The sequence below is a fragment of the Bradyrhizobium sp. USDA3010 genome (genome assembly GCF_056429065.1).
In genome coordinates, this window is record NZ_JBWJZD010000018.1 from 1 (window position 1) to 57,334 (window position 57,334).

Annotated in this window: 51 protein-coding genes, 1 tRNA gene and 1 pseudogene (1 of these 53 cut by a window edge); 20 read left to right on the top strand and 33 right to left on the bottom strand. The window is 62.8% G+C overall.

Annotated elements, in window-relative coordinates:
* From AC066Y_RS24790 to AC066Y_RS24810, 5 genes and pseudogenes are all read right to left on the bottom strand, one after another.
* Positions 1-4,044, bottom strand: a pseudogene (locus AC066Y_RS24790) (hypothetical protein); the annotation flags it as partial.
* A 320-nt stretch (positions 4,045-4,364) separates the two neighbouring features.
* A complete protein-coding gene (locus AC066Y_RS24795) occupies positions 4,365-4,547 on the bottom strand; it encodes a hypothetical protein (protein WP_478276157.1) in 183 nt (60 codons plus the stop codon).
* Positions 4,548-4,862: 315 nt separating this feature from the next.
* Positions 4,863-6,470: a caspase family protein gene (locus tag AC066Y_RS24800; RefSeq protein WP_478276158.1), complete on the bottom strand. Its 1,608-nt coding sequence runs from the start codon at positions 6,468-6,470 to the stop codon at positions 4,863-4,865.
* Positions 6,471-6,796: 326 nt separating this feature from the next.
* Positions 6,797-10,315, bottom strand: a complete 3,519-nt coding sequence (gene mfd / locus AC066Y_RS24805) for a transcription-repair coupling factor (protein ID WP_478276159.1) — start codon at positions 10,313-10,315, stop codon at positions 6,797-6,799.
* Entirely contained in the window at positions 10,312-10,602 is a 291-nt protein-coding gene (locus AC066Y_RS24810; RefSeq protein WP_478276160.1) for an FAD assembly factor SdhE, read from the bottom strand. The genes mfd and AC066Y_RS24810 overlap by 4 nt, the downstream gene beginning before the upstream one ends.
* A 278-nt stretch (positions 10,603-10,880) precedes the next feature.
* On the opposite strand from AC066Y_RS24810, the gene recG reads away from it, so the two are divergent.
* Positions 10,881-12,989, top strand: coding sequence for an ATP-dependent DNA helicase RecG (recG, locus tag AC066Y_RS24815; RefSeq protein WP_478276161.1), 2,109 nt, complete (start codon positions 10,881-10,883; stop codon positions 12,987-12,989).
* Positions 12,990-13,209: 220 nt separating this feature from the next.
* Here recG and AC066Y_RS24820 read toward each other — a convergent pair whose 3' ends face one another.
* Both AC066Y_RS24820 and glmS read right to left on the bottom strand, forming a co-directional pair.
* Positions 13,210-13,995 (bottom strand): DUF502 domain-containing protein, encoded by a 786-nt coding sequence (locus tag AC066Y_RS24820; RefSeq protein ID WP_478276162.1) that lies wholly within the window; start codon positions 13,993-13,995, stop codon positions 13,210-13,212.
* 197 nt (positions 13,996-14,192) lie between these two features.
* Positions 14,193-16,019 carry a glutamine--fructose-6-phosphate transaminase (isomerizing) gene (glmS, locus tag AC066Y_RS24825; protein ID WP_478276163.1) on the bottom strand — a complete coding sequence of 609 codons (1,827 nt, stop codon included), beginning with the start codon at positions 16,017-16,019 and terminating at the stop codon, positions 14,193-14,195.
* A gap of 328 nt (positions 16,020-16,347) precedes the next feature.
* Here glmS and AC066Y_RS24830 point away from each other — a divergent pair, with 328 nt between their 5' ends.
* The 4 genes from AC066Y_RS24830 (at position 16,348) to AC066Y_RS24845 (ending at position 19,815) form a co-directional block, all read left to right on the top strand.
* On the top strand, positions 16,348-17,460 hold the full coding sequence (locus AC066Y_RS24830) for an acyltransferase family protein (RefSeq protein WP_478276164.1): 1,113 nt from the start codon (positions 16,348-16,350) through the stop codon (positions 17,458-17,460).
* 141 nt (positions 17,461-17,601) lie between these two features.
* Positions 17,602-18,816: a sensor domain-containing diguanylate cyclase gene (locus AC066Y_RS24835; protein WP_478276165.1), complete on the top strand. Its 1,215-nt coding sequence runs from the start codon at positions 17,602-17,604 to the stop codon at positions 18,814-18,816.
* Between the two features lie 145 nt (positions 18,817-18,961).
* Positions 18,962-19,528 (top strand): hypothetical protein, encoded by a 567-nt coding sequence (locus AC066Y_RS24840; RefSeq protein ID WP_478276166.1) that lies wholly within the window; start codon positions 18,962-18,964, stop codon positions 19,526-19,528.
* Between the two features lie 32 nt (positions 19,529-19,560).
* The gene (locus AC066Y_RS24845; protein WP_478276167.1) at positions 19,561-19,815 is read left to right on the top strand and encodes a hypothetical protein; all 255 of its coding nucleotides are present in this window, start codon (positions 19,561-19,563) and stop codon (positions 19,813-19,815) included.
* A 143-nt stretch (positions 19,816-19,958) separates the two neighbouring features.
* Here the strand turns inward: AC066Y_RS24845 and AC066Y_RS24850 are convergent, their stop codons facing one another.
* Together AC066Y_RS24850 and AC066Y_RS24855 are read right to left on the bottom strand one after the other, a co-directional pair.
* Entirely contained in the window at positions 19,959-20,753 is a 795-nt protein-coding gene (locus AC066Y_RS24850; RefSeq protein ID WP_478276168.1) for an adenylate/guanylate cyclase domain-containing protein, read from the bottom strand.
* A 141-nt stretch (positions 20,754-20,894) separates the two neighbouring features.
* Positions 20,895-21,959 (bottom strand): carbon-nitrogen hydrolase family protein, encoded by a 1,065-nt coding sequence (locus AC066Y_RS24855; protein ID WP_478276169.1) that lies wholly within the window; start codon positions 21,957-21,959, stop codon positions 20,895-20,897.
* Between the two features lie 161 nt (positions 21,960-22,120).
* Between AC066Y_RS24855 and AC066Y_RS24860 the strand changes: the two genes are divergently transcribed.
* The 3 genes from AC066Y_RS24860 to AC066Y_RS24870 all read left to right on the top strand — a co-directional run bounded on the left by AC066Y_RS24860 (position 22,121) and on the right by AC066Y_RS24870 (position 25,037).
* Positions 22,121-23,071, top strand: coding sequence for a LysR family transcriptional regulator (locus AC066Y_RS24860; protein ID WP_478276170.1), 951 nt, complete (start codon positions 22,121-22,123; stop codon positions 23,069-23,071).
* A 77-nt stretch (positions 23,072-23,148) separates the two neighbouring features.
* On the top strand, positions 23,149-23,439 hold the full coding sequence (locus AC066Y_RS24865; protein WP_478276171.1) for a DUF485 domain-containing protein: 291 nt from the start codon (positions 23,149-23,151) through the stop codon (positions 23,437-23,439).
* Positions 23,440-23,453: 14 nt separating this feature from the next.
* The gene (locus AC066Y_RS24870; protein ID WP_478276172.1) at positions 23,454-25,037 is read left to right on the top strand and encodes a solute symporter family protein; all 1,584 of its coding nucleotides are present in this window, start codon (positions 23,454-23,456) and stop codon (positions 25,035-25,037) included.
* Between the two features lie 178 nt (positions 25,038-25,215).
* Here the strand turns inward: AC066Y_RS24870 and glmU are convergent, their stop codons facing one another.
* Complete coding sequence (glmU, locus tag AC066Y_RS24875; RefSeq protein ID WP_478276173.1) at positions 25,216-26,574, bottom strand: bifunctional UDP-N-acetylglucosamine diphosphorylase/glucosamine-1-phosphate N-acetyltransferase GlmU; 1,359 nt, start codon at positions 26,572-26,574, stop codon at positions 25,216-25,218.
* A gap of 183 nt (positions 26,575-26,757) precedes the next feature.
* On the opposite strand from glmU, the gene AC066Y_RS24880 reads away from it, so the two are divergent.
* Both AC066Y_RS24880 and AC066Y_RS24885 read left to right on the top strand, forming a co-directional pair.
* On the top strand, positions 26,758-28,140 hold the full coding sequence (locus AC066Y_RS24880) for a hypothetical protein (protein ID WP_478276174.1): 1,383 nt from the start codon (positions 26,758-26,760) through the stop codon (positions 28,138-28,140).
* Positions 28,141-28,235: 95 nt separating this feature from the next.
* Positions 28,236-28,616, top strand: coding sequence for a hypothetical protein (locus tag AC066Y_RS24885; RefSeq protein ID WP_018271584.1), 381 nt, complete (start codon positions 28,236-28,238; stop codon positions 28,614-28,616).
* Here the strand turns inward: AC066Y_RS24885 and AC066Y_RS24890 are convergent.
* Positions 28,576-30,204, bottom strand: coding sequence for a glycoside hydrolase family 17 protein (locus tag AC066Y_RS24890; RefSeq protein WP_478276175.1), 1,629 nt, complete (start codon positions 30,202-30,204; stop codon positions 28,576-28,578). The genes AC066Y_RS24885 and AC066Y_RS24890 overlap by 41 nt on opposite strands.
* Before the next feature lie 244 nt (positions 30,205-30,448).
* On the opposite strand from AC066Y_RS24890, the gene AC066Y_RS24895 reads away from it, so the two are divergent.
* The 5 genes from AC066Y_RS24895 to AC066Y_RS24915 all read left to right on the top strand — a co-directional run bounded on the left by AC066Y_RS24895 (position 30,449) and on the right by AC066Y_RS24915 (position 36,923).
* Complete coding sequence (locus AC066Y_RS24895; protein ID WP_478276176.1) at positions 30,449-31,057, top strand: beta-1-3, beta-1-6-glucan biosynthesis protein; 609 nt, start codon at positions 30,449-30,451, stop codon at positions 31,055-31,057.
* A 191-nt stretch (positions 31,058-31,248) separates the two neighbouring features.
* Positions 31,249-34,074: a glycosyltransferase gene (locus tag AC066Y_RS24900; protein WP_478276177.1), complete on the top strand. Its 2,826-nt coding sequence runs from the start codon at positions 31,249-31,251 to the stop codon at positions 34,072-34,074.
* Between the two features lie 178 nt (positions 34,075-34,252).
* Positions 34,253-34,328 (top strand) — tRNA-Lys (locus AC066Y_RS24905).
* 232 nt (positions 34,329-34,560) lie between these two features.
* Complete coding sequence (locus tag AC066Y_RS24910) at positions 34,561-35,976, top strand: hypothetical protein (protein ID WP_478276178.1); 1,416 nt, start codon at positions 34,561-34,563, stop codon at positions 35,974-35,976.
* Positions 35,976-36,923, top strand: coding sequence for a DNA adenine methylase (locus AC066Y_RS24915; RefSeq protein WP_478276179.1), 948 nt, complete (start codon positions 35,976-35,978; stop codon positions 36,921-36,923). The genes AC066Y_RS24910 and AC066Y_RS24915 overlap by 1 nt, the downstream gene beginning before the upstream one ends.
* A 624-nt stretch (positions 36,924-37,547) precedes the next feature.
* Here the strand turns inward: AC066Y_RS24915 and AC066Y_RS24920 are convergent.
* From AC066Y_RS24920 to AC066Y_RS25000, 17 genes are all read right to left on the bottom strand, one after another.
* Entirely contained in the window at positions 37,548-38,330 is a 783-nt protein-coding gene (locus tag AC066Y_RS24920; RefSeq protein WP_478276180.1) for a hypothetical protein, read from the bottom strand.
* Positions 38,331-38,420: 90 nt separating this feature from the next.
* Positions 38,421-38,834 carry a hypothetical protein gene (locus tag AC066Y_RS24925; protein ID WP_478276181.1) on the bottom strand — a complete coding sequence of 138 codons (414 nt, stop codon included), beginning with the start codon at positions 38,832-38,834 and terminating at the stop codon, positions 38,421-38,423.
* A 1-nt stretch (position 38,835) separates the two neighbouring features.
* On the bottom strand, positions 38,836-40,398 hold the full coding sequence (locus AC066Y_RS24930; RefSeq protein ID WP_478276182.1) for a hypothetical protein: 1,563 nt from the start codon (positions 40,396-40,398) through the stop codon (positions 38,836-38,838).
* Positions 40,398-40,550: a hypothetical protein gene (locus AC066Y_RS24935; RefSeq protein WP_478276183.1), complete on the bottom strand. Its 153-nt coding sequence runs from the start codon at positions 40,548-40,550 to the stop codon at positions 40,398-40,400. Before AC066Y_RS24935 ends, AC066Y_RS24930 begins: the two co-directional genes overlap by 1 nt.
* Position 40,551: 1 nt before the next feature.
* Complete coding sequence (locus AC066Y_RS24940; protein WP_478276184.1) at positions 40,552-40,977, bottom strand: hypothetical protein; 426 nt, start codon at positions 40,975-40,977, stop codon at positions 40,552-40,554.
* 307 nt (positions 40,978-41,284) lie between these two features.
* A complete protein-coding gene (locus AC066Y_RS24945; protein ID WP_478276185.1) occupies positions 41,285-41,680 on the bottom strand; it encodes a hypothetical protein in 396 nt (131 codons plus the stop codon).
* A gap of 129 nt (positions 41,681-41,809) precedes the next feature.
* Complete coding sequence (locus tag AC066Y_RS24950; RefSeq protein ID WP_478276186.1) at positions 41,810-42,151, bottom strand: hypothetical protein; 342 nt, start codon at positions 42,149-42,151, stop codon at positions 41,810-41,812.
* Positions 42,152-42,445: 294 nt separating this feature from the next.
* Positions 42,446-43,456: a hypothetical protein gene (locus AC066Y_RS24955; RefSeq protein WP_478276187.1), complete on the bottom strand. Its 1,011-nt coding sequence runs from the start codon at positions 43,454-43,456 to the stop codon at positions 42,446-42,448.
* Positions 43,457-43,597: 141 nt separating this feature from the next.
* Positions 43,598-43,870, bottom strand: a complete 273-nt coding sequence (locus AC066Y_RS24960; protein ID WP_478276188.1) for a hypothetical protein — start codon at positions 43,868-43,870, stop codon at positions 43,598-43,600.
* Positions 43,871-44,293: 423 nt separating this feature from the next.
* Positions 44,294-45,601 carry a tyrosine-type recombinase/integrase gene (locus AC066Y_RS24965; RefSeq protein ID WP_478276189.1) on the bottom strand — a complete coding sequence of 436 codons (1,308 nt, stop codon included), beginning with the start codon at positions 45,599-45,601 and terminating at the stop codon, positions 44,294-44,296.
* A gap of 632 nt (positions 45,602-46,233) precedes the next feature.
* Positions 46,234-46,491 (bottom strand): hypothetical protein, encoded by a 258-nt coding sequence (locus tag AC066Y_RS24970; protein ID WP_478276190.1) that lies wholly within the window; start codon positions 46,489-46,491, stop codon positions 46,234-46,236.
* A 600-nt stretch (positions 46,492-47,091) separates the two neighbouring features.
* The gene (locus tag AC066Y_RS24975) at positions 47,092-47,295 is read right to left on the bottom strand and encodes a cold-shock protein (RefSeq protein ID WP_092114124.1); all 204 of its coding nucleotides are present in this window, start codon (positions 47,293-47,295) and stop codon (positions 47,092-47,094) included.
* Positions 47,296-47,703: 408 nt separating this feature from the next.
* Positions 47,704-47,832, bottom strand: a complete 129-nt coding sequence (locus tag AC066Y_RS24980; protein WP_478276191.1) for a hypothetical protein — start codon at positions 47,830-47,832, stop codon at positions 47,704-47,706.
* A 469-nt stretch (positions 47,833-48,301) separates the two neighbouring features.
* Entirely contained in the window at positions 48,302-48,547 is a 246-nt protein-coding gene (locus AC066Y_RS24985; protein WP_478276192.1) for a hypothetical protein, read from the bottom strand.
* 225 nt (positions 48,548-48,772) lie between these two features.
* Positions 48,773-49,018 (bottom strand): hypothetical protein, encoded by a 246-nt coding sequence (locus tag AC066Y_RS24990; RefSeq protein WP_478276193.1) that lies wholly within the window; start codon positions 49,016-49,018, stop codon positions 48,773-48,775.
* A gap of 249 nt (positions 49,019-49,267) precedes the next feature.
* The gene (locus AC066Y_RS24995; protein WP_478276194.1) at positions 49,268-51,505 is read right to left on the bottom strand and encodes an NF038122 family metalloprotease; all 2,238 of its coding nucleotides are present in this window, start codon (positions 51,503-51,505) and stop codon (positions 49,268-49,270) included.
* A gap of 352 nt (positions 51,506-51,857) precedes the next feature.
* Positions 51,858-52,052 (bottom strand): hypothetical protein, encoded by a 195-nt coding sequence (locus tag AC066Y_RS25000; RefSeq protein WP_456756801.1) that lies wholly within the window; start codon positions 52,050-52,052, stop codon positions 51,858-51,860.
* A 273-nt stretch (positions 52,053-52,325) separates the two neighbouring features.
* Here AC066Y_RS25000 and AC066Y_RS25005 point away from each other — a divergent pair, with 273 nt between their 5' ends.
* Positions 52,326-52,616: a hypothetical protein gene (locus AC066Y_RS25005; RefSeq protein WP_478276195.1), complete on the top strand. Its 291-nt coding sequence runs from the start codon at positions 52,326-52,328 to the stop codon at positions 52,614-52,616.
* A 39-nt stretch (positions 52,617-52,655) separates the two neighbouring features.
* On the opposite strand, the gene AC066Y_RS25010 is transcribed toward AC066Y_RS25005, so the two are convergent.
* From AC066Y_RS25010 to AC066Y_RS25030, 5 genes are all read right to left on the bottom strand, one after another.
* Positions 52,656-53,138, bottom strand: coding sequence for a hypothetical protein (locus tag AC066Y_RS25010; RefSeq protein ID WP_478276196.1), 483 nt, complete (start codon positions 53,136-53,138; stop codon positions 52,656-52,658).
* Positions 53,139-53,175: 37 nt separating this feature from the next.
* Positions 53,176-53,340, bottom strand: a complete 165-nt coding sequence (locus tag AC066Y_RS25015) for a hypothetical protein (protein ID WP_478276197.1) — start codon at positions 53,338-53,340, stop codon at positions 53,176-53,178.
* An 87-nt stretch (positions 53,341-53,427) separates the two neighbouring features.
* Positions 53,428-53,688 carry a DUF3551 domain-containing protein gene (locus AC066Y_RS25020; protein WP_478276198.1) on the bottom strand — a complete coding sequence of 87 codons (261 nt, stop codon included), beginning with the start codon at positions 53,686-53,688 and terminating at the stop codon, positions 53,428-53,430.
* Positions 53,689-53,985: 297 nt separating this feature from the next.
* Positions 53,986-54,837 carry a 3-hydroxybutyryl-CoA dehydrogenase gene (locus AC066Y_RS25025; protein WP_478276199.1) on the bottom strand — a complete coding sequence of 284 codons (852 nt, stop codon included), beginning with the start codon at positions 54,835-54,837 and terminating at the stop codon, positions 53,986-53,988.
* Positions 54,838-54,977: 140 nt separating this feature from the next.
* Positions 54,978-55,169, bottom strand: coding sequence for a hypothetical protein (locus tag AC066Y_RS25030; protein WP_342711209.1), 192 nt, complete (start codon positions 55,167-55,169; stop codon positions 54,978-54,980).
* A gap of 245 nt (positions 55,170-55,414) precedes the next feature.
* Between AC066Y_RS25030 and AC066Y_RS25035 the strand changes: the two genes are divergently transcribed.
* The 4 genes from AC066Y_RS25035 to AC066Y_RS25050 form a co-directional block, all read left to right on the top strand.
* Positions 55,415-55,564: a hypothetical protein gene (locus tag AC066Y_RS25035; RefSeq protein WP_478276200.1), complete on the top strand. Its 150-nt coding sequence runs from the start codon at positions 55,415-55,417 to the stop codon at positions 55,562-55,564.
* Positions 55,565-55,694: 130 nt separating this feature from the next.
* The gene (locus tag AC066Y_RS25040) at positions 55,695-55,910 is read left to right on the top strand and encodes a hypothetical protein (RefSeq protein ID WP_478276201.1); all 216 of its coding nucleotides are present in this window, start codon (positions 55,695-55,697) and stop codon (positions 55,908-55,910) included.
* Positions 55,911-56,014: 104 nt separating this feature from the next.
* Positions 56,015-56,272 carry a hypothetical protein gene (locus AC066Y_RS25045; RefSeq protein WP_478276202.1) on the top strand — a complete coding sequence of 86 codons (258 nt, stop codon included), beginning with the start codon at positions 56,015-56,017 and terminating at the stop codon, positions 56,270-56,272.
* Positions 56,273-56,488: 216 nt separating this feature from the next.
* Positions 56,489-57,334: the 5' portion of a hemolysin family protein gene (locus AC066Y_RS25050; protein ID WP_478276203.1), read on the top strand. It continues 444 nt past the right edge of the window; only the first 846 of its 1,290 coding nucleotides appear in the window; its start codon is at positions 56,489-56,491; its stop codon lies off the right edge, out of view.

Here is a 57,334-nt window from a genome sequence, read left to right on the forward strand (position 1 = left end):
ACCGTGAACCGCGGTCACGTTCGGCGCCGTCACGACCGGAGCCGTGTCGGGGCCCGGCGTTGCCGTGAAGCTCTTCCAGGCGCTCCACAGGCTGCCGTCATTGGCCTTCACCCAGAGCGTATCGGGCGTCGAACCGCCGGGGCCGAACACGTAGCTGACCTGCGACAGGTTCGCCGCCGAAACATCGATCTCGGCATTGGCGGCCTGGGCGACACCATTGACCACAAAGTGTCCGTTGCCGCCGGTGTCCCAGAACGCGTACTGGGTGATCGCATCGTGCTCGGCATCGGTGACCGAGAACAGGCTCGAGGCGAGCGCCGACGTCTCACCGTGAACCGCGGTCACGTTCGGCGCCGTCACGACCGGAGCCGTGTCGGGGCCCGGCGTTGCCGTGAAGCTCTTCCAGGCGCTCCACAGGCTGCCGTCATTGGCCTTCACCCAGAGCGTATCGGGCATCGAGCCGCCGGGGCCGAACACGTAGCTCACCTGCGACAGGTTCGCCGCGGCAACATCGATCTCGGCGTTGGTGGCCTGGACGACGCCGTTGACGACCCAGTGTCCGTTACCTTGGGTGTCCCAGAACGCATACTGGGTCATCGTGTCGCCGTCCGGATCGCTCACCGTGAACAGGCTCGATGCGGCAATCGACGTCTGGCCGTGCACCGCAGTCACGTTGATTGCGTTCACGGTTGGCGCGGTATCGCCAAATGCCTTGGCCGTAAATTGAGTCCAGCCGCCCCAAACCGTGCCGTCATTGGCTCGAACGAGAAGGGTATCAGTCGATCCGCTTGGACCGAAGACGTAGCTCACCTGCGACAGGTTGGCCGCCGCAACATCGATCTCGGCATTGGTGGCCTGGACGACGCCGTTGACGACCCAGTGGCCGTGACCTTGGGTGTCCCAGAACGCGTATTGGGTGATGGGATCGCCATCGGCGTCCGTGACCGAGAACAGGCTGGAAGCCAGCACGGAGGTCTGGCCAGAGCCTGCGTGGATGTTGGACGCTGACGTGACCGGCGCGATATCGGCACGCGTCGTGACCAGTGTGCCGGTGCCGGAATCCGCGCTGACGCTAAACCGCACGCCGGGTATCGCATCAAGTTGCAGATCGAAGGAGGATGCCCCCTCGGTGACGTGCAGGATGTTGCCGGCCTGCAAGGTCGCCGACCCACCCGATACGAAATTGAGGCCTGCTAGATCGATGCTGTCGCCCAGCACCAGACTGCTGATGGTCGTACCGGCCAGGGAGCCGCCATCGATCTTCAGCTGACCGCCGGAACCGCTGAAGGTGATGCCGCCGTTCGCGACGCTGCCGGCCTGCAGTTCGACCACGCCGCCGGAGATCGTGACCGGCCCCGCGGAGCCGCCAGAGGACACGATCTCATTGCCTCCGGCAAAGACCGCGACGTTGCTCGTCGCCGCGCCGGCAACGTTGAGCGCACCACCGCTCGACACCGCGATGTCGTGCGCCGCGGCCCCCGATTTAATGTTCAGCACGCCACCGCTGATGACGGTCGTGTGGTCGATCGCGCCTCCCGACGACACGTTGACCGTGCCGCCCGAAATCCCGGTTCCGGAGCCGGTCACACCGGTGACCACACCTCCGGAGAATACGTTCTCGATGCCGCCGGCAAACACCGAGACGTTGCTCAGAACCGTGCCGCCAACGTTGAAGATGCCGCCGCTCGAGACGGAGATATGGTCCGCCGTCGCGCCGGACGAGACATTCAGGTCACCGCCATTGAAGACTGTCGCATATTCGAAAGACGCTCCGGAGAGAACGTCGACCAGCCCGGAAATTGCGGTCCCCGAACCGATAACGCCGGTGACGGAGCCACCTGCAGAAACGATTTCGTGGCCGCCACTCTGAATGGTGACATTGCTGGTGATCCTGCCTTGCACATTGAGCGTTCCACCCGACAGGGTGATGTCGTGCGCCGTCGCGCCGGCGGAAACATTCAAGGCGCCGCCGCCGAAGACCGCGGTGTTGAACGTCAGACCGCCAGACGAAACATTCTCAACACCTCCGCTTGAGACTTCCGCGGCAGCCGAGCCGCCGGCCGACACATTCAACGCGCCGCCGCTTGAAATCGTGACACCAATGGTGCCGCCACCAGAGGAAACCACCTGATGGCCACCCGACAGAATCGTGGCGCCGGAATCGACGCCACCATTGAAGATGGCCTCGAAGCCGCCAGACAGGATCGTGCCCGTCGCGCTGCCACCGGCTGAAACGGCACTGCCGTTGAACGATCCGAGTTGGAAGTAGCCACCGCTCAGCACCGTCGTGCCGGCTGCCGTGCCGCCGCTCAGCACGGTCATGCCGCCGGAGTTGGAGATCGTCGTTCCGGATGCCGCACCGCCCGAGGTGACTTGCGCGCCGCCGTTGTCGGAAATCGTGGTGGACACCGCAAGGCCACCGGAGTTCACACTGAGCTGACCGCCCGCCACGGTCGTATTGCTCGCGGTTCCGCCCGCCGAACCACCCGATCCCTGGAACGACGGAATGCCGACCTGCATGAATCCGCCATTGCCAATGAAGGTGCCCAGGGCCGTGCCGCCCGCGAACACGTTCTCCGTCCCATTCGCGGTGACGGTGGTGGCGGAGGTTGAGCCGCCCGACAGAACGTCGAGGATCGGGCCACTACCCGCCGAGTAGCCGCTTACGACAGCGCCAGGACCCACCTCAAGGTGGGTGCCGGCAGCGAAAGTGGTGTTGGAAAGCTGCGAAACGGACGCTCCGCTGACCAGTTCTACGGCACCGAAATTGACCGAAACGCCACTGAGGGACCCGCCTGAGAACAGCTTCAGCAGACCACCATTGACCATCGTGGCGTTTGCCGATCCGCCGGAAAGGACATCGAGCTCACCGCCGCCGAAGACATTGGCGCCGTTCTCGGCACCTCCGGACGAAACGGTTTCCAGGCCACCGCCGTGGATGTTGATGTTACTGGTCGTGCTTCCCGCGAGATTGAATTGGCCACCGCTATTCACATTGATGTCATGCGCGGACGCGCCGGCCTGCAAGTTCAGGGCGCCGTTGCTGTTGACCGCAACGTAGCTGACGGACGCACCCGCGGATGCATTCACTGTGCCCACAACGGTGACCGTTGGGAGGGAGGATGGATCCAATGAACCGTTGATGGCGCCGCCGGCAGAGACGTTCACTGTGGCGCCGCCCGCAATGAACACGAAGTTCGTCGCCGTACCCAGAAGGCTGAGCGTTGCTCCGTTCGATACAGTAAGATCGTGAACGGAGGCGCCGGTTGCGACGCTGGCCGAGGCTCCGGATGACAAGGTGAAGAACTCGGACAGGCCTCCGGAGAGGACATTGAGCGAGCCTCCCGACACCGTAAAGTCCTGCGCATTGCCGCCAGAAAGCACGTTCAGCGTGCCCCCCGACACATCGAAGTTCTGCGCGTTGCCTCCCGAAAAAACATTCTCGGTACCGCCGGCGAAGACCTCCGAGTTGCTGGTCTGAGAACCTGCGAGATTGAGGGTGCCGCCACTGCTGACGCCGAAGTCGTGGATCGTCGCGCCATTGTCGGCCGTGACAAGGCCGCCACTCCTGACCGTGAAGTAGGAGAGCTGGCCGCCCGACGTCACGCTGACCGTGCCACCCGACACAATCGTCTCGTCGCTGCCGGGAGCGCCCGTCTCGATGCCGCCGGAAGCGATCACAACAAGGCCGCTCGAAAAGACCTCAACGTGGCTTGTCACCGTTCCGGCGACGTTCAGCGTGCCGCCCGACGACACGGCAATGAACGACGCCTCTCCGCCCGAGGAAACGTTGATCGCGCCGCCTGCATACACCGTGGCCGAGACGCCGAGTCCGCCGCTGGAGATATTCTGGCTGCCGCCGGACAGAACGGTGGCACCGCTGTCGACACCACCGCTCGAAATCACCTCGTTGCCGCCGGACACAGTCGTTCCAGTGGCGCTGCCGCTGGACTCAATGATCAGCGTGCCGCCAGTCAGGACGGTATCGCCGGATTCAGTGCCAGAAGATACAGTAACGGTGACGCCGCTGGAAATCGTCTGCATGGTTCTGCCTCTAGGCCAGACTAAAATTCATTTGCCGGTTTCGGGCATCGATGCCCGTCGGCGTCGACGTCCTTTACGCGCACCGCGTTGGCGTCGACCGAAAATCCTGGTATGCGCTCAATAACCTGCTTTACGTGATCGGCCGTAAATCAGCCGCGTGCATTCAAATTGTCGCGGTGAATTTGCGTGCCGCGGACGCCACAGGAAATCCTTGTGGTCGAAACGCATCCGCGGATCGTTCCAGCAACTGTTGCACGCGTGAAAATTGGCAATGCGGGAAGGCGTTACAAATTCGTTGGTGGGATGGGTGAACCCGCTGATCATGATGACCGGCGTTCCTGACGCCCATCCGAGCCACGACAGGCCGCTCGATAGACCAATGCAAAAGTCAGCATGACTGGCGCGGCGTCAGTCGAACCATCAACGATGACGTTGGGATGTTCCGGCAAATGGTCCGCCGGGCGCTTCAGCGCGATCGCCGGCGCGGCGGTAATCGCATTCACGAAAAACCCCTGTACTGAAATACAAAGAAACTGCTCGAAATGTGAGAAGAAGCTAGGCGAGGTTGACGACCTCGTCAACGAAACCTTGGCGAGTACCCCTTCGGGGCTGCTCCGGAATCGCAGGAGCAAAACAACATACAACGATGAACAGCATCCCAGCGCGTCTCTGCCACGAGAAGTCTGCTACGCCGCCCTTCTTGCTCCCACGAAATTGGCGAGCTGGCGCAGGAGCTGGTGGTGCCGGCCCGGGAAACGATCACAGTTGCAGCGACGAGATCGCGGCCACCATGCATCGCGGTCTGCGCCCCAGGTTTCTCAGCACCAAGTCCAGGCACAGCCGACAAATCGATAGCGGTAGATTCGCACGTAATGGACGCCGGACGAGCGGCGCGGCCGGACCGTCTTCTCGTCCAGTTCCCGCGGCACGCGAGGGTCCTGGCTCCCAGGATCGACCTGGACTGCCCGACGCCGCAGTTCAGCCGCCTTGGCCGAATCACGCGCGCCGAGCAAACCCCGTTCCTGCATGACGGCAAGGTACTTAAGAGAAAATCCGTCGTTGAGATCGGCCGCCTGCTGAAAGTATTGCGCGGCCGTGCCGTAGTCGCGCGGCGTTCCCTTGCCGTAGAAATACATCAGGCCGGTCTGGGCGAGCGCGAAGGGATCGCCCGCCTCGATCGCCTTCTGATAGAGCTCGAGCGCTCTCGCCTCGTCCTTCTTCACGAAATTGCCATTGGCATACATCGCGCCGAGATTGCTGATCGCGCCCGGCTCCCCGGCGGCGGCCGCCTTGCTGAAGAGATCGAAGGCCCGCGGCATGTCTTCGACGACTCCGCGCCCGGTCGCAAAATACACCCCGAGCTTGCCTTGCGCCGGCGCGTAGCCGGCTTCGGCGGCTTTGGTCAAATAGCGCTGAGCCGCCAGATAGTTTTTCGTCCCGCCGTAAGCGAGGCCGAGCAGATATTCGAGCCGTGGCTGATCGGGATTGGCCCGCACCGCCGCTTCGCAGATCGGGATCGCGGCGGTGTAATCGTGCGTATTCGCGATTTTCAATTGTTCAGGACTGGCGAACGGCGGCGCAGGCGCAGCCGCGCGCTCGCATTCGCCGTCCGGGCTGCCGGCGGCCGTCGGCGTCTGCGCTGCGACAGCGGCCACCGATGCCGCGACTTGAGTCGGAGCAGCCGATTGCAGCGGCGGCGAGGTCGCGACGACCGGAGTCGGCGCGGCCGCCAGATAAACGTCGCCGACCAGAGAGGAACTGTCCCAAGGCGTCTGCTTCTGGTTCGTCGCCACCAGCACATCGCCGCGAACCCTGGACAGCATCTGGCGCACTTCGATCCCAGGCATCGCGATATGTTTCAGCAGCGCGGCGGTGAATGGCGAATTCCGCCCGGCGCCGTCGAGAGCAACATTGTTCGGCTGCGTCGAATAGACGATCAGCGAACCCTGCCCGGCCGCATCGACGCGGCCGAGGCCGCGAGTGGGCGCGGCACGGGCGCTGCGCGCGAGCTTGTCGAGAAAGGGATTGTTGCGGCAGGCGTCGAGAATGATGATGTTGGCGCGCCCCGTTCCCTCCATCTCCTGTTGGATGTCGGTGAGGTTCATCGTGTTGAAACGCACATCGGCGGGGGTTTCGATTTTCGCGTCGACCGGGACCAGATAGTTTTCACCGTTCATCTGCAGGCCGTGACCTGCGTAGAAAAATAGCGCGACGTCGGCACCGCTCAGGCGCTTGGAAAAATCGCGCACCGCGTTGGCCATGGCGTCGCGGGTCCCGTCGCGCTGTTCGATCACGTCAAAGCCGATGCTGCGCAAGGCCGTGGCAAGATCGGCTGCGTCATTGGCGGGATTACCGAGGACGGGAACGGCTTGATAGCTGCTGTTGCCGAGCACCAGCGCCAGGCGCGTGCCGGCTGAGGCTTCCAACGGCAGAACGATCAACGCAAACCAAAGCCCGACGAGAAGCAACCGGCAATGTAATTTATGCATCGTGCTTGCTTGCGACTTGCAGTACCGGCTGAAGCCAATTTGAGACGCAAATGATACCGGCAAAGCCGATGCCAGTCAAAGAAACCTGATCCAATGCAATCATTGCGTTGATGGACGCCAGCGATCGCAACCGCGCCGCGGTCTACATGGAACTCCGGCGGTGGTTCACTCCGGCCCCAACGCAAATCCGGCGATCGGTTGTGTGATGTTCGCACACCAGCGTCAGCGCATGCGCCGATCCAGCAAACAACTGTGAGCGAACCTCACGCAGCCTTTTTGGTTTCCGCGAGATTGGCGAGCTGGCGCAGGATCTCGGTGGTGCCGGCGAGCCGCTCTTCCGGCGTCTCCCAGTCCTGGAAGAACACCACCTTCATGTCCGGCCGCACCTTGGCGGCCTGGCCGTGCTGGCGGATGAACATCACCAGCCGCTCCGGATGCGCGAAGCTGTTGTCGCGGAACGCGATCACGGCGCCCTTCGGGCCGGCATCGACCTTCCCGACATTGGCCCTGCGGCAGTAGGCCTTGATCGCGGCGACCTTGAACAGGTAGCGGACCTCGTCCGGCAGCACGCCGAAGCGATCGCGCATCTCGGCGGCGAAGGCGTCGATCTCGTCGTCGGTCTCGAGATCGGCGAGGCGGCGATAGAGCGACAGCCGCACGCTGAGATCGTTGACGTAGTCCTCAGGAATCAGGACCGGCATGCCGATCGTGATCTGCGGCGACCAGCGGTCGGCGGCGGGCTCGGCGACGCCGGCCTTGAGGTTGATGATCGCCTCCTCCAGCATCGACTGGTACAGCTCGAAGCCGACTTCCTTGATGTGGCCCGACTGCTCCTCGCCGAGCAGGTTGCCGGCGCCGCGGATGTCGAGATCGTGCGAGGCGAGCTGGAAACCCGCGCCGAGCGTCTCCAGCGACTGCAGCACCTTCAGCCGCCGCTCCGCCTGCGCCGTGATCTTCTGCTGTGCCGGCAGCGTGAACAGAGCATAGGCGCGCAGCTTGGAGCGGCCGACGCGGCCGCGCAGCTGATAGAGCTGGGCGAGACCGAACATGTCGGCGCGGTGCACGATCAGCGTGTTGGCGTTCGGGATGTCGAGGCCGGACTCCACGATCGTGGTCGAGAGCAGGATGTCGTATTTGCCGTCGTAGAACGCGGACATGATGTCCTCGATCACGGTCGGCGGCATCTGGCCGTGGGCGACCGCGACCTTCATCTCCGGCACGTTCTTGTCGAGGAAATCCTTCACGCCGGCGAGGTCCTCGATCCGCGGCACCACATAGAACGCCTGCCCGCCGCGGTAGCGTTCGCGCAGCAGCGCCTCGCGGATCATCAGGGCATCATGCGGCGCGACGAAGGTGCGCACCGCGAGGCGATCGACAGGCGGGGAAGCAATGATCGAGAGCTCGCGCACGCCGGTCAGAGCCAATTGCAGCGTGCGCGGGATCGGGGTTGCCGACAGCGTCAGCACATGGACCTGGGCGCGCAGCTGCTTCAGCCGCTCCTTGTGGCTGACGCCGAAGTGCTGCTCCTCGTCGACGATCAGGAGGCCGAGGTCCTTGAACTTGATGGCCTTGCCGAGCAGCGCATGGGTACCGACGACGATGTCGACGCTGCCGTCGGTGAGCCCCTTCTTGACCTGATTCAACTCCTTGGTCGACACCAGCCGCGACGCCTGCGCCACGTTGACCGGGAAGCCGCGGAAGCGCTCGGTGAAGGTGCGCGAGTGCTGCCGCGCCAGCAGCGTGGTCGGCACCACGACCGCGACCTGCCGACCTTCAAGCGCGACGGCGAACGCCGCGCGCAGCGCCACCTCGGTCTTGCCGAAGCCGACGTCGCCGCAGATCAGGCGGTCCATCGGGCGGCCGATTTCGAGGTCCTTCAAGGTCGAGTTGATGGCCCCTAACTGATCCTCGGTCTCCTCATAGGGGAAGCGCGCGCAGAACTCGTCATAGACATGCGGCTGCAGCGGGAATTTCGGCGCCTCGTGCAGCTGCCGTTCGGCAGCGATCTTGATCAGCTCGCCGGCAATCTCCCGGATGCGGTTCTTGAGCTTCGCCTTGCGCGCCTGCCAGCCGCCGCCACCCAGACGGTCGAGCTCGACATTGGCGCTGTCGGAGCCGTAGCGCGACAACAGTTCGATGTTCTCGACCGGCAGGAACAGCTTTGTATCGGCCGCATAATGCAGCTCGAGACAATCATGCGGCGCGCCGGAGACTTCCAGCGTCTGCAAGCCGACGAAGCGGCCGATGCCGTGCTCGACATGCACCACGAGATCGCCGGTCGCAAGGCTCGTGACCTCCGAGATGAAATTGTCGAGCTTGCGGCTCGCCTTGCGCGGACGCACCAGGCGATCGCCGAGAATGTCCTGCTCGCTGATGACGGCGAATTCACTGGTCTCGAAGCCGGACTCCATGCCGAGCACGGCCAGCATGGTCTCGTTGCGCGGGGTCGCCTGCACGATCCGCCAGGTGTTGACGCTGGTCGTGTTGAGCAGCTTGTGGTCGCGCAACATCGCGCCCATGCGGTCGCGCGAACCCTCGCTCCACAGCGCGACGATGACCTTCTTGCGCTGCGACTGCAACGCACCGATATGGCCGACGACGGCCTCGAACACGTTGACATTGCCGTCGGCGCGCTCCGGCGCGAAATTGCGCCCCTGCCGTGCTCCGGCGTCGAACACGTCGGGCGAGCCTTCCGGCACGGCGAACGGCGTCAGCCGCGCCAGCGGTGTCTCGTCGAGCAGCCTGGTCCATTCGGCCTCGGACAGATAGAGCTTGTCCGGCGGCAACGGCTTGTAGATCGCGCCGCTGCCCGGATGCTCCAGCGCCTCGCGCCGCGCGTCAAAGTAGTCGGCAATCTGCGTGAAGCGCTCGCGCGCGGCGTCCTCGCCCTGCGGCTCGATCGCGATCGTTGCGCCGTCGAGATAGTCGAACAGCGTGTCCATCCGCTCCTGGAACAGCGGCAGCCAGTGCTCCATGCCGGGGTGGCGCCGTCCCTCGGAGACCGCTTCATAGAGCTGATCGTCGCGTCCCGGCGCGCCGAACGCCGCGACATAGCCCATGCGGAAGCGGCGGATGGTTTCGGTCGTGAGCTGGAATTCGGACACCGGCACCAGATCGAGCCCGCGCATGTCGAGCAGCGTGCGCTGGGTCTCGGCATCGAAGGTGCGGATCGACTCGAGAGAGTCGCCGAAGAAGTCGAACCGAACCGGCTGGTCGAGGCCGGCCGGAAACAGATCGAGGATGCCGCCGCGCACGGCATATTCGCCGGGCTCGCGCACCGTGGACGAGCGGGTGTAGCCATTGTGTTCGAGCCAGGCGACGACGGAGTCCATCGGCACGACATTGCCGGGCGCAACCGACAGCGCTTGCGCCGCGACCTGATCGCGCGCCGGTACGCGTTGTACGGCCGCGTTCACGGTCGTGAGCACGATCAGCGGCTTGTCGCTGCCGACCAGCCGCGACAGCTTGGCGAGCGCAGTCAGCCGCTGCGCCAGAATGCCGGAATGCGGCGAGACGCGGTCATAGGGCTGGCAATCCCAGGCTGGAACCTGCATGACAGCGATATCGGGCGCAAAGAACTCCAGCGCGCGGGCGAGCTGCTGCATCCGCGCGCCGTCGCGGCACACCACGGCGAGGCTGACCGCCGACCGCTTCGGCTGCGCGGCAATGGCGCGCGCCAGATCGGAGATGACGAGCCCTTCGGCGCCCTCGGCGACGTTGGCGATGGTCAGCACCCGGCCTGGCGCGAGCATCGCGGCAGGCGATTTCATCGGCTGCTTCATGCGCTGGGATCCGCGACCTGGAACGCCTTGATGCGGGCAAACAGCGCGGTGGCATATTCGGCCGCCAGCACCTTGTCGCCGGTCAGTGCGGCGTAGAGGTCGGGATCCGGTACCTCGACCAGATGCTCGAGCTCGCCGATCTCCTGGTCGGAAAGGTCCGCGATGGTCGCATCGGCAAAGCGGCCGAGGATCAGGTCCATCTCCCGGGTGCCGCGATGCCAGCAGCGAAACAAAAGCCGCTTGCGGCGGTCATCGAGCCCGTGGCTCGATCGTGTCGATCCCGTCATGTCCCAAAATCCATCGAACGCCAAAAGCCCGGACGTGCCGGGCGGGGCTTGATATAGCGATGGCAGGGGCCGATGTCAGCCCTCTTTCGCCGCGTTTTGGAGATGTTTGGGCGCATGCCGTCATTGCCTGGCTTGCGCGCCCGTCGAAGCCTTAGTTGCAGGCCCTGGGCGCAGCTCTTGGCGTAGACGAGACCCGGCCTCCATGCTCGCTTAAAAAAGACGTGGATGCCCGGTACAAGGCCGGGCATGACGTGTCGAAACGGACCTAGATTCTCCTGATGCGCCCCAGCCTGCTCAATCCGCTGTTTGCCCCGGTCACGACCCTGCAGGGTGTCGGCCCGAAGCAGGACAAGCTGCTGCGCTATCTGCTCGACCGCAGCGAGACGCCGCGGCTGGTGGATCTGCTGCTGCACCTGCCGGCGAGCGTGATCGATCGGCGCGCGCGGCCGAAGATCCGCGACGCCGCGGTCGGAACCATGGTGACGCTCGAGGTCACCGTCGACCGCCATCGCCCGCCACCGCCGCGCAATTCGCGCGCGCCCTACCTCGTCTATGCCAGCGACGACACCGGCGATGTCGTCCTGACCTTCTTCCGCGCCCAGCCCGGCTATGTCGAAAAGCTGCTGCCGGTCGGCGAGAAGCGCTACGTCTCCGGCACGCTGGCGATGTATGACGGCATCCCGCAGATCGTGCATCCCGACCGCGTCGTCGATGAGGCCGGCTTCGCAAAACTGTCCGGCATCGATCCGGTCTACCCGCTGACCGAGGGGCTCGCGATCGGCTCGCTCCGCCGCGCCATCGCGCAGGCGCTGACCAAGCTGCCGGACCTGCCGGAGTGGATCAGTCCCGAGGTGCTGCGCCGCTGCAACTTCCCGCCGATCCGGGAGGCGCTGACCCGCGTCCATGTTCCGGTCGAGCTGACCGACATCCTGCCCGACGGCCCGTTCTGGTCGCGGCTCGCGTTCGACGAGCTGCTCGCCGGCCAGCTCGCGCTGGCGCTGATCCGCGCCACGCTGCGCCGCCCCGCCGGCGTCCGCAATGCCGGCGACGGCCATCTGCGCAAGCGGATCATCGACGCCCTGCCCTATGCGCTGACCAAGTCGCAGCAGCAGGCGGTCGCGGCGATCATTGAGGATCTGCGGCAGCCGGTGCGGATGCTGCGCCTCGTGCAGGGCGATGTCGGCTCCGGCAAGACCGTGGTGGCGCTGCTGGCGGCCGCCGCCGTCACTGAGGTCGGCAAGCAAGCCGCGCTGATGGCGCCGACTGAAATTCTGGCGCGCCAGCACATCAAGACCATCGCGCCGCTCGCCGAGCGCGCCGGCATGCGCGTCGCCATCCTGACCGGCCGCGAGAAGGGCAAGGAGCGTCGCGAGCTGCTGGCCCAGCTCGAGGCCGGCGAGATCGATCTCCTCGTCGGCACTCACGCGCTGATCCAGGACGACGTCATCTACAAGGCGCTGGCGCTCGCCGTGGTCGACGAGCAGCATCGCTTCGGCGTGCGCGAGCGGCTTGCGCTGACCTCCAAGGGCGAGGCCGTCGACGTGCTGGTGCTGAGCGCGACGCCGATCCCGCGCACGCTGGTGCTCACTTACTTTGGCGACATGGACGTCTCGGAGCTGCGCGAAAAGCCCGCCGGCCGCCAGCCGATCGACACCCGCGCGGTGCCGATGAGCCGGATCGAGGACGTCATGGACGGCGTCGGCCGCGCGCTCGGCGCGGGCAAGCTGGTCTACTGGATCTGCCCGCTGGTCGATGAATCCGAGGCCGAGGGCACCGAGCACCTCACCAACGCGACCGAGCGTTTCGAGTCGCTACAGAAGCGGTTCGGCGATCGCGTCGGCCTGGTGCACGGCCAGATGAAGGGCACCGAGAAGGATCGCGTGATGGCGCAATTTGCCGCGCACGAGATCGGGCTCCTGGTCGCAACGACCGTCGTTGAGGTCGGCGTCGACGTGCCGGCAGCGACCATCATGGTGATCGAGAACGCCGAACGTTTTGGCCTTGCGCAATTGCATCAGCTGCGCGGTCGGATCGGCCGTGGCTCGGAGGCCTCGACCTGCCTTTTGCTGTACAAGGAGCCGCTCGGCGAGATGTCGAAGGCGCGGCTGAAAGTGATCCGCGAGACCACGGACGGCTTCCGGATCGCCGAGGAGGATCTGAAGCTGCGCGGCGAAGGCGACGTGCTCGGCATCCGCCAGAGCGGCCTGCCCGGCTATCGCATCGCGCGCTCCGAGGTGCACGGCCAGCTCATCACCCAGGCCCGCGACGAGGCGCTGCGGATCATGAAGGACGATCCGAAGCTGAAGGGCGAGCGCGGCGAAGCGCTGCGTTGCCTGCTCTATCTCTATGAGCGCGACGAAGCCGTGCCGCTGATCGGCGCGGGGTGATTCAACGCGACAGACGCCGCCGTCCGTCCCGTCATCCTGAGGAGCGCCAACGGGTCCGCGCGGAGCGCGGCCCGATGACAGGCTCCGCGCGTCTCGAAGGATCGACGGCCACCAGCGGGGCCGATTCATCCTTCGAGACGCGCGCAGGAGCGCGCTCCTCAGGATGACGGTGCGATAGCGCGATCGTACGGCGGGACACGCTGCATGGGCGCACCAGCCCCTACTCCACCTTCGCCGGCGCGGGCTGAGTGGCCGGCTGCAACGAGGCCTGGTTGGCGACGCGTGCGGCGTTGGCCATGCCGGCAAGCGACGCGGCGCGCTGCTTCTGATCGTTGGCGCCGGGCTGCACCACGCCGGCCGACATGATCAGCGTCGCGGCATCCTCGGTGCTCATCTCGATCTCGATGATCTTGCTCCTCGGCACGTAGAAGAAGAAGCCGGTGGTCGGGTTCGGCGCGCACGGCAGGAACACCGAGATGTGCTCCTCCTCGCCGGGCAGGCTGGCCGCGAGTTCGGCGCTCGGCGCCTGCGAGATCAGCACGATCGACCACATCCCGGGCGAGGGAAATTCGACCAGGCCGACGCGGCGGAAGCTCGAGCCGTTGCCGGAGAACAGCGTCTCGAACACCTGCTTCAGGCCGCGATAGATCGCACGCACCGCAGGGATCCGTCCGAGCAGCCGCTCGCCGAGATCGACCAGGGTTCGCCCGATCAGATTGGCGGTGAGGAAGCCGAGCAGCGTCAGCGCGATGACGGCGACGATCAGGCCGGAACCCGGCAATCCGAACGGCAGATAGGTCTCCGGCCGGTAGGCCGTGGGCACGAACGGCCGGACCAGATTGTCGACCCAGTTCACGAACCACCAGGTCAGATAGAAGGTGATCGCGATCGGCCCGGCCACCACGAGGCCGGTCAGGAAATAGTTGCGGAACCGCGCCATCAACCCGCGGGGAGCGTCCGGGGGTAGTTCACCTGGCGCGGGGGGAGGCATTTTGTTGGACGTCATTGCTGTTCCAGATCGTCGAAGCGGCCGTCCTCACCAGCATGATCCGGAAAAGTGCGCCGCGGATTTCCGAAAAGATCGTGCATAAACAAAAGGCTAGCGCGAGATGATGATCCTGCCCCGAACTTCGGCGCGCAGCACCCCTGAGCTAAGCCATTCTAGCAGGTTTTTGAAGGGCTGCGTGACAGCGTCACTTGCGGCTATTCGACCGTGACCGATTTGGCCAGATTGCGGGGCTGATCGACGTCGGTGCCCATCACCACGGCAGTATGATAGGCGAGCAGCTGCACCGGAACGGCATAGACCATCGGCGCGAAGGTCGCCCCCATGTCCGGCATCACGATCGTCACCAGCGACTGGATGGTGGCCTCCGCGGCGCCCTTGGCGTCGGTCATCAGGATGATCTTGCCGCCGCGGGCGGCGACCTCCTGCATGTTGGAGACGGTCTTCTCGAACACCTTGTCATAGGGCGCGATCACCACAACCGGCATGTGCTCGTCGATCAGCGCGATCGGCCCGTGCTTGAGCTCGCCGGCGGCGTAGCCCTCGGCATGGATGTAGGAGATTTCCTTCAGCTTCAGCGCGCCTTCCAGCGCCAGCGGATAGCTGGTGCCGCGGCCGAGATAGAGCACGTCGCGCGACTTCGAGATCTCGCGAGCCAGCTTCTCGATCTGCGGCTCGGACGTGAGCGCTTCCGACATCAGGCGCGGGATCTCGACCAGGCCATGCACCAGCTTGGCCTCGTCGGCATCGGACAACTCGCTACGCGCCTTGCCGGCCGCAACCGCAAGCGCCGCCAGCACCATCAGCTGGCAGGTGAACGCCTTGGTCGAGGCGACGCCGATCTCGGGACCGGCCAGTGTCTGCAGCACGGTCTCGCTCTCGCGCGCGATCGTCGAGGTCGGCACGTTGACGACCGACAGCGTATGCGCGCCCTGCGCCTTGGCGTAGCGCAGCGCTGCCAGCGTGTCGGCGGTCTCGCCCGACTGCGAGATGAAGATCGCAAGGTCGCCCTTGCGCAGCGGCGCCTCGCGGTAGCGGAATTCCGAGGCGACATCGAGTTCGACCGGAAGGCGCGCCAGCCGCTCCAGCCAGTATTTTGCGACGAAGCCGGCATAGCTCGCGGTGCCGCAGGCCGTGATCGAGATGCGCTGGATATCCTTGAAGTCGAACGGCAGCTTGATCGGCAGGGCGACGCGCTCGGTCGCCATGTCGACGTAACGCGCAAGCGTGTGCCCGACCACTTCGGGCTGCTCGTGGATCTCCTTCGCCATGAAGTGGCGATAATTGGCCTTGTCGACCAAAGCCGTTGCAGTCGTGTGCTTGATCGCCTCGCGATGGACGATGGCATTGTCCTTGTCGAAGATCGTCGCGCCCTTGCGGGTCAGCACCACCCAGTCGCCGTCCTCGAGATAGCTGATCGTATCGGTGAACGGCCCGAGCGCGATCGCATCGGAACCGAGATACATCTCGCCCTCGCCATGGCCGACCGCGAGCGGCGGGCCGTTGCGGGCGCCGATCATCAGATCGTCCTCGCCGGCGAAGATGAAGCCGAGCGCGAAGGCGCCGCGCAGCTGCGACAGCACCGCCCTCACCGCCTCGACCGGCGCGACGCCGCCCTTGAGCAGATTGTCGACCAGATGCACCACGACCTCGGTGTCGGTCTCGGTCGAAAACACCGCGCCCTTGTGCTCGAGTTCCTCGCGCAGCTCGCGGAAATTCTCGATGATGCCGTTATGCACCACGGCGACGCGTTCGGTGGCGTGCGGATGCGCGTTGTTCTCGGTCGGCCTGCCGTGGGTGGCCCAGCGGGTGTGGCCGATGCCGGTGTGGCCGCCGAGCGGCTTTGCCTCCAGCAGGGCCTCGAGATTCTTCAGCTTGCCCTCGGCGCGGCGCCGCGCCAGGCCGCCGTTCTCCAGCGTGGCGACACCCGCGGAATCATAGCCGCGATACTCCAGCCGCTTGAGCGAATCCACCAGTTGCTCCGCGACCGGAGCGCGTCCAAGAATGCCGACGATGCCGCACATGCGGTTCAATGTCCCCAATAATCGCCGAAAATTTGCCAAAGCGGCGACACGGTCCCTTAACGGGAATCGCCGGCCGCAAGATACTCAATAATTATTGCCGATTGCGACAGTCTTAAACGGCAAGGTTGATGCGAAAGGCTGGTTAATCGGGGCTAACCATGGCCCGACAAGATCGCCTCGCGCGACCCGATGCACGGAGCTCGAATACACACGTTAAAGGTGTGTTAATCCCTCCACGGCAACTTCGGACACGGCGCGAAACAATCCAACAGATCAAACACAGTTCGCGCAGCATGCCAAGAGTGCGTTTGCTCTGGCTGGGGGCAATGTGGGCCACAGGAATAATTTCGACACGTTGCGGCTGTTCGCAGCCTGCAACGTCCTGCTGCAGCATGCGGCCTTTCTGCAGGTTCCGTGGCCCAGGCCGATACCTCTGCTGGTCGCTTACACGTCCGGCGTTCCAATCTTCTTCATCATCAGCGGATTCCTCATCACCGGCACCTTTCTTCGCAGTGATGGGGACGTCGTCACCTTTCTCCGCAATCGATGCCTGCGCATCTATCCGGCACTCTGGCTCAATCTCGCGATCGTTCTCGCGCTGCTGGTCGCATTCGGCGCATTGCCGCTCGGCGCACTGCTCAACCCGGACTTCCTTCGATACTGGACGGTGATCCTTGCGACCGGGTCCGACGCGCTCGCCAACTGGCTGCTGCCGCCATACCCCTTCGCCTGGAATGACGCGCTGCCATTCCTGCCCGTTGTCGCGCTGTGGACCATTGTGCTCGAATTGGGATTCTATCTGATCGTTCCGGTGATTTTCCTGCCGCCGGTTCTGCGCTACCGATGGGCCTCAGTGGCCGTGGTTCTCGCCCTCACCATCTATTCGCATCGTCTGACCAGCGTGACCGCGACCGACGAGGTCACTCGAGGCATAAATCCGCTGTTCTATTTCTGGGTCTTCGGCATCGGCTCGCTTTTTTCGCTGCTTTGGAGCCGAATCGACCGGCTGTTCCGCGACAAGTTCATCCTGTGGGCCCTGCTCTATGCCGAGGCGATTGCCTTCTTCGGCGACCAGCGCGGCATCGTGTATGACCACCCGACACTGCGATCGACCGTGCTGACGATCCTTCTTGCCTGCTGCGTGATGTCGGCAGCCTTCAGCTGGACCAATCTGTCAAAGCTGCTCGCGGGCACCGACCTGTCATACGGCATCTATCTGCATCACGTGCCGATCGTGATGCTGCTGCACGCCTTCGGATGGCAAGGCTTCCCGGCCGCAATCCTCCTGATCGTTGCGACGACCATCGCGGCGGCCGCGACCTGGCGCGTCATCGAGCAACCGGCCCTGCGCTTCAAGATCCGTCCGGCCTGCAAGCCTTCGAACTCCGCCGAAGACGGCCGCGTCGACGGATTGGAAAGCCCGGCGTGCCGCGCCGGCTGATCGCCTGCCGGCCGCGCGGGAACCGATGCGGCACGCGTCCATGCGGGTGAAGCTGGCATGTCCGGCAACCACCACGTGTGCCAAACATCAACGCACCATTGACGCCTTTCGGAGAGGGTGCCGCCGCCCGGAGGTACCCCGATGCAAGCCACGCACGACCGTGAGACGCAGCGCCTCGATGTCCTGGCGGAACTCGACATCCTCGATACGCCGCGCGAACTTGCCTTTGATCGCCTGACCGGGCTGTGCCGCAAGATCTTTCGCGTGCCGATGTCGACGCTGACGCTGATCGACGGTCATCGGCAGTGGTTCAAGGCCTCCGACGGCATGGCGGATCGCGAGACCGCGCGCGGACCTGCGCTGTGCAATTTTGCGATCGCGCAGGAGCATCCCCTCATCATTCCCGACACGCAGCGCGACCCACGCCTCGCCGACAATATCTTCGTGCGCGGCAAGCCATTCATCCGCTTCTATGCCGGCGCGCAGCTCAAGATCTCAGGCGCGATCGTCGGGACCCTGTGCGCGATGGACACGCGCCCCCGCGAGTTCGATGCCGATGCCGTCAGCATGCTGACCGACCTCGCCGCGATCGCCGTCGACGAGATGATGCTGCGGAACCTGAGCATGCAGGACAGCCTCACCGGCTGCTCGTCGCGGCGCGCCTTCCGCGGCGAAGGCGAACGGCTCACCGCGCTGGCCGCGCGGCATCTCAGTCCGCTTGCCTGCGCCGTGCTCGATGTCGATCACTTCAAGCAGGTCAACGACACCTATGGGCACGCCATCGGCGACACGGTGCTGGCGGCGGTCGCGGATGCCGCGCGCTGCGCGTTGCGCGGCTCCGACGTGATCGGCCGGCTCGGCGGCGAAGAATTCGGCATCCTGCTGCCGCACACCCGGCTCGACCAGGCGATGGTCGTGCTCGAGAAGGTGCGCGCCGCCGTCGCGGCAACGCGGATCGAGACGCCGGCCGGCACGGTCAGCGTCACCTGCAGCCTCGGCGGCGCGGTGCTCTCGCCCGGCAACTGCTTCGACGACATGCTGCGCAACGCCGACCTCGCGATGTACGGCGCCAAACAGGCAGGCCGCAACCAGGCGCTGGCCTGGGTCGACCGTGCGCCACCGATAGCGCCGACCGCACGGCGCGTGTTCAAGGCCGGCAAGATCAGCTTCAACGCCGGCCATTCCACGATCGACTGCACGGTGCGCGGCCTGTCGCGCGACACCGCGACGATCGAGGTGCTGTCCACCTCGGGCATCCCCGATCAGTTCAAGCTAGCGATCGCTGCCGACGCGCTGCCGCGGGCCTGCCGCATCACCGCGAAGGCCGACAACCGGATCGAGGTCGCCTTCACCTGAGCGACGGCGCGGGTTCTCAGCAGGACTGCCGACACATTGGAAATTCTTCTCGCCGCAACGACACGGTGGAGATAGGTTCAAGGCCGCGTGACGAAAGGCCGCTAGCTCGGAATTGATTGGCGGCACGTGCGTCGCAAGGCGATTCATGGGCGTGGAATCAAGAATTATATTGGCGGCGATCGTTCTCTCGGCGTTTCTGTGCGGACGCCGATTATTGACGCAATCAACCGATCTGAGTGCGTCGAGAGCGGCCAAATTGAGCGGAACGTCCGGCTTTCTGTTTGGGCTATTCACGCTGGTGATCGGCGTGGTCAATTTGTTTTTTGGCTTTAAGGACGGCCAATTGCTTTGGTTCTCGTTCCACGAAAACACGTTGAAGAACTGGTTTCCTTTCGAGGGTCACGAAGCGGCGTATATTTACACGGGGGTCCTGTCTAGCGGTTGGGTCTTGGTTGGCGCAGGGGTGCTGAGACTTTGGGCGGCTCTGCCGATCGACAAGGAGCAGGATTTCACCTCATCGCAATGGGTGGCCGCAGCCGCTGGCTTTGTCATATCGGCAGGCATGGCCGAATTAAGCGATCTGACGCGCGTCTGGGCCGTCGTTTTGGTGGTGGCCGGCTTTGCCGGGCCGCCCGCAATCATGGGACTGTTCAAAGCCCGGAAACTGCGCGGAAGCGAGATCCGTGCTAGTTCTCCTACGCAAGTGCTTTAGCAGCACCAACTGCGGCCAGAGAGCAATCTTTGATGTCGACCGAACAGCCACCGCCCCTCGCAAAACCGTTCTGGCGCCGGGGCCTTGCCGGCTTCCTCGATTTCATCACCGTGTTCTTCGGCGGCGGCTACGCCATCGGCGCCGCCACCGGCCAGACCACGCAGGACGGCTTCAACCTGACCGGCGGCCCCGCGCTGCTGCTGTTCGCGCTGATCGTGCTGTACTTCTATCTCGGCTGGAAGGTGCTCGGCGGCACGCTGTGGCAGCGCATCCTCGGCGCGCGGTAGGCGGGCCTTCTCTGTCGTCATGACACGTAGCCCGGATGAACTCCGCGATGTCCGGGTCTTCGGTCCCGCATATCGCTTCGCTCATGCGGGCTACAGGCGGTCGGCGTTGATCGCAACACCGGCGTCCACTCCTGCAGGACGACCTATTGTTCGACCTGGTAGAGCCGCCATCGCTCCGGCACACCCTTGAGCTGGTGCGCGCCGCGATCCTTGAACTGGATGGCTGACCCTGGCATCAGATCCTTGACCGCGCTCGAGACCAGCACCTCGCCGGCACGTGCCTTGGCGGCGACGCGCGCACCGATGTGAAACGCGAGACCGATGACCTCCGCGCCGCTCACCTTGTATTCGCCGGCGTGCAGTCCCACCCTGATCTCCAGCCCCAGCGTGCGCACGGCCTTGACGATCGCGGTCGCGCAACTGATCCCGGCCGCCGGCGCGCGGAACGTCGCCAGCACACCGTCGCCGGTCGTCACGACCTCCTTGCCGCGCAAGGCCTTCAGCTCCCTGCGAACGGCGGCGTAATAGTGATTCATCACCGTCGCCCAGCGCGCATCGCCCAGCCGCGCGGCCTTTTCGGTGGATCGGACGATGTCGACAAAGAGGATCGTGGCAAGCGCCTGCTTGAGCTCCGAGCCTCGATCGGCGGTGCGACGCCGGTTCGCAATATTTCCCGTCAGCGGTTCATAGCTATGGCTGCGCCGCCGCGCGACGGCCGCCTTCGTATACTCCTGGGCACGCTGCACCGTGCGGCAGCGAATGGTTTTTTCCTGCGGTGGAAACGACCAGCAGACCTTTCGCCCGGCTCCAGCGCCCTGAACCTCCACGGCGCCCCATTTCAGGAAGACCGTCGAGCCAGACCGTCGAATGCACCATGCCTTCGACGTGTATCCGGACACGTTCGACTGATGGACTCCGATGCGAAGGAATTTGGGCATGAGCGTCCGGCCGATCGAACGAGCGCTTGGGGGCTAACCTTGGGCTAAAGCGTAGCCATACATTCCCGCATTGGCAACGGTGCTCGTTTCCGCACCGATCAAAAGCGCCGGGCTCTTCGATGTCCGAGATCCAGCTTTTAGTCAGCTCCGGTATTCGCGCCTCTGCCCATTCGATACGGCGTCAGCGTCGACGGACAGAATTGTCTCGTCCTGCGCTTTCGCTATCGGCAGTTCTTCATCGCGAAATCGTGCCGGAGTTAGCCGGCTGCGGTCGACCGTGATGCCAAAGATGTCGAAGCGGTTGTAGTAGCCGACCACGTCGTGAAACTGTTTCGGTTCGACGCAGCGATTGAGATCGATCTCAGCGTAGGCGATCCCTTCCTGGTCCTGCAATTCATCGCCAAAGACACCACCCGTCGGATCGACGAAAAAGCTCGCCGCGCGTGGCGTCTGGTCGATCACGTCGGCGATGGTTCTGTCGCGTTCAATGAGGAAGGCCCGCATCGGCTGGTCCATGTAGCCGGCGGTGACGATGCCGAATGCCTTGGCTTCGAAGCAGTGGGCGCTGGCCCGGATGCGGTTGGCGGCGACGTTGTCGAAATTGCCGCCGCCTGCCGGGCGCCTTGTGGGCCACATCGGCGGCCAGCTCGAGATGTGCACCTGTTCACCCTGCGCCATCAGTGCGAAGCGGGCCAACGGATTGGTGTTCTCGCCACAGATCAACCCACCGATCCGGCCCTGCCGTGTCTCCGCGACCTTGAGGCCCGCACCGTCCCCCGACGACCACACCAGCTTCTCATAGAAGGTCGGAACCAGCTTGCGGTGATGCACCAGAATTTCGCCAGTCTCGCCGATCAACAGGTTCGAGTTCCATAGCCCGCCAACGCTGACGGCCGAGCGCTCGCTGATGCCGATCGAGACGGTGACGCCGAGGCCGCGCGCCTCGGCGCACAGCCGCGCCACTTCTGGTCCGTCCACCAGCACGGACTGCTCCGCCATCCGCACGAACAGATCGTGATTGTCGATCGGAGGCCAGAGCGCTGCCCAGACCGGAAAGGCGGGAATGTAGGTTTCAGGAAACGCGATCAGCTCGGCGCCGGCCCTGGCTGCCTCGCGCATGATGGCGATCGCCTTTTCGGTGGTCGCCCGGCTGTCGAGGAAGACGGGCGCGGCGTGGACGGCAGCAGCCTTGAAACGAGGAAGCATGACGAAAATCCGGGCTGGGACTAGGGAGGCGAAGCGGTATCATCACGGCCTTCCCGGCATGCATGGGAATTGTCGCAAGGTCGGTTGCGAAGGATCGGAGCCGCCGCGCGTTGGAACGGGAATTGCTTTGCTGACAGGGGCCGCAAATCCGGAGGCAGGTCATGTTCGATACGATCAACTGGGACGATTTGCGGGTCTTCCTCTGTGCCGCTCGCGCCGGAAATTTGAGCCAGACAGCGAAACGGCTGCGGCTGGATCATTCCACCGTGAGCCGGCGGATCGCCCAGATGGAAGCTTCCCTGGGGATTGCCGTGTTCGAACGCCACCGCACCGGGCTCAAGCTCAACGAAGTCGGGGAGCGGTTGCTGCGTCATGCCGAGCGGGTCGAGAGCGCGGTGATCGCCATTCGCGAGGAGGCGAGCGCCAGCGACACTCAGGAACTGGTCGGAACCGTGCGGCTCGCCACCATGGAGGGGATCGCCTCGCTCTATCTGGCGCAACGCTTTGCGAAACTACGGCGCACCGCGCCGCAACTCGCCGTCGAACTCGTCACATCCGCGCAGACGGTCTATGTGCACAAGCGCGAAGCCGATCTGTTCGTGTCCTTCTTCCGGCCACCCGGTCCGGGCCTGATCTCCGAGCGCATCGGCAAGTTTCGGCTCGGGCTATTCGCGAGCCAGAGCTATCTCGACAATCACGGCATGCCTGCAAGCCTTCGCGACCTCGCCGATCATTGGTTCGTCTCCTATATCGCGGACCTGATCCAGGTCGATTCGGTGCGCTGGCTTGCCGACGTCATCGAGGAGCCGAAGATCGCCTTCCACTCCAACAGCATGATCGCACAGATGAATGCCGCGGCGGGCGGCCTCGGCATCGTCATGCTGCCGAGCTTTGCCACCAACGACCGGCCCGACCTGATACCGGTGCTGCCCGCCCTCGCCGGCACCTTTCGCGAGGTCTGGCTCAACGTCCACAGCGACCTGCAATTTGCCCCGCGCATCCGCGCCGTCCGCGCGTTTCTGAAAAATACCCTGAAGCAGGACCCCGACATGCAGGTCACGCTGGCCGATGCCCTGCCGCAGCCGCGCACGGCAGATTGCAAAAATCCATAGTTCCCTTCCATCGGAGCCCGGCTGAAGCTCGTCCGATTGGCGCAAGGTCGCGCGCGCTGAAGGTTTGAGGGGCAAACATGAACGTGGTTATTCCGGGCAATACCGATCCGGCATCGAGTGTCAGCGCCTTGGCCAGAAAGCGGCTGATCGTCGCGCTCGTGCTCAGTTCCGCGATGATCGTGATCTATTTCGGCTTCATGGGGCTGTTCGCGTTCGACAAGCCGCTGCTCGGCACCATCCTGGTGCCCGGCCTGTCGCTCTGCATTGTGCTCGGCCCGCTCGTCATCGTCTCCTCCTTCGCGCTCTGCCTGGTCTACGTGCTGTGGGCGAACCGGGTGTTCGATGCCGGCATCCGCGATCTTCGCTGAAGGAGCAGAGCAAGATGGGCAGCAACACGCTTTCGATCGGATTCTTCTTCGCCTTCATGGCGTTGACGCTGGCGATCACCTATTGGGCCGCGCGGCGCACGCGCACCACTGAACACTTCTTCGCCGCCGGCGGCCAGGTCACGCCGTGGCAGAACGGCTGGGCACTCGCAGGTGACTTCCTGAGCGCCGCCGCGCTGCTCGGAATTGCCGGCATCGTCACCTCCAACGGCTTCGACGGCATGATCTATTCGATCGGGTGGCTGGTCGGGTGGCCGATCATTCTGTTCCTGATCGTCGAACCGCTGCGCAATGTCGGCCGCTTTACCTTTGCCGACGTCGTGGCCTATCGGCTGCGCCAGCGCCCGGTGCGCCTCGCCGGCGCCGTCGGGACGCTTGCCGTCATCCTGTTCTACCTGATCGCCCAGATGGTCGCGACCGGATCGCTGATCAAGCTGCTGTTCGGCCTGCCCTACACCTGGTCGGTCGTCGTGGTCGGCAGCGTTATGCTGGTCTATGTGCTGTTCGGCGGCATGCTGGCGACGACCTGGGTGCAGGTGGTGAAGGCCGCGCTACTGATGGGCGGCGGCATCCTGCTCGCTTTTCTGGTGTTGACCCATTTCGATATGAACCCGCTCAAGCTGTTCGCCGCGGCGTCCGAGAAATACGGCACCAAGGTCCTGCAGCCGGGATACAAGGTGGTCTCGGGTCAGTGGGATGCCATCTCGCTCGGGCTCGGCCTGATGTTCGGGACCGCCGCGATGCCGCATGTGCTGATGCGGGCCTATACGGTGAAGGATGCCAAGGCAGCGCGGCTGTCGATCCTCTATGCCACCGGCCTGATCGGCGTCTTTCATCTCATGGTGTTCATCATCGGCTTTGGCGCCATGGTGCTGGTCGGCGCCGACGCGGTGGCAAAGGCCGGAGGCGGCGGCAACATGGCAGCGCCCCTGCTCGCGCTCGCGGTCGGCGGCAATGCCTTCTTCGGCTTCATCTGTGCGGTCGCATTCGCGACCATGCTCGCCGTCGTCGCCGGGCTGACGCTGTCGGGCGTCGCCACGCTCTGCCACGACGTCTGGACCAATGTGATCCGCAACGGCAGCGCTTCGGAGGCCGAGCAGCTCAAGGTCGCACGCGTCGCCACCGTCATGATCTCGATCTTCGCCATCTTTCTCGGCATCGCGTTCGAGGGCCAGAACGTCGCCTTCATGGCGGGGCTTGCGTTCTCGATCGCCTGCGCCGCGAATTTCCCCTCGCTGGTGCTCGCCATCACCTGGCGCCGCTTCACGACGCCTGCAGCCGTGGCCAGCATCCTCGTCGGCACGCTGAGCTCGCTGGTGCTGATCTATCTGTCGCCGACCATCCAGGTCGACATTCTCGGCAAGCCGCTTGCCGCGATCGAGCATCAATGGTGGTTCGTGTCGCTGCGCAATCCGGCGATTATCAGCATGCCGTTGTCCTTCGCGGTCGCGATCCTGCTATCGCTGGTCACACAGGAGAAGAACGCCAATCTCGCCTTTGACGAGATGCAGCGGCGCATCCTGCTCGGACCGGTTCAGCCGGACACCAGCGCGCAGGGCCAGGTGAAGAGTGCGGCCTGAACCGCGCTGCGGGGACGACCACCCTCAATGAGGACAAACGGCCCCTAGCGCTGATTTGCTCGGACCGGGAACGCGATTGTGTGACTCCCCGGCCGCACTACACATTCGGTGTCGTCCCTGCTTTCGCAGGGACGACGATTCTCCGCGGAAACAGAGTCGCGAACGTCGCGCGACGTCCTCACTTCCCCTTCGCGGCCTTCGCCTTCAGCTTCGCCGCGCGATAGCGGGCGGCGCCGCCTTCGCGGATCGACTGTTCGCTGCGCTCGAGCGCCATCGCGTCGTCGGGGACGTCCTTGGTGATGACGGAGCCCGAGCCGATATAGGCGCCGTTGCCGATCGTCACCGGCGCGACCAGCGAGGTGTTGGTGCCGATGAAGGCGCCCTCGCCGATCAGCGTCTTGTGCTTGAGGAAGCCGTCATAATTGCAGGTGATGGTGCCGGCGCCGAGATTGGAATTGGCGCCGACATGGGCGTCGCCGACATAGGAGAGATGGTTGACCTTGACGCCGGCCTCCAGCGTCGCGGCCTTGGTCTCGACGAAATTGCCGATCCGTGCGCCGTCGCCGAGCGAGGTGCCGGGCCGCAGCCGGGCATAGGGACCGACCGACACCTTCTTGCCGATGCGGGCCTCGACGATGTGCGAGAAGGAATGGATCACGGCGCCGTCGTCGATCGAAACGCCGGGTCCGATCACCACGAACGGCTCGATCACGACGTCCTTGCCGAATTTGGTGTCGGCGGCGAGATAGATGGTGTCCGGCGCGATCAGGGTCACGCCGGCCTCGAGCGCCTGCTTGCGCAGCCGCGCCTGCATCACGGCCTCCGCCTCGGCGAGCTGCGCCTTGGTGTTGATGCCGCGCACTTCATCTTCGCTGGTTTCGATCACGACGGCCTCCAGTCCCAATTCCCTGACGATGCCGACGGCATCGGTCAGATAATATTCGCCCTTGGCGTTGGCATTGCCGATCTTCTCGATGATCGCGAGCGCCTTCCTGCCGTCGAACGCCATCACGCCGGCGTTGCTCAGCGTGATCTTGCGCTCCTCGGGGCTGGCATCGGCATGCTCGCGGATCGCAATCAGCTTGCCGTTCTCGGTCACCAGCCGGCCGTAGCCGGTCGGGTCGGCGGCGTGGAAGCCGAGCACCGCAAGCGCGGCGCCCTCGCGCAGCGGCGCACGCATCCGCGCAAAGGTCCCAGCCGAGATCAGCGGCGTGTCGCCGAACGCGACCAAGAGGTCGTCGGCGCCGCGGGCGAGCGCCTCGCGCGCCGCCAACACCGCGTGCGCCGTGCCGAGCCGCTCGCGCTGCACGAAGGTCTGCGCATCGGGCCGCACCCGGCGCGCCTCGGCGGCGACCGCCTCGTGGTCGGGACCGATCACGACCGCGAGCTGCGATCCCTCGCCGGAGGCGGCGGCATCGAGCACATGCGCCAGCAGCGACTGCCCGGCCACCGGGTGCAACACCTTCGGCAGCGACGAGCGCATCCGCGTGCCCTCGCCGGCCGCAAGCACCACTGTCAGGCTCGTACGCGCAGTCATTCAGCATCCTCGACGGTTCGCGCAGCCAGCTGCGCAACGCTTTCTTTGAGGCCGTCTTTAATTGTTTTCCCCGGCAGAAGAAACCGATTCGCCTCCGTGACCCCTCAGATTCAAGTTCCCGGTCCATTTCCTGTTAATCTTTGCCTCGTGATTCGGCGGGCCTTGAGGAGGGCCAAGCGGGCTTTGGCCAAAGATCCCGACAATCTGGCGGCGGATTTCGACACCGAAAGCACCACCGGCTTTTTGGCCGAGGAGGATGCTTTCGATCGCCGCATGCTGTGGCGGCTCGGCTCGTGGGGCGTGGCTGCGGTCGGGGCCGTCGCCATCGCCGTGATGGCCAACCAGTCGGCGCTGACGCTGCGGCGCGACCAGGTCGCCGCATCTGATATCGCGCGCCAGGCCCAGCAGCTGCAGACGCTGGCGAAGGAGAGCCACAACGAGACGCGGCGGCTGGCATCCGCGATCGATACGCTCAACGGCGACCGCGACCGGCTGTATTCGCGCGTCACCACGCTGGAACAGGGTCTCGACTCCGTGACCGGCACGATCGCGAAACAGCCGGTGGCGGCCGTTCCGGTACCACCACCAACTCCGGCAGCGTCGCCTGCTACGCCGCCCGCATCAGCCAATTCGGCGCCCGCAGCGGCGGCACCAGCCGTTGCCGCCGTCGCAACGACGCCGCCTGCCGCATCGGACAAGCCGGCCGCGATCGACAAGGTGGTGGCATCCATCGAGAGCAAGGCGCCGGCGCCGGTCGAGAAGTCAGTCGCAGCGGCCGAGAAGTCCGACAAGAAGCCGACGGCCGCCGCGAGCAGGCCGCCAGTTGCCGCGGAGAAGTCGTCGGCCCCCGAGAGCTCGCCGCCGGCTTCTGCCTCCGCTCCATCGGTTGCCAGTCCGATGAGCGCCGCGGCCGCCGCGGCCAGCACCGACGAAATCAAGGCGGCCGCGCCAGCGTCCACGGCCACGCCGGCTGCGGCCAAGCCGCTGATGGCATCGCGCGATCCTGCGCCGAACAAGCTAACCGAAGCGCCCAAGCCGCCGGCCTCGAGCGATGTGAACGCCGCGCCGATCCCGCCGCTGGTGATCACAACGGATCCGGACTCCGAAGTCGAAGACGATGCGCCGAAGGCGCAGATCCAACGCACCGAGTTCGGCGTCGATCTCGGCACGGCAAATTCGGTCAACGGACTGCGCGCGCTCTGGCGCAGCCTCTTGAAGTCGAAGGCCAACGCGCCGCTGGCGGCGCTGCGGCCGATCATCGTCATCAAGGAGAACAGCAACGGGCTCGGCATGCAGCTGCGCCTGGTGGCCGGGCCGCTGAACGACGCCGGGACCGCCGCCAGGATTTGCGCCGGCCTCAGCCTGGTCCAGCGGACCTGCGAGACGGCGATCTATGACGGCCAGCGGCTGGCCCTGAACGAGCCGCCTGCCGGAGCCAGGCCGGCTTTGCCGCACCGGCGGGCCGCGCCGAGGCGCACGTTCGCGCCACCGCCGCAGCCGGTTGCCGAGGAAAAGAAGCCGGAGCCGACGACAATCTCCTCGATGTTCCGGCGGAACAGCCAATAATCACGTCCGGCAAAGGATTGCGGCCAAATTCTCAACCGATTTCGCTGCTCTGACCGAGCCTTGTCCGAAACCCCGTTCCCGACCATAGTGCCGCGATGACAAAACCTCCGTTCCGCCTTTCCCCCTATCAGGTCCAGTTCCTGATGGTCGTGGGCTTCGTCACCGTCGGCTATGCGCTGTACGTGCGCTATCTCGCCATCGAATTCTCGCCGGTTGCACTGGCGTGCGACGCCGGCACGCAGACCATGCTCTGCAAGGCCCGCGCGCTGTCGACCGTGCTGTTCAAGAACTCGGTGTTCGGAATCACGGCGCTGGTGATCGCGGTGCTGAACCTGACGCGGCCGTCGATCGTGCTGCTTACCGTCGGCTTGATCGCAGCCGGGCTCGGGATCGTGCTCTACAACGTCGTGCTGTCGGGGCTCGCGATCGGCTTGTTCATCCTGGGTTTTGCGCGGCCCGCGCCCGCCACAGCGTAGCGGCGAGCAAGAGGTACATCACGCAGGTCCAGTCCGACTGCCAGTTGATCGTGCCCTCGTTGTAGATCGTGAACAGCGCGGCGATCGCCAACAGACCGGCGAACACCGATTCCGCGAGCGGCCGGATGCCTTCCTTCGGGCGATTGAACATGGTGAGCAGCGCGAACGGCACCACCGCCATGGTGAGTGACGCATACGGAAAATCGCGGTAGCGCGGATCGAAGGCGAAGCCGAGCGCGGTCTCGGCTGCGATCACCGTGGTGATGACCAGCACGATCGCCAGCAACGCGCCGATCGCGCCCTTGCCGCGATAGTTGCGCGGCCCGACCAGCTCCAGGAAGGTCGGCAGCGAGCGCCCGGCGATCAGCGCATGCGCGGTCAGCAAGGGCGAGGCAATGGCGGCCGCGAGCAGCAGGCCCCAATGCAGCCAGCCGCCGACGCCGTAGCTCTCGTAATACATCTTGTCGCCGGCGATCCCGAGCAGCGTCCCCGCCGTCGTCGCCGAAATCGCGACCGCGATCCAAGCCGACGGCCGCGGTGTCCAGGGCCGGCGGCGCAGCGTCAGCCAGGCCGCGAGGAAGGTGGCGATGGACAGCGCCATGCCGCCCGCCATCTGCAGCTTCCAGGTGGGATGATTGCTGATCGCAACGCCGGGCGGGTACTTCACCTGCCGGTTGGCCCCATCGAACAGGCCCCAATTGCCGCCGACGGTGCCCTCGAGCTTGCGCTTCCAGGGCTGGTCATAGGCCTCGATCAGGTTGACCCGAAAACCCTCGCGCTTGGCGAGGTCGAGGATCTCGGACACCACCCGCGCCTGGTTGGTGCGCGACGGCAGTGCGCCCTCGCGCATCCGCCCCGCGCTCGGCCAGCCGGTCTCGCCGATCAGGATCTCCTTGCCGGGGAATGTCACCGCCATCCGCTTGCGGATATCGTCGACATGCGCCGCGGCGTACTTCGCCTTGACCGGGATGTCCTCCCAATACGGCAGGATGTGAATGGTGACGAAATCGACCGCGTCATAGATCTCGCGGTTCTTCACCCAGTATTCCCAGACGTCGGCATAGGTGACCGGGAGATTGCCCGCCGCGGCCTTCACCGCGCGGATGTTGCCGGCAAGATCGGCGGCGGTCATCTCGCCGCGCAGCAGCACCTCGTTGCCGACGATCAGCGAGGTGACGACGCCGGGATATTCCTTGGCGAGCCGGACCGCGATCGCGATCTGCTGCAAATTCTTGAAGCGGTTGCTGCTCAGCCAGATGCCCTGCATCACCTTCAGCCCGACCTTGGCCGCTACGCCGGGGACCTGGTCGAGGCCGTTCTCGATCGAATAGGTCCGCACGCAGTCGGTGACCTTGGCGAGATCGGCGAGGTCCTGCTCGATCTGCTCGGCCGGAATTTGCGTGGTGGGATCGAGCGGCGTCTGGGCACCGCGGAACGGCGTGTAGGACACGCATTGCAACTTTGCGGCAGGATCGATCGGCGCACGCGCGAGGGTAATCGGCGTGGCGAGCCACCACCACACAGATGCAATCACAGCGAGCGAGATCAGGAGAAGCGCCAGCGGCGTACGAAGCGAAATCGGTTCCATCCTCCGGGGGACCGTCGAATTAGCCGGTCACAGCCCGTCTGCCAAGTCCAGGAATCGGTCATTACCATGGTTGTCCTGCGACAGTTTTGCGCTGGGTCGATAAAGTTGTGAGTTTGCTGGACAAAATACCAAATTCCAGTCATGGGATTCCGCCAGAGTCTCCGCCGCACTGGAGACCTATTTGGACGGCATCACGCGAGCCGTTAGGATGATCCCGCAGGGGCCGGAACATATCGGGGAATGCATGCGTCGACGGCTGCTTGAGTTGAAGAACACTGCTTTGCGCCATCTTGCCGTAACGGGCCTCGTCACAGCGCTCGCGCTCTTGAACGGAGCCGGCGGCGCGTTCGCCCAGAGCGGCACGCCGAATCCGCCTGATCAGGCCAAACAGCAGCCTGGACAGCCCGACGCCAATGCCAACGCTGTGCGAGAGGCGAACCAGCGCAAGGTCGAGGAGTTCGTCGAGGCCCAGCAGGCCATCAACGGCCCGGCCGGCAACCCGGAATGCGTCTGGCTCGGGCGCCGCGTGGTCCGCCTGATGTGGAACGACGATCTCGACACCGCCTTCCGCCATCTCGACCTCTATGACCGGTTCGGCTGCCCCGGTGGCCACGTCCAGGCCGCCTTCCGCTGCCTGACCCGGTTCGGCGCCCAGATCGACGACAAGGTGCGCGGCAGCCTCGACGGCCGCATCCACGCCTGCTGGATCAATCCGGGTGCCCAGCCGCAGGCCGCGGCAGCCGCCGCGCCCACCCCGGTGCCGTCGACGGCCGGCAATGCCGCGCCTGCGCCAGCCGCCTCGCCCTCGCCTGCGCCGACCCCTTCGGCGACACCGGCGCCGGCATCGAAATAGCGCATGGCACGATCGGATCCGGCCGCGATTTTTTCGCGGCTGGAACGGCTTGCGCCCTTAAAACGCCATCGCGGCACACCAGTTGTTAAATCGTATGGCGGAGATATCTTTCGCTCCGCCGCTATGTTGGTCGAACCCAGGGGACGGGTTCGCTTAGTCCTCAATCTCAGGCCCCGTATGGTTTAACCGCGATGCGCGCCGTCGTCGCCGTCCTGTTGCTTGTCACCGCCGCCCACGCTGCCCTGTGGGGTCTCTTCCAGGAGAAGCAGTCGGCGCCCGATTTCCGTGGCACGTTGCCGAGCCTGTCCTATGCCCCGTTCGAGTCCGGCCACTCCGTCGCGGATGTTGCCGCCGACAGCGAGAAGGTGCGCACCGACCTGAGAAAGCTCTCGACGCTCACCAAAGCGGTCCGCCTCTATTCGTCGACCGAAGGCAACGAGCTGGTGCCGCCGGTCGCCGCCGAGTTCGGCATGAAGGTCACGGTCGGCGCCTGGATCGACAAGGACGCCAACCGCAACAATCGCGAGATCGAAGCCGCGATCAACCTTGCCAAGCGCAACAGCAACGTCATCGGCATCGTGGTCGGCAACGAAACCGTGTTCCGCGGCGAGCAGGTCCCGCTGGAAAACCTCGGCTCGGTTCCGGAGGTCGGGGTGCCGCCGGAGGAGTCCGAGCGCATCCTCCGCGAGGAGGCGCAGCGCCTGCACGACGCGGAAACGCAGCCCGAGGACAAGCGGGCCGAAGCCGTCAAATGGGCGATCGCCGAAAGCAACGTGCACCGGCTGATCAAGGTGATCCAGCGGGTCAAGAAGTCGGTCAGCGTTCCCGTGACGACCGGTGAAATCTGGAACATCTGGCGCGACCATCCGCAGCTCGCCAATTCGTCCGACTTCATCGCCGCGCACGTGCTGCCTTACTGGGAAAACTTCACCGACAAGCAGGCGGTGGACCAGGCGGTCGACCGCTACAACCTCCTGCGCGACTCGTTCCCCGGCAAGCGCATCCTGATCGCCGAATTCGGCTGGCCGAGCCAGGGCTACAATCTGCGCAGCGCCGAGCCCGGTCCGTTCCAGCAGGCCACCGTGCTGCGCAACTTCGTCGCACGCGCCGAGGCCATCGGCATGGACTACAACATCGTCGAAGCCATCGATCAGCCCTGGAAGTTCTTCGAAGGCGGCGTCGGTCCCTACTGGGGCATCCTCAATGCCGACCGCGAGGCGAAGTTTTCCTGGACCGGCCCGGTCACCGACCTGAACTACTGGAAGATCGCGCTGGTCGCCGTGCTGGTCGGCCTCTTCATGTCGCTGCCGATCCTGCGGCTGGACCAGCCGACCGTGATGCAGGCGCTGCTGCTGTCGGCCGCGGCCAACGGTGTCGGCGCCTGGGTTGCGACCGTGTTCTCGTACTGGACCACGCACTATTTTGTCTGGGGTTCGGCCTTTGCGCTCAGCCTTGGCCTCGTGCTGCTGGTGCCGCTGGTCCTGATCGCGATGGCGCGGATCGAGGAGATCGCGGCGGTGGCGTTCGGCCGCGGCCCCCGCCGGCTGATCGGCAAGAGCGAGCCGCTCGCACCCGCCACGATGGGCGAGAATGTGACGTTCCCGAAAGTCTCGATCCACATCCCGGCCTATTTCGAACCGGTCGAGATGCTGAAGCAGACGCTCGATGCAGTGTCGCGGCTCGACTATCCGAATTTCGAGTGCGTCTGCATCATCAACAACACGCCTGATCCCGACTTCTGGCGGCCGATCCAGGATCACTGCCGGATGCTCGGCGAGCGCTTCAAGTTCATCAATGCCGAGAAGGTGCAGGGCTTCAAGGCCGGCGCGCTGCGGATCGCGATGGAGCGGACCGCGGCGGACGCCGAGATCATCGGCATCATCGACGCCGACTATGTCGTGCATCCGGACTGGCTCAAGGACCTGGTGCCGGCGTTTGCCGATCCGCGCGTCGGCCTCGTGCAGGCGCCGCAGGAGCATCGCGACGGCGACCGCTCATTGATGCACTACATCATGAACGGCGAATATGCCGGGTTCTTCGACATCGGCATGGTCCAGCGCAACGAGTTCAACGCCATCATCGTGCACGGCACGATGTGCCTGATCCGACGCGCCGCGATGGACAAGGCCGGCGGCTGGTCCAGCGACACGATCTGCGAGGACACCGATCTAGGCCTCTCGATCCAACAGCAGGGCTGGCTCACCCACTACACCAATGTGCGTTACGGCGAAGGCCTGCTGCCCGACACCTACGAGGCCTTCAAGAAGCAGCGCCACCGCTGGGCCTATGGCGGCTTCCAGATCGTCAAGAAGCACTGGCGGCGCTTCCTGCCTGGCGCGAGCCGGCTGACGCCGGACCAGCGCCGCGAATTCTCGCTGGGCTGGCTCAACTGGTTAGGGGCTGAAAGCCTTGGCGTCGTGGTCGCGATCCTCAATCTGATTTGGGTCCCGATCGTCGCCTTCGCCGACATCGCGATCCCCGACAAGATCCTGACGCTGCCGATCATGGCCTCCTTCATCGTCTCGCTGGTGCATTTCGTCGCGCTCTACCGGCTGCGGGTGAACATCAAGGCCGGCCAGATGCTCGGGGCCATGATCGCGGCGATGAGCGTGCAATGGACGGTGTCGCGCGCGGTGGCGCAGGGCCTGATCACCGAGCATCTCGCCTTCGCCCGCACCTCGAAGGGCGGCCTGTCGCGGATGTCGATCGAATTCCAGGCGTTCTGGGAAGCCGTGATCGGCGTGCTGCTGCTGGTCGGCGCCATCGTGCTGGTCGTCACCAACGGCTACAAGCAGGTGCGCGAGATCTACATCTTCGCCGGAGTGCTGGTGCTGCAAAGCCTGCCATTCCTCGCGGCGGTTTCCATCGCGATCCTGGAGAATTCGCGGATCAACGAGTTCGCATTCTGGCGCAACAGCGCGATCCGGACCGCGGAACTGATCGGGCTCCGCCCGGTCAGCCTGCCCTCGGTCGCCCCGTCGCAGCCGGTCGGCTCGGAAATCCGCCACGACAGCTGAGCCGACTTCAAGAAACGGTCCTAACCACAGGCGCAGGAACGGCAAATCCAGCGCGCCGGTGCCCAATTGACCGCCCTTCGGCTATTGACCCGATGGGCCCTGCCCCCTACACAGCGCGGGCTGGAGCATGATCCGGAGCGGTTAAAAGCCTGCGTCCGGAGCCGATGTTCAGGTGAGTGAGCGCGTAGCTCAGGCGGTAGAGCACGTGACTTTTAATCATGGGGTCGAGGGTTCGAGTCCCTCCGCGCTCACCAATAAAATCAATAGTTTAGCTGATTTTTAACCCAAGAGACGATCCCACCAAGGCTAGGTCTAGGCTAGGTCTCGTCCCATGTGCATTTCCCATCAGGACGTTCCCCACGCGGACGTTGACCGAGTCGATTGCGTCACGCGCAAGCGCGAAATAGTCCGCCCGCATATCAGCCTATTTGGCTAGTCGTAGACTGTGGACTGAAACTACCAGCAGTTGATGCGGCCGTCGGCTTCGTGCTTCATCTTCGCGTCACGAATTGGGGCAAGGCGATGTTCGCTGGTTTCAAATACGAGAGTATTCCACTCAAAGATATTTCGCTGGATGAACGCAACCCTCGCATCGTCACTCAGACGACCCTGTCGAGCCAGAGCGAAATCATTGCCTATCTCTATGAGAACGAAGATTTAGAAGCGTTCATCAAGAAGATTGCATCCGAGGGCAAGAACATCGGAGCCGAGCGGCCCTACGTGGTGAAGAAGGGCTCGGGCTATATCGTAATTGAGGGTAACACGCGCATTGCCGCGTACAAATTACTGGCTGGGTTAGTCAGCCCGCCGAAGGATCATGCCGGCACCGTTCCCCATATTTCCGAGACGCTCAAAAAACACCTGCTCAACGTCGAGTGCAGCATAGCGCCTGATCGTGATGCGTTGATGCCGATCATGGCTAGCGCGCACTTCGGAACGGGCGACAAATCCAAGTGGGGATACTTAGGGAGCCGCAAGGCCGTATACGACGACTGGAAAGGCGGCATCAGCCTTCCCAAACTCGCCAAGCTCTTCGACGTCACGCAAGGCGAGATCAAGGACCTAATCATCGAGTACCAGCTTTATCGCAAGGTGCTAGGGCTCCATTGGACTCACACTGAAAAAGACATCCTGCTGAAACCGAACCTGCCGTTCAATCCGCCGGTCCGTTTTCTCCAGACCAAAGGTCACAAGGAGAAGATGGGCATCAGCTATGACATGGTCAATTTGAAAGTCGTAACGGGCAAGGAACCCGACAAGAAGCTCAAACACCTGATCCACAAGCTTGTCATAAACCCGGTCAAGGGGTTTGGCGCGACAGCCAGCTATGACGACGTCTTCGCTGACTATGGAACAGCGGCCTCCACGAGCAAGGGAGGCGCGACGAAGAAGGGCGCGACGACGAGCGGCACTGGTAGCGGCGGAGGCGGCGGAGGCGGAGGTTCAGGCGGAACGACGTCGTCCGGAGGATCATCCACCGGGGGAACGACTACTGGCGGCAGCGGACCGGTCAAGCCCGGAGCGTTGTTCTCCTACCCCGTCACGATGAACAACGGCCTTCTCAAGCAACTGATGAAGGAAGCGAAGGACATCAAGTGCAGCAAGTTTCCGGCCGCAGCAACGTTCCTGCTACGTAATATTGTCGAGGCGATCCTCAAGCACATCATCGAGGATCAAAAGGCCAATACGGCGGGAAAAACACTCGATCTAGAGGGTTGCCTAAACATCTGCGCAACGCAATCCGTCAACCTGCCGAACACGGACAAGAAAGTATTAAGCGAATTCAAGAAAGATCATCTCTCGTTCCTAAACCTTGGTGCGCACGGAAATCTGATCCCGCACGAAACGCGCGTCATGCAGGCGCGCAATACCATCGACCAGTTTGTGAAGAAGCACGTGTGATGATCACCTCTCCCCTGCGCTACCCCGGCGGAAAGGCGAAGCTGTTTCCGTATTTTGCCGAGCTCATTCGCGAGAACAGGCTGTTCGGGACAGAATATTGCGAACCTTATGCCGGAGGCGCTGGCCTCGCCATCCAACTTCTAGCGAACGGCTTTGTGGATCGGATCTCGATCAACGATATCGATCAATCAATCTATGCCTTTTGGGTCTCCGCCCTTTTCGATACGGAGAAATTCTGTCGGCTGATTGAGAAAACGCCGGTCGATATCGACCAATGGCATCGACAGCAGGAAATTTGGGAGAATGGCGACTTTGATAACAAGCTGAAGCTTGGCTTCTCAGCCTACTTCCTCAACCGCACAAATCGTTCCGGCATCATCGAGGGCGCTGGACCAATTGGCGGATACGAGCAGAAGGGCAACTGGAAGGTCGATGTCCGACTCGTCAAAGACAAGCAGATTGACAATTTAAAGGCCCTATCGAGATACGCCAGTCAGATCAAAGTAACGAATTTTGACGCGATTGATTTTATCAAAGAGACCGTAGGCCGAGAAAATTCATTCGTCTATCTGGACCCTCCCTATTTCATCAAGGGTCACAAGCTTTACAAAAACTTCTATCGCCCTGAGGATCATCTAGAAATAGCGGCAGAGCTGAAGCGTCGGCGAAAGTGCAAATGGGTCGTGTCGTATGATGACGTCCCAGAAATCAGGACAGCATATTCCACGTTCTCGCCAATCACGTACCTGTTGAACTATAGCGCTGGCGAAAAGTCGACTGGCGCGGAAGTCATATTTATCAGCGATGCGCTTAGCGCCCCGCAGGTCCAAGGATTTACGTCGCACCACGCGAGGAGAACCACTCGCAAGAAGCCACCAGCTAGACCCCTACGATCAAAGGCGACCGTTCGCCGGCCTTCCAAGAACCGCAGGCTGTTAACTTCTTGATCGGTGATTAGCGCGGATCGATGGAACAAGGCACTTTAGTCGCAAGCACGACATGCGAAAGTACCCTTGCTTATCTAGCAGGAGTAACAATAGTGCCGAAAGCTAAGAACACCTCTGATACGGGCGTTTCCGCGCCTCAGGTGCGGTCGGAAAACTACGATGAACGTCTCTTCTACGTCACGGCCGCAATGCCCCCAAAAAGGCTTGGACGTCTGTTGATGTTCCTCCGCGAGGATGGTGCCGACTTAACGACCTCTGAAGACGAGTCATTGCCCACCAATTGTCTACTCGCTGAATACCACGACAATTAGTTGAAGTTTGCCCGCCGTCGTCGAGCAGGAAGGCGAACTCAAGACGACGGCGGGCCTGATCGCGGGCCACGCGCCGCGATCATCCGGTCGTGACCGAAACGACCGGAAACGTTGAAGGCCCGCCGCCGCCCATGCTGGGGACATGAGAGCGGCGGGCCTGCCCACCGCGCCGGGGGAGAAACCTCGGCCGAAGGCTGTCAGGGTTGTTCCTATGAGACGGACACTCACTGACTTGTCCGCCGCCGATCGCGATCCCGGTGAGGAACGATCGGGCGAAGCCCTCCGCGAGGGACGCCAAACGCGGAGGGAAGCGTCATGCCGCGTTTGCCCTAGATCGCAACGTCACGAGCCCGAGCAGAGCCCGCACGTCCGTGTTCGGCCGGTGCTCGATGATGGCGCCTTCTTCTCGGGCCGCATCAATGTGCGCGCACTCGCGCCGCTCTAGGTCGAACAACTCCCGCTTAATTTCGTCGAGACGCTGTTTGCGGTCGTCAGCATCCATCTGCCGAGCAGGCTTCGGCATCTCGTCGATCATTGCTTCAAGCCGACGCTGCAGGAGCGCGGGATCGACCCATGCCAGCACTTCCTCCGGGGTCGTGAAGCCCTCGCCGATGACGCCACGTCCGAAATGCATCTCGAACTTGCCATGCTCGATGACGAGATGCGGAGTTCCCTTCAAGCCCAGCGATTGAACGTACAACCCGGCCAAGTCCTTCATCTCCTTGGTCGTCGGGGACGCGCGCTCGACGCGACCACGCTCCGAAATGAGACCCATGATCTCGATGCGCAGCCGTTGCACGGCCAGCAAATTTGTCTCGTCCGATCTCGGCTTTAGCCTGATCGGCTTCGCATCATCAAGCTCGACATTCGCGGGTAGCATCGCCAGATATCGCTCGACCTTGGCGTTGAGGTCGGCGAGCGATTTGTATCGATCCTGATGAGCCGGCTGCAACGCTTGGAGCCGAATGATCTCGCGAGCAAGAACGGCCGCCTTGTCGCCCGTGGGGTTGATATCGTGCGCCTTCTGCGTCTCGGAGATTGCGCGCTGGTTTGAGGTCATGATGGTTAGAGCTTGCTGCTCAGCATCCTTGAGCATTGCGAGCTTGGCTTGTACTCGTGGGGGTAGGCTCGACATTAGGTCACCTTCCTATGTAGTGAGGCCCGCCAGCGTGGCGGGCCTCGTTGCTCATTGCTTCCAAGCGTCCTCAAGCCGCTGATCACGACGAGCCAGTAGCTCATCGTGCGTGAAAGTGCCTGGGCTCGCGTCGTGTGACTGAGGCAGCTGCTGATCGATGATCCGAGACGGATTACGCCAGGCATTCGACAGAGCAGCATTACGCTGATCGCGGAGACGATCCCGATCCGTGCCCGCCGCGGCATCCATGACGCCGAAGCCGGGCCGATGGCCCATCACATGCGCTGCATCGAACTGCTCGATACGCTTTGCCGTCCGTGCGTCCGCCATGGCGGCCAGCAAGGCCGGATTGCCGTTGTCCATCAGCCGAACTGGAACGCGCATGACGTCGCCATCTTCGACGATGTTGCCACGCGTGACGCGTTTGCCATTCCGGTCGATGATCTCGTGGTCGTGGGTATTCATGTCAAAGTCCTCGTGTGGTTAGAAGTCCGCTCATTCTTTCTGCAGCGTGGCTGCGTCCCGAAGGTCCACCGACCCATGATAGGTCAGCCACATACCGATATTTGCGAACGCCCATCGACGTGAGGACGCCCGCAACGGCGTTGCAGACGTCATCGTGTCCGTTCGGGGCATGGTCGATGCTGTCCTTGCCGGATCGAGCAGTCTTGCGTTCCAGCCCGCATAGCTGGATCATCAGCTTGGGATGGTCGAGGAGATCGCACTTCTTCGACATCATCAGCGGAAGGAATTCGGCGTAGATCGCACTCTTGGGCTTGGCTGACGGCTCGTATTTGATGCCATGCTCGAGAAACTGCTCTCGCGGCCATTCGCCAGCGTAGCGGTCGCCCATCACTTCGCTGATGCTGTAAGATTTGAGCAAAGCCGCGTACTGCTCGACGACATTGCGAGGGCTAAAGTTCGGTTTAAATTCCCTAACTACGTCCAAAACCGAAATGCCGTTCTCGACGTGTCCGATAGCGAGCGTGAACGAGTCCCTACCAGAGCCGCCCGCAGCATCGACGAACGCATGGTAGTTGAAGTCCGCTATGTAGGGCCGCTCCCGTTCATCGGAGGTGACTGCGTCAACGGCCTCGCGTGCAATGAAGGCTTCGACGTCCGTGCGGAACTGAGCGCCATACTCTGCTGACGCCGACACGGGATCACGCTCATACTGTTCCGCGAGGAACGCGGGATCAATCGACGGGTTCATGACCTCGGTCGGGGCTTGCCAGCTTAAAACCCGAGGATCGTCCTTGCCGTGATACTGGCGATGCATGTCGTACAGCACGCCACGACGTGCATATGGTGATGAGGCCAGCAACAGCATTGCCGAGGGGATCGTTGCCATGCTGGGCCGGATTGCATTGACGACTTCAGCGTCAGGGTTGGCTCCCTCGTCATTCCAGAATGCAATTTCGTCACACAGCGCTGCCACGACGGTTCGGCCGCGAACCGAACGGAAAGATGCCGTGACGATCTCGATGGAGATGGAGTTCGACAGTTCGAGGCCGAATTTCGTCTCACGCTGCATCTTGCGCGAGAGCATCGGGACTTTCTTGATGAAACCCTTGACATAGCGGAGGATGACGCGGGCTTGATCCTTGTCTGCCGCGAGCACCTGGACAACGCCAAGCTCGCCCTCATCGAGATACTGACGATAATCGTGGAAGCATGCGAGCCAGACTGCGATCAATGCGAGCACCCGAGACTTGCCGCCGCGTCTGCCGATAACGAGAACACACTCACGGGCCTGTTCGGTTGGCGGGTCAGTCCGGCCCGTACATTGGCGATAGATCGCAAGTTCCTCGTCCGACATCGGCAAGCCGAACGCTGCTGCTATGAACGAGCGCCATGCAATCCAGCTTTCAGGATCAGGGAAGAACTTTGCGAACAGTTTGGGATCACGAACGGCGTCCAGCAGTGTGAAACGCTGTGATTGAGGAGGAGCTGGAAGCTTGACAGGTCTTCGAGGTGTGGCGGTGGTCTGAGTGTCGTCAAGGCGTTCACGATGACGACGAGTGCTCATCAATCCCCCGATAGTATGAATGCCATGGCGACTGCATTGTCATGCTGGATCGCCTCGGCCTCGGTCATCGCCCGGTCGAGTGTGGCCGATGCTGAGCCGGGATCGAGCGTGAACGTCATGCTGATGATGCTGCCTTGTGCTGATGCATCCATCTCAGTCCCCCATGCGTTCACGGTGTGAATGACGAGAGCCACCACGCTTGGCATATTCCAACGGGTCTTCGATATCGCCATCGTCATCGCGCTTGACAGCGGTCAAGCCAGCGTCTCGCATGTGGCGTCGCATCGAGTTTGCGATGCGCTGATATTCAACACGGTCTTTCGTCGTGAACTTGCCAGACTGCGCATATTCGGCCTGCAAATCTTCAAGCTGGCATTGGAGCAGCGCTATGTCTCGAATGAGCGCACGCTGGGACTCCGTGATGTTGCCCTCGCCTCCTGCGTCATGGATGTAGATCGTGACCAAGTCTTTGAAGCGCATGCCGTGAGCGGTGCGTAGATCAAGCCGCTCAGCGAACAAGCGCGCTCCTGACGTGACGGCAGAGCGCGTTCGCGTTGTCTTCTTCAGGGTGCCATGCATCTTCGGTCTTCCCGCGTTCCTCGATCAATCCATGCGCAAATGCGACATCTGCAAAATGAGCCTGATTTGGGCGCGAAACGTAACCTCGGACCTAGCCTCAGGACTAGCCCCTTGGCAGAAAGCCACTAATGACAGGGCTTTCTATGCTTCGCCACGTGATAGAGAGTCATGAGAACTCGCCGCAATCGATCAAATCAGGCGGCATCGGGAAGAGGCGACGAGAAATTATCAGCATGCTGGAATGTGTGGCTCGCACCAAAAATGGGGATGTAAATGGGATGCATCTCGATCCCGATCCCGCCCGCCCTCATCGTTCGTGATCACGCTGATGCTGGCGTCGATATCGTTCAAGCCGCTGTTCGTCGAGCAATCCTTCCTCAATCAAAAGCTTTACGATCTCCCGCATGTCGGAACGGAGGTCGCTGACGACAATGCCGGAAACCGAGATGTTTGCGCGTCTCAATTCGTCGCAGACTTCTTGGAAGGACGTCGTTTGAATTGTGAGGCGACGGATTTTTGATTTCAGGCCATGCTCCGTGATCTCCCGCGTTTCCCTTTTCGGGGTTCTTTGGGATAGGGATTTTGGGGCGGTCTTGGTTTTCCTCGATGTGAGCGCGCGGGGTATTTCGTCAAGCCGCATACGACGTCGTTTGGCTCCCGGGCCTGCAAACCGATACACTCCCTCGTCGTCCTGTGCTCCCATCTATACGTTCCTCGTTCCATGATGCATTCGGGGGCTGGTTTCCTGAGCAGCGGAGCGGTTCTGGACGTCATTGCGTTGATCCGCGGTCCTGTGCCCCGATCCCGCGCAAATCGCCTCCATGCTGCCTCCCTATTTCTCCGGGTGTGTAACGCGCGCGGGGAGTCGTTCCCGGACGATGGTGCGTCGCGTCGTTCCCGTGGCGAGATAGCTGCTCAGCGTCTCCCAATGTTTCTTGTCGTCGTTCCGACGCTGCGAGATCGTTTTCACCAGCCGGATGAAAATCGGGTCTGCTGGTACGAGCGTGGCGGGGGCGGCTTTCTCACAGCGACGCTTGAGGGAGCGCTTCCTGTCGCGGGCGAGGCGCTCCTCCCTCTTCGCCCGAGACTCTGGGTTATAGACGAAAACCATTGTCTTCATCTTTCGAGGGTGTCTGCCCCGTTTCGTCCGGAGGTTCAGTCTCTCCCTTTTCATTTCACACTCTCCTTCCATCGCAACGAAGTGGGATCGCGCGGAGCGCTATTCTATTGATCCTCTCTCTAACACTGGTTCTTTCTAGTACCTCTTCTAATAGAGCGCCTCGATTTTGGCAGTTATCATTGTAGCACAGGCGTTTCTTCGATTTTGCGTGTGACAGATGTACGAATTCTGATGGACAGATGTACGACCTGTTGGGCGCCGATGTGACAGATGTACGAGCTTCGCTGCCCGCGCCGTGACAGATGTACGAATTTTCGATGTTGCACGCCGACTGGGTGAGTGAGGTCGTCATTCAAACTCTCCAAAAGCGAGCCGAGACTCCCAATTGCGCCACAGCTTGTTCTCTTTCGCGGCGTCGTCAGCAGCCAGACTGTCGTCCAGGCGCTCTCGCTCTATGCGTCTCTTCGGCTTGACGCGCTTCTGCATTGCGCGGTCGTGCTCGTAGGTATCTCGCTCACGCCCTACAAATCGAACGCGCGCGCCGTCGGACTCGACGTCGTAGAAGTCCGGCATGTGGATTTTGTGCTCCCTCTGCAACATGCGGCGGTCCAGCTTGGGCAAGTAGTCGTCATTGAGCATTTTGAAAGCCCGATTGAAGGCGCGATCTGCCCAACGCCGGTAGCCGAACCTCGCTGCAAGGCTTACGAAGTTGCTATCGCCCTTGCCTCGCCTGAGATCGATGTGCTGAAGCCACAGGAGCAGCTTGGTCGCGAGCGACGATTTGATTGGAAGTGGGAGCGGTACCTTGATGTACTGCATCCTGAGCCACTCGCCCGAGATCGACAGCAGCAGTCTGCCCTCGAATTCCTCAACGGCGCAGAACGGCGGCATCTCTTCGCCGTCAATCTCGATTTTCTCGCTCAGGGTCTGCAATGCCTCATCAAGCCGCGCGAAGTTTCGTGCACCGAGTGACAATCTAGCGGCCTGCAACAATGCCGCTCTGGTGATGTCCACAGCGACCCGAACTGGTTGGACGTGTCGCAGTCGCTTACTCGCCTGCCAATAGGTATCCTCACCGGCCGCGCGAAGCGCTTTTCCTAACTTGATCGGCTTGTATCGCGGAGCCGTCGAATGCCCCTCTCTCAGAGAGAAGACTGGGGCCACGTGCTGCCGTTTCGGAACTCGCGCCTGATCTTTCGGCGTGCCGCTTCTGCGGAGTGCATTTTCCTGCGCCCATGCATCTTTAAACAACTTCGCGTTTGCCAACTCGGCTTCGATGCCTTTGGCTCCGGCAGCGAAGGCACGATGATGATTGGCGTCGCCGTGTTGAAGGCGAGCTAGCGACACCAAGGTGCCCATTGTCGCGATCACGAATGGCGACAACTGGTGCGAACGAGGGTCCGCACAAACGCTCCACGGAAAGCACGCGTAGGCTGGTCGCGCATCCTCGCGAGGTCTCGTTATGATCTTCATGAATGAAATGCTCCGTTGCGGCGCGGGCTACGACGTCGAGGTTTCGACGGTTGCCGGCGAGACCCCAGCGTAGCTTCTCAGGTCCGCGAGCTTGTAAAAGACCGTGCGCCCCTTCGGATGCAATCGGATCACGTCGAGTTGCCCGCCTCGGCCCTTTTCCATCTTTTTGACTGTGTCGGGATGACAGCCAAGGATAACAGAAGCCTCCTTGCGTGAGACAAGCTGACGAACTTCGGTGATCGGTTTGGGCTGATTTGGTCCGCGCGGAGTTATCTTGCGGGGCTTGTTCGATTTCGTCATTGGTTACAATCCAACATCGCTACCGCACTCCCCGTTCTAATGAACGATGGTTGTGCAGTGATTGCGATGCATCAGGACTTCGGGCCTTGCCTGATCGGACGGCAGAGCGCCACACGACGGGCCTCTGACTTCATTCCCCGGGTTTGCATCCTGCCCCGGTTACGTCGCGGTACCCTAACCAGCGAGCACACGGTCTCGATGGACGCCGCAGGAACATCATTGCAGATCGATCATGCGCAATCAACGTTGACGCACCGCGAATTAGGGTGATCTTACAAAGGCTTCCGAAATTGTTTTCCGGTTATGACACCTAGGTAGCGAAAACACGCTGGGGAGCAGCATGCTGCGGTTCTCGTCGTCCCCCGTGTCTGGAACGCATGCGCGCAGATTTCCTCACGGATGCTGCTCCTGCTGCGCTAGACGTCATCGCGAGAGGGGTACGACGTTCCCGGAGCGGCGGGGCTCCAAGATGCGTCCGATCAACGTCGAGAGCGCGACAAGGGCCTGTGCTCGCTCCACGTCATACACATGCCGATCATAGACGCCCGCGACGCCCCCGATCTTGTGGCCTAGCACTCGCTCCGCGATATCGGGACGGACCTTCGCGCGCGACATCAACGAGCGGGCGGTTCTCCGGAGATCGTGCAGTTGCCATTGCGGAATGTTCGGCATGATCTCGGCCATCGCCTTGTCGAGATCGTCTTTACCCTGGCCGAATGCTGAGAACGATCCGAAGTGCTGGCCGGGCCCATCTCGCCTCCCGATACGGCCAGCTGGAAATACGAACTCATTCGTTCGCAATTCAGCTTGGGCCTCGATGATCGCAACGGCGACCTTGGGGAGCTTCAATCGCTGAGCGTTGCCCTTCTCCCGATCCTCGGTCGCAATGATCCACACATCGCCGTTGAAATCGTCCCACTTCATGGTGGCGACCTTCGTTCGGCGCTGAGCCGTCAGAAGCAGCAACTTGACGAGGCCGCCAAATGTCCCCTGCCCTTCGCATGCCTTCCACATCGTCCGGATTTCGTCATCGGACAGGATGCGGTCCCGAGCGCGCTCGGATGGGTTCTCGATCCGGGCCATGCCCTCTCGGATCGGGCTGGAATAATCGTCATGGGAAACAGCGTGCTTCGACATCATGCGGCGCAGGATAGCGAGCGTAACGTCGGCCGTTCGCGGTCCGCGCGTTTCTTCGATCTCATCGAGGAGGTCCGACACGTCGGATCGCCTGATTTCCTCGAATACCTTTTTCCCCCACGCTGGATACAGCTTCTCGACCATTTTCCTGATCTGGGGAGCAGATCGGCGCTTCCCATCAACAAAGCGCTTCAGATAACGCTCGGCGACGATCTCGAAACTATCCCGGCTCGCGAGAGCTTGCTTCGCCCTGTCGGCTAGGATGCTCTTTTTGTTGGCCCTGAAGTTGGCCGCCTCATCCCGCGCAGCCTTGACTGACATGTGATCCGGCGCGCCGGGCCTAAAATCTCCCAGCTTCTCCGTCCTTTGCTTGCGGAGCGTCTGATCGTAGAAGCCAACGGCCCACGTTTTCCGGCCCGAGATATTGAGGCGGAGCAACAGCCCACGCTCCTTCTTATCCCTATAGGTGACCTGGGCGGCCTCCCCCGCCCGGAGCTTGAGCTTGCTGACGGACAGCTCCGTGAACAGGCGGCTGCGATCCACGTCCTTGGAGCGATCCCTCTTCCGAGGGGACGGATTGTCCGGGGCAATCATGGGGTCACGAGGCTAGGTTTGAGACTAGGTTTCGAGGGTTCCTTGACGATCCCGGACGATCATCCGTGATCCCTCGAATTTTAGGCTAACTCCTTGATAAGTTGAAGGTTATAGTTCCACCAATCATTGCTAATCATCGCCCCTCAGGGATGCCCGAGTCGACTTTTAATCATGGGGTCGTGGGTTCGAGTCCCACCGCGCTCACCAATAAACCCAAGCATCTCCGACATTTGAGACGACCGGGGACGCAACACTTCTCTGCTCGGGGACGCTAACACGTCTTATGGCAAGAACGACCCGCCGGGCGCGAACCGGCCGGCCTTGGTCATCGGCCCGTGGCACAGGCCGTGCAATTTGCTTGCTGCTGGGGATTTCAGTGTCCCAGTTCAGGAAGAAAACGCCGCCGGGCGTGTATTTGTGAGACCGGCGGCGTCTTTTTTTGGGATTAGCGCGACCTAAGCCCCCAGAAGGCAATGAGCAGCAGGGCGCAAGCGCCCAGTCCCATCAGCGATACGACGGCTTCCAGCATCATGGCCGAATCAACTCCGCCCGTTAGGCAGCATGCGCGCGAGCGGAGTTTTTGTCGTCGTCAAAGGCGATATAGTCGCCTGCCAATTAGGGTTCGAGCGGTGTCATTCGAGGGGTAGCGCGAGCGACGGCAGCGACTTATTGGCCTGCCCGCAACCTGTTCGTCCCTTGAGAGGCAGAATCGAAGTTGAGCTGGCCACGGCCACCGCAGTCGTCGACCGGCTCATGAATTGGGCCAGATTGGCGTCCGATGACCACTCCACATAACCAACGACTGCAAAGGCAAGCGCTGCTACGACGAGAACGCCGAGCACCGAAGCGGTCGCTACTCCGGGCCAGCTTTCGTTGCTGAATGATGGCATCGCGATTCTCCGACAGGGGTTTGCCGGTCGTTAGACCGACTCGCGATTTTCAAATGTGAACGGCCTTACATCTCACGCGCACTTGATGCTGAGGCAAAGCCTGAGACCGCGTGGGTGATACCCGGCGGCTGCACAATGAAAAACGACCCCGACGCGGGAGCATCGAGGCCGCTATTTGACTCCCAGCAGTCGGGGTTGGGCATTGGTGACCTCTGGAAGCAAATGATGACGCTTTCGGTTGCCAATTGTTCCCGTCCCGCTTTCCGGCAACGGCGAACCGCCCCGACGCGGGGACCGTCGAGGCCGCTATTTAATGCTCCCGTTGTCGGGGGCGAGTGACCGTAGAAACCCGTTTAGGATCCCTGAGTGCGCCTTGCGCGTTGAGCCCCCATCAAGGGGCTGAACCTGGAGGTGGGTTATGTGCGACGTTCCTCGGGAAATACAAAGAAAGTTCGAGCGGCGGTGGGCCGCTAGATTTGCGCGGCCAGCAGAAACCCGCCGGCCCGAAAGGCATCAATCTCGAAAGCCGGATCAACCCGTCGCCGCTCGCCTCAAAACCCAGAGAAAAGTCCGCCCAAATGAACCGGCGGCCCCAGTTCGTTAGCCTACTCTCAGATTCTCCGCCGACGTTTTGCCCCGGTTTTCTCTCTCTTCGTAGCTAACCTTGGCGCCCTCGTTGAGACTGCTCAGCCCTGCTTTCTCAACGGCTGAAATATGTACGAAGACATCCTTGCCCCCGTTGTCGGGTTGAATGAAACCATAACCCTTCGTCGAATTGAACCACTTCACTGTACCTGTCGCCACGCCGGCTCTCCTCCTTGAGATAAGCGACGGCAGCCTAAGTCGGTAACGCAGCCGGCTGCAAGGAAAACCGGCCAAGTATGAATCGGCGGCCTGTGTTGCTCGCCGAAAAACGATGTCGATTCTTCATTCGGTTGGGCTGGCTAGGTGAGGCCGTTAGCAGATCAGCAAGCAAGCCGGCCGCAGGCTTCCCGGAAGGACGGGGCCGGTTTGGGGACCGTCTTACGGTCAGGTTTCGGAGGAACCGGCGCGCTGCCCTGCCCACCGGCTCCTCAATTTCGAGAACTTACCGCCGCCCGGACAAACCATTTCGGGCCCGGCGGCGTACTTTTCAAATCCTGGCGGTCGGGCGGACAACTTGGAAGCGGCCTTGCCTGTTACTCGCGGCTTCGCGGGTCGGTTCATAGCTTGTCAGCCCGGGAACTGCGGCTGAATTAGTGATGCAATCATCACGGCCGCGATCAGTAACGCGGGCGCGCAGCTCACCCCGGCAGCCAACCAAAGCTCTGCATCGCGAAAGATCTCGTGATCATCCTGCATGGACGGTTCTCCATCCGTCTTGGTCCGAAAGAAACGGCCCCAGCGCGGGGACAAGCTGAGGCCAAGCTTGCACTTGGATTATCCCAGCGCCGTTGAGGCAGCAGGTCGGCACTGGACCACGACAACCATTACCGAACGCGCTTCGTTCCTGTTCTCAGTCGATCGACTCCGCGCACAACGGAAACAGCCTCAGCGTTGGGGAACAACGCTGAGGCTGTCATCTTCCTATGCTACTGCCGACCGCCGATTGCAGCGAAATTCAGCGGCCGTGCTGGGCCTGTAAAAATACGAAATGAAATTGCTTGCCCAAGTCTCGGATGATTCCGAGCGATTGAGGTTCCGGAAATAACGTGTGTGAATCGCGGTGAAAAAAGCCACGGCGCCGCGCTCAAGGGCCACCTTGAAATTTCGTTGCAGATTGCAACGAAACCAGCTCGGTGATCGTGATCCGCACTGTTGCTGCGGCGCGCTATGGCCCCACCGTCAGCGGCAGCTCGCCCTGCCCGTTCGTCCAGTCGATGATGTCGAGCGGGAGCCCGCGCTTCAGCATCTCGGCCTCGAGACTGCCGGCGTGGCGTTTCCATTCGGGCGTCGAGCGGACCCGAAATTTTGGCTCTTCGCCGTTGGCCTCGAATTCATCGTCGGCTTTGAGCGCGCCGCGGATGGCCTCGTACATCATCTTCAGGCTGGCGTCGGTGAAGGCGCCGTAGTCCATCGGTCGTCTCCCTCAGCACTGTCAGAACGCAAAAGGCCGCCACGGAGCTAGTCGTGGCGGCCTTCTGCATAGCGGCCCATCCAGACGGCCCAACAAGAGCGTGGGCGAGTCGGGTTAATGAAACGTTGTTCGTGCTGCGGCATCTCTTCGTGGAGCTCGCCGACAAAGAAGGGCCCCGCCGAAGCGGGGCCCCCTTTTGTTACGCGTGGTGCGTCCCGCACCCCGTTAGTCGTCGTCCCAGTCATGACCCCGGATCACGACGCCACGGTCGCGGTAGTATTCGCGGTGATGGTACCAGCCGTGGTGCCAGCCGCGATCGTGCTCACGGTATACGCGCGGACCGTCATATCGATCGCCGTAATAGCCGGGGCTGCTGCCGAAATAGACGCCCACACCCTGCGCGCTGGCAATGGTCGGTGCCGCTATCGAGAGTGCCGCCGCTGCGGCAAGAGCGAAAGTAAGCTTCGTCATGGCATCCTCCTTTCCAGTACCGTGACAACGACTGGCGTCCGCGCATGTTGCAGGAACAAGTTCGGAACTTTCATGAACGCCTGTTCAGCATCGTGGCGAGATCGACGCGATCAGCAGGGCCTCGTCCGGGCAGCGGACCGAGATGTACGTGAGAACGCGCTGCCCGCCCACTCCTCGCCGCAAGCGCGACAGCTTCGGCAGTGGTCGACGCGGTACTCGCGCTTCACCGATCGCCCGGACGAGCCACGTCTAAACGATATGGAAGCCGCTCTGGTGCTCGAGCAACTGCGCCGTTGAGACATGCTGGAGCGTGATCGTGTCTCGGGCGGCATCGGTGATGACGGCGTTGCCGGACGCGTCGTCATGGATCGTTGCGACCAGGGCGCTCAGATCCGCAAAAACGCTCTTGCTGAATTGAAGCGTATCGGTCGCGGGCGAAAAGTGCGTGAGGGTCACATGGCCGAAGTTTTCCGCGAACACGAATGTGTCCCGCGCTGCCGCATTGGAAAGCTGGTTGTCGTTCTGGCCCGGCGATGCCGCCGCGATAACCAATGTTCCTCCATTCCCATCATTGGCGAACTGGAAATTGTCCTGCGCGTACACCCCGAGGAAGTGGAGCGTGGCCGTGTGCGAGCCATCGCTCACTGAGAGCTCCCCGGAGGCAGCGTCGAAGCTGGAATGGACGGTGTTGAAGGTGACGCCGTGCAAGTCGATCTGATCGGACCCCTGCCCGCCATCGCCGCTGAACGCGATCATCTGGCCGCTGAACGTGGATGGCTGTTGAAGGTTCAATGACGTGCCGTCGAAGGTTGTTGGTGCAGCGGCATTCGGAGCGGGGTCTGAAGGAACCAGGTGAACCTGCGCTGTAGACGCAAAGAACTGGTCGGATGCCGCACCCGCTTGAACCAACGAAATTCCGGAATATCCAACCGACGCAACTTGGGTGACCTTGCTGCCATCGAACGCGAGTTCGGTGACTTGACCGGCACTGCCCTGGGTTATCAGTTCCGCGATTCCGGCCGTCATGTTCTTGGCGTCGTGAACAGGATCGTAGCTTCCCGCCAACAAATTGCTTCCAATCAGCTTCCCTTGATCGAAGTACAGAATGTCTATTTGGCCAGTCGCAGATTGAGTTATGACGTCGGCATGGCCGTCACCATTGACATCTGCAACTCCAACGACGTTCCAAAATGCTTGATTGGTGAGAGCGCTTTCAGTCAGGTGGCCGCTGGAATCGAACCATAGAAAGTCGATCTGGCCATTCCACTGCGTCACGAACCCGGGGTTCGTCTCTCCGCTGAAATGGCCCGCGCCCTTAATGTCCAAATAGCTGCCGGCCAGCAGAAGCGATGCCGAGAGTTTGCCTCCGGAAAACCAAAGCAGGTCGATCTGGCCATTGGATTGCGTGACGAATTGAGTGCTGCCCGTCGAGTTAAAATCGACATCGCCAACAACTTTCCAAAAGCCTTGAGGGGTCAGCGACGAGCCAGTCAGATTGCCGGAGCTGAATTGCAATAGATCGATCTGACCATCCGTCAGCTGCGCAGCAACATTATTGGTCTGGGTGCTCGCCGGTGCGGACGATGCCCCGATGTGAAACCCGAGGGAATCGAGCTGCTGCAGATCGACCGAAGTAAGATGCTGCAGCGTGCTGCCGGTGTAATATTCGTTGAAGGGATCGTTTGCCCCTTGCACGCCGCTGTTGAGGAAGTCGCCCGGATCCGAATTCTGGCCGTAGTCCGCGAGCTTCGTGCCGCCTCCATTCAGGGAGAAATAGGCCGCTGATGCGGGAATATTGTTCGAGAACAACCGGACACCGGAACTGGTGAAGCGGTAGAAATCGAAAATGTCCGGTTGTGATCCGTAGGGAACGCGGCCCATGGCGTGAGTGAGTTCGTGAAGGGCGACGCCAACCAGAAGGCTGGGATCGATGTCGGTGGCAAAGGTAAGGCTACCGTCATCGGTCGTCGTGTCGTTCGCACCGATCACCCCCCAGAGCTTGAGCTGGGCGTTCCACACCGCGACCGAGGACTGGCCCTGGATCGAAGTTCCTGCCGGCAACGCATTGAAAGTCGTGTCACCCGCAGACGCATAGTTCACCAGGTCAGCCCTGACCGTCGAATAGCCGAGCCACTGTCCACTATCGGGCCCTCCCGCGGCGCCGCCACCGGTGCCGCTGTAATCGACATTGAAATTGAGCGTGATCTTGTCGGTGATCGCTGCACTCAAAAGCGCTGCCGCCTGCTCGATTCCTTGTCGGAAGCTGGCAGGCGCTGCCATTGCGGCAGCGTCGAAGATCAGGTTGATCGTGAGCCCGCCGGAGGTCTCCGCGACGACAGAGCCTACGCCGCCTGAACCGGAGCCGCTCACCGCAGTCTGCGCTTGAACCGATTCATCAGGGAGGACGACAGGCGTCGGCGGCGGGCTGTATGGCGCAGGCACCTCACCACCGTCCTGATCCTGTTGTAACCCAGCCCTGGATATCATCGCTCGCTCCAGCTTTGGATCGGCCTATCGAGGGATCCTGACCTTCCGCTTCCTCGGCAAGGCTCCAGCAGAAGGATGCGCGGTCATCGTTAACCAGATCCTAAAGCTGGTATTCTCGTGCTGTTCACGGCACCTGGCCGGATACATTCCGTGGAAGCTAAAGTTGGCGGCCGCGCAAAGGTTCCGGCGCCAAGGTGGTCCGGCCATCGAAACGATCGCGACGCGGGCCGCGGGGCAGTGCTAGTTTTCCGCGCCGGCCGCCAAGACCAACAGCCGGCTTGAACTCGCCGATCTTCCGGACCGAGATTGGCGCTTGCGCAGTCGCGCCGTGCCCGTGTCACACCTCAATCAGTCATAGCCCCAGGCATCGAAACAATTGGGCGAGCGCCGTGTTGGCGGATTGTGCGCGCCGTTCGAGGATTTCGGCCGCCGTGGCGTAGTTGCGAGCAAGGATCTGAAGCGCGCGTCGAGCATCCGGCAGCGTGGACTGCTTGGCCATCTCCAGGCACTGATGCTCGAAGTAGCGAAGCTCCTCAAGTTCGGTCATTGCGATTCGTCCGATTTCATCTGCATCTTCGAACTCAGTGCGCCAACGGCCTAGTGAAAGTTTGGCAAGATTGTTGCGGACGCGGGATGATCTGGTCGGAGTGTTGCTGGAGACGTGATTTGATAATCACTGCTCCGTGAGCAGTGCGGTGCGCGCTGCGCGGATCGACAAGCACGCCCGATCGCTTCAGTATGCGTGAGTCTTGCTTGGGACGCAGCAATGTGACCGCAGTATTGGGGCATCTTCGCGCGGATTGCGGTGGCGAGGCATTTGATGGAGTGGTTGGCGCAGGCCCGTGGCCGGCGTGTCCTTGAGTTGGCATTGTTGTATCAGATGAAGAAACGCGATTGGGCCTTCGTGGCCGCCTGTGTGGCCGGCGCGGTGTTGTTCGGTGTCTGGAGTTTCCAGATGGGGATCGTGTTTCATCGCTCCCGGCAGGGCTCAACCGATCTCTCCAGCTCGCACCGGCGTAGCCAGAACGGCGCGCGGGGTGGCTCTTCCGCGAGTAGTCCTGCCCGGCCCGCGGCCGACGACAGCGACGAACAGGCCCGACAGCCGCGATAGGTGGCGCAATTGCGTTCCTCATCACCGCATCGCCTCGATCTAAGCCCATGCCAGGCCCGCGACGACAGCGGGCTCATCATCGTCGGTCCTCGCACCGGTGAGGCGTCTGCGGCGCACGCTGTCCTTGGCGCGGCGATGACGTGTGTCAAACCGGCGTAGCGCCATCGGCACACGCCGCGCGAGGCCTTGAGCGAGCTCGATGGCCTGTCTGACCACGGCCATCACGGTCGCCACGCGCGTGAACAGGCCGATCAGGAAGATCATGGAGAAGACGTCGATATAGGCCAGCACATCGCCGACCAGCATCAATTCGGGAGGAAGCGGAATCCGGTGCAGATAGGCACCGATCACGATGACGACCGGGATCAGCGCGATCAGCTTCCGCAACGTCAGCCGATCCAGCAGGGCCGCGAGCTCAACGACCAGGACCTGCCAGAGCCAGTCGCCAAGCGCGGCCGGCTTGTCGATCGTCCAAGTCTGCCAAAACGTCCGCCACCGCTGCCGCCAGTTCCGTTTCCACATCGCAGCGTCCGCATCCTCTCGAGCGCAATACCGGTGGCTACGGCTTCGACGACGCCTCGCTGCTGTCGCCCTCGACCGCGGCGCCTTGCACATCAGCCGAATCGGCCGACGGAAAGATGCGCTCGTAGTTGGCCCGGGCCTCGCGAATCAGACGCGCGCGCTCCAGTTCAGACTTCGAGATGAACCTGATGATCTCGCCCATGTGCTCTCCAACGCAGGGTGAATTCTCCGACCATCGGCAATGCAACCATCATGCCTGATGGCTGCCCGGCCGACATGCTCGTACCGCTTAGCGGGGGGCCCGCGGCGATATCCGCTGCTGGCTGAACGCAACCCGCGGATTGATGCCGCAATAGGCATCGCGGCCTGACGCCGACGCCTGGCACTGCTCGTAGGTCTGGTAGCCGCAATAGCCGGGATATCCCTCATCCCTGCCCTGGATGCACCAGGGATAATCATAGGGATCGGCCGCCGCCGGCTGTGCGGAGCCGACAATCCAGCTCGTCCCGAGCGCCGCGAACGCCAGAATTGCCAAATTCGACCCGCGCATGATCCTGCTTCCTTCTCGATCGGCAGCCAGCCGTTGATTTAGGTACGCCGGGAAGATCTGCGAGGTTTCCGCTCACCGCCTCAAGAAGGTGTGACCCGAGCGCGAGGGAGCGCATCGGAAGCCGGGGCGATCCGGATAGGCGCGGGATCACACAAAAAACACGAGGCCCGGTGTGCCTAGGAGCCCGGGCCTCGTGTCTGATGTCCCCCGCCTCAGTGGCGGATCAGGCATTGTGGTTACGCGAGCTTGTCCGCGCGATCCATCCCGGATGACTACGGGGTCGGGCGCACGCAGATTTCACTTGCTGTAGGTGTAGAACCCCTGCCCGGTCTTGCGGCCGAGATGGCCGGCATCGACCATCTCCTTCAGCAGCGGCGCCGGCCGGTATTTGGGATCGTTGAAGCCGGTGTAGAACACCTCCATCACCGACAGCATGGTGTCGAGCCCGATCAGGTCGGCAAGCGCGAGCGGGCCGATCGGATGGTTGCAGCCGAGCTTCATGCCGGCGTCGATCTCTTCCGCGGTCGCAATGCCTTCCTGCAGCGCGAAGATCGCCTCGTTGATCATCGGGCACAGGATGCGGTTCACTGCAAAGCCCGGGCTGTTCTTCGCGGTGATCGCGACCTTGCCGACACGCTTGGCAAAGGCTTCGGCCTTGGCGACCGTGTCATCCGAGGTCTGCAGGCCGCGGATCAGTTCGAGCAGCGCCATCACCGGGACCGGATTGAAGAAGTGCATCCCGATGAAGCGGTCGGGACGATCGGTCGAGGCCGCAAGGCGGGTGATCGAGATCGACGAGGTGTTGGTTGCGACCAGCGCGCTCGGCTTCAGCCCGGCGCAGAGATCCCTGAGGATCTTGACCTTCAGCTCCTCGTTCTCGGTGGCGGCTTCGATCACGAGATCGCAGGCGGCAAGCTTGGCCTTGTCGGTGGTCGCGTTGATCCGCGCGAGCGTCGCGTCGCGATCGGCCGCCGTCATCTTCTCCTTGGCGACCAGGCGATCGAGGCTGGACCCGACCGTCTTCAGGCCGCGTTGCACCGCCGCGTCGGAGATATCCACCATGGTCACGGCAAGCCCCGCCGCCGCGCAGATTTGCGCGATACCGTTGCCCATGGTTCCGGCGCCGATGATGCCAACCGTCTCGATCATGTGTCTGTCCCTTCTCGTCGCTTGCGCCGCCGCGCGGCCGCATCGTCAAAAACGGCGGACCCTCTAAGGTCCGCGGATGGCGCATGCATAGCAGTCCGGCCGAACGGCCGATACAGGAGAGGGCGGTATTCTGGTGAGGTCTATTCCGGGCGCGGTGGGATGGATCGCCGTGGCGGAACGGCGGCGCGCGGCGGCAATTGGGTGCGCGGCGGCTCGGCCGCGCGCGACGGCTCGAGCACGCGGTTGAGCCGTACGATCCACCAGGCGAACCGGCCGTAGCTGCGGCGCAGCGCCGACCCAAATCCCTCGTCGATGTCCTGGTCCCGATCCATGCCGCACTCGTTAACGTCGATCCTTGAAGGAACGGTGTGACGCAATCGCCCGCTGCGCCAGCCGCCGTTAGGAATTTGGCAACCATCGGCGCGCAGTCTGAAGGCTCAGTGCCGGTAATCTCCCGGATTGCACCGGGCAGCCCCCGCGCCGCAGCATCGCCATCGCGGCGCGACTCGCTTTTATTTGATCGAATTTTCCGCCGGGTGCCGCGACATAAGGACATTAGACGACGAGGGCTACGCCCATGCTTTCTGAAAAGTTCTTTTTGGTTCTCGAGACATTGCTCAACGGCCAGACCCATTCCGACGGAAGCCCGCGTGTGGTGAGCACATCGCCCCACGTCCCGGTCAAGCTTCCGCAGGAAAACCAGCCGGAACGCAAGCTCCCTCGCTAGGCCTCTTGCGGGCAGCCAGCCTGAACGGCGCCACGTGCGAAGCCGGTCGATAGGCGCGCGCCCGTGATCCAGCTCATAGTCGGTGCAGGTGAGCCGCGCTACACCACTCCCGCAATGAAGTGGTGCCGCCGTGACCGATGAGACCGACAGCAAGACCGATTTCGGGAGCATCGCCGTCGCGATCTGCGTCGCCGCCTACACAGCGATCATGCTCGCCTATCTCGCCCAAGACGATCTCGGGCTGACCGCCGCGCAGACACGCCATTTCTCGATGGTGGCCGCGCTGTTCCTCGCGCTGCCGATCGCGCTGGATTTCCTGCGCACCGGCCCGGGCAACGCGCGCTGACGCCGATCTCCCCTGTCGTCCACGCGCCCGCGCAACATAGCGCTAGGTGAAGCGACGCGAATCAGCGTTACTTTGCAACTGATCACTTCGTGGGATTTGGCTGCATGACCCAGCCCAGCGTCCTGGATCAGAAGACTTTGGATCAGAACATTCGCGAGCTGCAGGAATGGCTCCGCACCGCCTGGCAGCAGCTTGCGGACCCCTCGCTCACCGCCTTCTCCCGCCGCGAACTGCGCAACCAGATGAAGCAATGCAACGCCGATCTGCGCGTGCAGCTGCAAGCCGCTTCCAAGCAAATGCTGAGTCAGCCTTCTGCATCGGGCAAGACGTTCGTCCGACCTGAGCTGCGGATACTCGCCTAGGAGCGTTTTCCAGCGCAGCGGATTGCGGCTCGCGTGAAGAAAACGCGCCGGTGTCACAAGCGCCAGCGCGCCAAAATGCCGCGATCTCCTGCTGCATGCGCGCCATACGCACCCTCTGCTTGTGCAGGGGCGCCCGACAAGGCACAGCAAAACGGCCCCGGTATGCCTATATTGGGCGTCGCAGAGCGGCCATGCCGCCAAACCTCAGGGACTCCCGTGTTATATCTGGAACTTGCGATCGTGGCGGTCTTGATCGTCGTCAACGGTCTGTTGTCGATGTCGGAGCTCGCGATCGTCTCCTCCCGTCCGGCGCGCCTCGCCGCGCTGGTCGAACGCGGCGTCAGCGGCTCGCGCCGCGCGCTTGCACTGGCATCCGATCCCGGGAAGTTCCTGTCTACCGTGCAGATCGGCATCACGCTGATCGGCGTGCTGTCGGGCGCCTTCTCAGGCGCGACGCTGGGCCAGCGCCTGTCGCAATGGCTGTTCGAGCTTGGCGTGCCGGCCAACGTCGCCGACGCTGCCGGTGTCGGCATCGTGGTCGGCGTGATCACCTATGCCTCGTTGATCGTCGGCGAGCTTGTGCCGAAGCAGATCGCGCTGCGCGATCCCGAAGCGATTGCGGTGCGGGCCGCGCCGGCGATGACGGTGATGGCAAAATTGTCGCTGCCGGTGGTTTGGCTGCTCGACCGCTCCGGCAAGTCGTTGCTGTGGCTATTGGGCCATCGCGAGGATGCGCAGGACCGCGTCAGCGAGGACGAGATCAAGACGCTGGTGGTGGAAGCCGAAAACGCCGGCGTGCTGGAGCCCGGCGAAAAGGAGATGATCGCCGGCGTGATGCGGCTCGGCGATCTGCCGGTCGGCGCCGTCATGACACCGCGCCACGAGGTCAGCCTGATCGACCTCGCCGCGCCCGCGGCCGAGATCCTGGCGACGCTGCAAAAGAGCAATCATTCGCGCTGCGTGGTGTTCGACGGCAACCGCGATCATGCGCTCGGCATCGTGCAGGCCAAGGACGTGCTGGACGTCTACCTTGCCGGCCAGACGCCCGACATCCGCACGCTG

Bases quoted from the DNA above. Each gene is read 5' to 3' on its own strand.
- mfd (WP_478276159.1), bottom strand. From the start codon at position 10,315: ATGAAGCAGCCGATGAAATCGCCTGCCGCGATGCTCGCGCCAGGCCGG.
- AC066Y_RS24810 (WP_478276160.1), bottom strand. From the start codon at position 10,602: ATGACGGGATCGACACGATCGAGCCACGGGCTCGATGACCGCCGCAAG.
- recG (WP_478276161.1), top strand. From the start codon at position 10,881: ATGCGCCCCAGCCTGCTCAATCCGCTGTTTGCCCCGGTCACGACCCTG.
- AC066Y_RS24820 (WP_478276162.1), bottom strand. From the start codon at position 13,995: ATGACGTCCAACAAAATGCCTCCCCCCGCGCCAGGTGAACTACCCCCG.
- glmS (WP_478276163.1), bottom strand. From the start codon at position 16,019: ATGTGCGGCATCGTCGGCATTCTTGGACGCGCTCCGGTCGCGGAGCAA.
- AC066Y_RS24835 (WP_478276165.1), top strand. From the start codon at position 17,602: ATGCAAGCCACGCACGACCGTGAGACGCAGCGCCTCGATGTCCTGGCG.
- AC066Y_RS24840 (WP_478276166.1), top strand. From the start codon at position 18,962: ATGGGCGTGGAATCAAGAATTATATTGGCGGCGATCGTTCTCTCGGCG.
- AC066Y_RS24845 (WP_478276167.1), top strand. From the start codon at position 19,561: ATGTCGACCGAACAGCCACCGCCCCTCGCAAAACCGTTCTGGCGCCGG.
- AC066Y_RS24850 (WP_478276168.1), bottom strand. From the start codon at position 20,753: ATGCCCAAATTCCTTCGCATCGGAGTCCATCAGTCGAACGTGTCCGGA.
- AC066Y_RS24855 (WP_478276169.1), bottom strand. From the start codon at position 21,959: ATGCTTCCTCGTTTCAAGGCTGCTGCCGTCCACGCCGCGCCCGTCTTC.
- AC066Y_RS24860 (WP_478276170.1), top strand. From the start codon at position 22,121: ATGTTCGATACGATCAACTGGGACGATTTGCGGGTCTTCCTCTGTGCC.
- AC066Y_RS24865 (WP_478276171.1), top strand. From the start codon at position 23,149: ATGAACGTGGTTATTCCGGGCAATACCGATCCGGCATCGAGTGTCAGC.
- AC066Y_RS24870 (WP_478276172.1), top strand. From the start codon at position 23,454: ATGGGCAGCAACACGCTTTCGATCGGATTCTTCTTCGCCTTCATGGCG.
- glmU (WP_478276173.1), bottom strand. From the start codon at position 26,574: ATGACTGCGCGTACGAGCCTGACAGTGGTGCTTGCGGCCGGCGAGGGC.
- AC066Y_RS24885 (WP_018271584.1), top strand. From the start codon at position 28,236: ATGACAAAACCTCCGTTCCGCCTTTCCCCCTATCAGGTCCAGTTCCTG.
- AC066Y_RS24890 (WP_478276175.1), bottom strand. From the start codon at position 30,204: ATGGAACCGATTTCGCTTCGTACGCCGCTGGCGCTTCTCCTGATCTCG.
- AC066Y_RS24895 (WP_478276176.1), top strand. From the start codon at position 30,449: ATGCGTCGACGGCTGCTTGAGTTGAAGAACACTGCTTTGCGCCATCTT.
- AC066Y_RS24900 (WP_478276177.1), top strand. From the start codon at position 31,249: ATGCGCGCCGTCGTCGCCGTCCTGTTGCTTGTCACCGCCGCCCACGCT.
- AC066Y_RS24915 (WP_478276179.1), top strand. From the start codon at position 35,976: ATGATCACCTCTCCCCTGCGCTACCCCGGCGGAAAGGCGAAGCTGTTT.
- AC066Y_RS24920 (WP_478276180.1), bottom strand. From the start codon at position 38,330: ATGCTCAAGGATGCTGAGCAGCAAGCTCTAACCATCATGACCTCAAAC.
- AC066Y_RS24925 (WP_478276181.1), bottom strand. From the start codon at position 38,834: ATGAATACCCACGACCACGAGATCATCGACCGGAATGGCAAACGCGTC.
- AC066Y_RS24930 (WP_478276182.1), bottom strand. From the start codon at position 40,398: ATGAGCACTCGTCGTCATCGTGAACGCCTTGACGACACTCAGACCACC.
- AC066Y_RS24935 (WP_478276183.1), bottom strand. From the start codon at position 40,550: ATGGATGCATCAGCACAAGGCAGCATCATCAGCATGACGTTCACGCTC.
- AC066Y_RS24940 (WP_478276184.1), bottom strand. From the start codon at position 40,977: ATGCATGGCACCCTGAAGAAGACAACGCGAACGCGCTCTGCCGTCACG.
- AC066Y_RS24945 (WP_478276185.1), bottom strand. From the start codon at position 41,680: ATGGGAGCACAGGACGACGAGGGAGTGTATCGGTTTGCAGGCCCGGGA.
- AC066Y_RS24950 (WP_478276186.1), bottom strand. From the start codon at position 42,151: ATGAAAAGGGAGAGACTGAACCTCCGGACGAAACGGGGCAGACACCCT.
- AC066Y_RS24955 (WP_478276187.1), bottom strand. From the start codon at position 43,456: ATGGGCACCTTGGTGTCGCTAGCTCGCCTTCAACACGGCGACGCCAAT.
- AC066Y_RS24960 (WP_478276188.1), bottom strand. From the start codon at position 43,870: ATGACGAAATCGAACAAGCCCCGCAAGATAACTCCGCGCGGACCAAAT.
- AC066Y_RS24965 (WP_478276189.1), bottom strand. From the start codon at position 45,601: ATGATTGCCCCGGACAATCCGTCCCCTCGGAAGAGGGATCGCTCCAAG.
- AC066Y_RS24970 (WP_478276190.1), bottom strand. From the start codon at position 46,491: ATGCCATCATTCAGCAACGAAAGCTGGCCCGGAGTAGCGACCGCTTCG.
- AC066Y_RS24980 (WP_478276191.1), bottom strand. From the start codon at position 47,832: ATGCAGGATGATCACGAGATCTTTCGCGATGCAGAGCTTTGGTTGGCT.
- AC066Y_RS24985 (WP_478276192.1), bottom strand. From the start codon at position 48,547: ATGGACTACGGCGCCTTCACCGACGCCAGCCTGAAGATGATGTACGAG.
- AC066Y_RS24990 (WP_478276193.1), bottom strand. From the start codon at position 49,018: ATGACGAAGCTTACTTTCGCTCTTGCCGCAGCGGCGGCACTCTCGATA.
- AC066Y_RS24995 (WP_478276194.1), bottom strand. From the start codon at position 51,505: ATGATATCCAGGGCTGGGTTACAACAGGATCAGGACGGTGGTGAGGTG.
- AC066Y_RS25000 (WP_456756801.1), bottom strand. From the start codon at position 52,052: ATGACCGAACTTGAGGAGCTTCGCTACTTCGAGCATCAGTGCCTGGAG.
- AC066Y_RS25005 (WP_478276195.1), top strand. From the start codon at position 52,326: ATGGAGTGGTTGGCGCAGGCCCGTGGCCGGCGTGTCCTTGAGTTGGCA.
- AC066Y_RS25010 (WP_478276196.1), bottom strand. From the start codon at position 53,138: ATGTGGAAACGGAACTGGCGGCAGCGGTGGCGGACGTTTTGGCAGACT.
- AC066Y_RS25015 (WP_478276197.1), bottom strand. From the start codon at position 53,340: ATGGGCGAGATCATCAGGTTCATCTCGAAGTCTGAACTGGAGCGCGCG.
- AC066Y_RS25020 (WP_478276198.1), bottom strand. From the start codon at position 53,688: ATGCGCGGGTCGAATTTGGCAATTCTGGCGTTCGCGGCGCTCGGGACG.
- AC066Y_RS25025 (WP_478276199.1), bottom strand. From the start codon at position 54,837: ATGATCGAGACGGTTGGCATCATCGGCGCCGGAACCATGGGCAACGGT.
- AC066Y_RS25030 (WP_342711209.1), bottom strand. From the start codon at position 55,169: ATGGATCGGGACCAGGACATCGACGAGGGATTTGGGTCGGCGCTGCGC.
- AC066Y_RS25035 (WP_478276200.1), top strand. From the start codon at position 55,415: ATGCTTTCTGAAAAGTTCTTTTTGGTTCTCGAGACATTGCTCAACGGC.
- AC066Y_RS25045 (WP_478276202.1), top strand. From the start codon at position 56,015: ATGACCCAGCCCAGCGTCCTGGATCAGAAGACTTTGGATCAGAACATT.